This window comes from Ekhidna sp., from assembly GCF_040220215.1.
In the GTDB taxonomy this organism is placed as follows: domain Bacteria; phylum Bacteroidota; class Bacteroidia; order Cytophagales; family Cyclobacteriaceae; genus Ekhidna.
Window position 1 is genome coordinate 287,586 of sequence record NZ_JAVJTR010000025.1, and the last position, 57,671, is coordinate 345,256.

Consider the following 57,671-nt stretch of genomic DNA (forward strand, 5'->3'; position numbering starts at 1 on the left):
TTTGCACTTTTACATCTGAATAGTAGCGCATGATTGATTTACCAGTAGTAGAAAAGCCGGAAAGAAAGAAAAAGCCTGATTGGTTACGAGTGAAGCTGCCTGTTGGTGAGAACTACGCGAAAGTGAGAAGACTCGTGGACCATCATAAACTTCACACCATCTGTGAGAGTGGAAATTGCCCTAACATGGGTGAGTGCTGGGGGGAAGGAACTGCTACATTTATGATTTTGGGCAATGTCTGCACCCGTAGCTGTACTTTTTGCGCCGTGGCAACAGGAAGGCCTCCGGAATATGATGAAGAGGAACCTAAGCGAGTAGCCGAAGCTATTAAATTGATGGGCGTAAAGCATGCGGTGCTCACCTCTGTCAATCGTGATGAATTGAAAGATCGGGGGGCTGAAATTTGGTACCAGACGGTAATGGAAACAAAGAAAGCATCTCCTGAAACTACCATTGAAACATTAATCCCGGATGTAAAAGGAAACTGGGATGCACTTTACCGAATGATAGAGGCAGGGCAGGAAGTCGTTTCTCACAATATGGAAACGGTAGAAAGCCTGTACCGAAGAGTTCGTCCGCAAGCCAAGTATAATAGAAGCCTGGAGCAAATCAAACTTACCTATGAGGCCGGTAAAAGAACCAAATCAGGCATCATGCTTGGACTAGGCGAGACAGACGAGGAGGTTTATAAGGCGATGGATGATTTGGTGGCACATGGACTTCATATTTTGACCCTGGGTCAATATCTGCAACCCACAAAAAGACACATTGAGGTTGCCGAGTTTGTGCATCCTGATAAGTTCGATCACTTCAAGGAAGAAGGATTGAAGCGAGGACTCAAATACGTAGAGTCCGGACCTTTGGTAAGATCATCCTACCATGCAGAGCGACATGTCAATGTGCCTATTTAAACCCTTCCGCTCCGAATAACTTTTCTTAACCAATCGTAATACACTGCGATAAACAGCACAATGGTCATTAACCAAATAATGATGACATTGAAAATTTTTGTGTCGATGTAATTACCGGCAAAGTATTTTTCAGGATAATAGAAGTTGGTTCTAAAATCTAACGGACCATCCGGGTGCTCATTTTTGGCATAGATCGGATATATTTTTTGCACCAGTTCATTGTCGGAAGCCACAATCCTTTTTTCGGTCTGAATGTTTTTCACCATCAATCCGATACGCTCATTTTCAAAGGCATCCCGCCGAGCCAAATATTCTTCTTCCAGCGCAGGGGTCTTTGTCTTTTCTGCTATTAGCGCATCCAGATCGTCTTTTGCTTTTTTCCTTCGGGCATTATAAACAGATCGAATGGCCTCCAGAAAATCTGCCGTTTCCTGGTAGACTTCTTTTGTGAGTCCATCAGATGTGAGCTGATCGACGACCGTTAGTTTGTCCTGTCCAAAAATTTTAAGCTGTTTTTGAATTTCGTTTCGCAACAATCTCAGATGCTTGTCTCTCCCACTAAATTCTTTGTTTTCATAGCAGTAGTCCAGATGTTCCTGAAGGTACTTAGCATAGTAAACGGACTTGAAAGTATTATCAGCTACTTCCCGGTCTAGCGGATATATATCCTCATTGGATGGATTATCCCGAAACTGCGTGACGGCCAGTGCCTCAAATGCCCATCGAGATGCCATTATTTCCCCTATCAAAGGAACTTTTTCCTGGTTGGAGAACGAAGTGTTGAGTTTATCAAAGTTCACTACTACGCCACTTAGGATTAATTGAGGAATGATCAATAGCGGGATCAATATGTATACTGTAATAACCGAGTTGAATCCGGCTGAAATATTTAATCCCAGAATATTTGCGAAACATGAAATGGAAAAAAGAATGATCCAGTACCACAACGTCATTCCTTGAATTTCTAAAATCAGAGATCCAACGATGACAAAAAGAAGAGTTTGAAGCGCAGACAAACTGAATAAAATAAGTGTCTTCGATGAGAGGTAACTTAGTTTGCTCAAGTGCAGAAACGCTTCCCTCTTTAATATTTTCCGGTCTTTGATGATTTCTTCTGCACTGACTGTAAGACCCATAAAGAGTGCTACTATTATACTCATAAAGAAAAAAACCGGAATATTTTCATTGTGATAGAATGTGTAAGAAGCACCAGCAGGCGAATATTTAGTAATCAATGCCAATAAAATAGCAAGAGCAGGGGCCTCTAATATATTGATTAGCACATATTGACGATTGCTGATTTTCGACAGCAGATCACGCTGTAAGAATATTTTAGCTTGTTTTAGTTTATTAGGTAGGTCAAGAGATTTTTCCGGTTTTTCCTCAACCTCCTCAACTTCCTCAACTTCTATGTTTTTGACAAATTGTTCGTGCCACTGCTGTGGGGAATATTTACGTTTTTTGGTAAATCGCCCATACTCATCCACCACCTTCATTTCGATGATGTTGAAGATTTGTTCAGGATTCACATTTCCACATTCAATGCATGAGCTTTGATCTTTATCGATCATTTCCACGATGTTCTTGAAGTAAGTCACTGCCTTGACAGGGTTGCCATAATAAATCTGATGACCGCCTGTATCCAGAATAAGGAGTTTATCGAACATTTTGAAAATTTCCGAAGAAGGCTGGTGGATAACCACAAATATCATCTTACCACGAAGGGAGAGTTCTTTTAGCAGATCCATGATGTTTTCAGAGTCTCTTGAAGATAAACCACTGGTTGGTTCATCTACGAACAGAACAGATGGCTCCCGTAACAACTCAAGCCCAATATTTACACGTTTTCGCTGACCACCGCTAATGGTTTTTTGCAGTGGGCTTCCTACTTTCAACCCTCTGGCTTCAGTGAGTCCCAAAGAGTCCAGAGTTTTATTTACCAATTGGTGTAAGACTTCTTTCTCAGTCTTATCAAAGCAAAGCTTGGCTGCATAGTATAGGTTCTCAAAAACGGTAAGATCCTCAATGAGTAAATCATCTTGTGGGACATTGCCAATAATACCTTCAACTTCTTTCGGACTTTGATAAATGTCAATACCATTGATACGAACAGAGCCTTTGTTTGGCTTAGATGTTCCATTGAGGACGTTAAACAAAGTGGACTTTCCAGCACCACTGCCCCCCATGATGGCTACAAGCCTTCCGGTTTCCTCTGCGATATTGATGTCTACCAGACCAATATTACCATTCTTGAACTTGTAGGTAATATTTTCTGCAACAAAGGACACATTCGTTTCGGTGACATCATCTCTAAAAATCCCAACTATATCGCTGTAATAAAGTCGCTCTGTATGTTTTCCCTTGATTGAGCTGCCGGTAGATAAAACCTTGATCTTATTCGGAGATAACATCAAGCTATTGAGGCTCAAAATATCGGCTCCATAGTACTTAAAAAAGCAGGTATCGATTTTTGGAAGCTTGAAGAAAGCTATATGACCTTTGAGGTTTTCGAGATGAATTTGGCGGCTTCTTTCAGGTTCATCAATTCCTGAAACCACTACAGTGTAGGTTTTTGGATAATTATTCGGGTCTCTGTTGATTACAAAATGAGTAATTGCATCTACTTCGTCTTGTTCAAAGTTTAAATGTTTGCCAATTAAATTAAGGAGTTCAGTTTCTCTTTCGGTAATAATGCCGTCTGCAATGATCAATTCCATCAACCGAACCATTACAACCAGCTTTTGCCGTTGGGTTAGCTCGTAGTTGATGTTTTTCGTGATTTCCTCAATTTGCCGATAATCATCCTTTGAGGTATCAACTTCATTAACATATTCATCGAGAATTTTCAGATAGTGCTTAGTGTCGTCTCTAGTGACATTCTCATACAAGAAATCTCGTACGGTATCTTTTTCACTTTCATCAACAACTCCCTCTTCTTTTGCAACAATTACTAATAGGCGAATAATTGCTTTCAGTAGTTCTTCACTCATGTAGTGGTGTGGTTAGATTAGTTTGGTATGCTAAAGTTAGCGTATAAGTAGGAACCTTTAGAAATAAAAAAGCCGTCATTGCTATTGGCAGTGACGGCTTTATTTTGGTTTGAAAGTCTATTCTATAATAGAACCTCTTATTCTGTTCACTTCGGCAGAAAGGTTGTCAAGTGTGCTGGGCTTTAAAACAAATCCTCCGGTATTTTCAGAAATTTGCTTTTCTACCTCTGCTAATTCACCGTCATAAATGGCTTTCACCTTTTCAAGTTCTGCGATCATGTTTTTAATATCGTCAGTTGCAGGCACATCATTCATCACTTGAAGTAGGTCAGCCAGAGATGTTTTTTGATCCATTACAATTTTTACCAATGGTTCCAGGATCAAGGTTCTGGATTCTTCAGGAAGATCATCAGGATAGTTGTTTACTATACTGGTGGAGATATAAACACCCTCTATCCAGCTACCTGCCAGCAATAATGCAGCGCTATTCAACTCCTCTAATTCACCCAATCGCTCACCGGATTTTTGCATAACTTCATTGATGATTACTGCCAAGGAATCTTTGTTTTCCATATTGGCTTCAAATCGTGAAATCATGCCATAATCAATGGCTTCCGCAACGCCTACAGGAGCAGCCAGCTTTTGGCATTCACCCATGTAGTCTAGTGCTAACTCAGACTTTCCGTATGATGCCAGGTACCCGATATCTGTAGCATAGACACCAAGGTTAAGCGCAGCTTTCGCTTCATTTGATTGATAAGACTCCATTTTGTCAAGGCCATTGATGATGTTTTGATCAAAATCTGCACCAGCATTCATAAGCATATATGGAACCTCTGATGGAGGTGGCAAGTCACTCAATACTTTTGAAACATCGGCAGCTACTTGTTCTTTGGCAGCTTCAAATTCAGATGAAGCATCTGATGAGGACTCCTCTTTGCTGCTTCCTCCACCACAAGATGAAACAAGCACGGCGGTTGCAAGTGCAAGAGAGGATAGTTTAAGTTGATTGAATTTCATAATATCAGGTTTTTATAGCGATTTAGATTACCAAGTTAGTTATTGTTGAAAATTTCTATGATGTTCTTTTTGATTTTTACACAAAGCTCATCAAGAGGAAGGTCATTAATGTCCTTACCGAAGGGATCCTCAATTTCTTCGGATATAAGCTCCACACTCATCAAAAAATAGAAGGCCACCACTACCAGTATAATAGACCAGTACCCAAACTCACCAATGAATGTCATTGGGAGAGTGATACAGTAGATGAACAAAAATTTCTTTATGAACATACTGTATGAATAAGGAATAGGTGTCGACTTGATCCTTTCGCATGCGCCAATAATATCAGTGAACCCTTTAATCTCTTTATCCACTATGAAGAGCTTGTCGGCACTTAACACTCCCGATTTGTTCAGCTGAACTACCCGTTCCATAAGAATCTTATTGATGATATTGGGCCGATGGTTACTGTTGATGATACGATCCTTGCATTTTTCATCATAGAAATCCATCTCACCCACTAGAATGCTATTCCGAAGATGATGCTTCATCGCGAAGGTGATATTTGGAATCATCTTTTTGAAAAAGAGCCGGTCCTCCTTTGCGTCCTCCGGTAAAAAAGTGGTGATTTTAATAGCTAGTTGACGTGTATCGTTTACCAGCTGTCCCCAAAGTTTTCTTCCTTCCCACCATCGGTCATAGGCTGTATTGGTTCTAAGGACAAGGAACAAACCAAGGATAACCCCTAAAATGGAGTGAAAAGCCTTTGTGTCAATGATGACGACTTGCATCACATCGATGAAAAGAAAGCACAGCACAGATGTAAGTACTCCGGCGAATAGTATTAGTGGGAATAACGCCCGGATGACATACCTGCTGTAGACATCAAAGATGAGCGAAAACCACGATTTAGGGTTGTATTGGATCATGGAATGGTGAAGATAGTAAAACAGTTTTTATTCTATGCTTAGTTATAAGCTCTGAGCTTATTTTTCAATGAACGGTAATAATTCTCATCACAGAGTCCGGCTTCTACTTTTAGTTTCATGACTCGTTTATAGGACTCGTAAATACGTTCTCGAGTCACAATTCCTTCAAAAAGAAGATCTTTTATAATGGCATGTACAGTATTGGCAGTCACCATATTATAATCTTTTACATTATTGGCAAACATGAGCATATCTACTCCCGCCTCGATAGACAGGCGGATTGCTTCACGCAACCCATACTCATTGTTGATGGCGCCCATTTGCATATCATCAGAGATGATAACCCCCTCAAAGCCCAGAAAATCACGGAGCATGCCGGTAACAATCCGTTTTGAAAGTGTTGCCGGGTTTTTGGAACTGTCTAGTGATTTATTGACGATGTGGGCGGTCATAACAGCTTTTACCACACCACTATCTATTAGAGCAGAGTAGGGATACATCTCTTCTATCTGCCAGGTTTCTGTGACGTCAGTTAACCCAAGGTGGGTATCACTCCTACTGCTTCCATGTCCCGGAAAGTGTTTCAAAACCGGAACAACACCTCTTTTATTGTGCTGATCAATGACATGATATGCTTGTTCGATCACTTCTTTATAATCTTCTGAATAGCTTCTCTCGATTTTTCCTATTACCGGATTTCTGGGATTTAGGTTAACATCCACCACTGGCGCATAATTCATATTGATGCCAAAGCTGCTAAGGATGGATGCGGTTTGATTGGCATAATATTTTGTGGAATCCAGATTGTTCATGTCTCCCAGGTACTGTGCAGAAACATTCTTTGGAAAACCATACCTTGTTTTCAATCGGGTCACCCGGCCTCCTTCTTCGTCGATGCTGATGAAAAGAGGAATGGGGGAGTTTTTTTGTAGGGTTTCTACCAAAAGTGCAAGCTCTGGTTTAGGGCTCTCAAAGAGGATATTTTTTTCATAAAGCACTACTCCACCAACTTTACCGGTTTTCACCTCATCAAATATTAGCTCATCACCGTCTACCAGGTTGAAGTCACCGATTCCGATCATGATCATCTGACCAATCATCATATCAATGGTATCTTTCGGAGGATCGGTTCTTGAAAAACCGGAAAGGGCGAGCACGATAAAAAGCAGCGAAAGGAATTTTTGCATTTTTAATTTTTGGTCATCTTTTCAATTTTGTCTCCGGAAGTCGAGAGATAATGTCCTTGTAAATCAGCAGTGAGACACGAATGTACAGGAAGAATCCCAATCAAGTGACCTACTTTTACACGAGCGATTTCATCTGAGGATAGCTTGATGATTCCATGTTCCTGAGATAAACGAACTACGTTCCCACGAATTTCACTGCTCCACCCATCTTTTTGAAGCGATACCATCTTTCCAAAGCACTTCAGATCCTTACCCATGATGTCTTTTTCCTGAACCATTTCTTTCGATAAATGAACTCCGCCCCCGTAAACCACTATTTCATTTCGCTCTTTATGTATTGCAACTACTGGACATGCTAGGCATACTGCAATTTCGTCTACAGCACATGATCCAATTTGATGTTGCATCCAGTCGTAAAAGACAAAATTTCCCGGGCGCATTTCGTCGCAAAACGAAAAGTCATCAATGAGGCTACAAGTGGGTGTGTCTCCATAAGAAATGATACCACCAAACTTATTTTTCAATTCGCTCAGTGTTTTAACTGACCCATCAAAAATCCATTGGATTCCTTCCAAATCGCGACAGCCGTATGTATGACCGGCATGGGCCAAAAACCCTTTGAATTGAATTTGATCTGAAGAAATGTCAACCAGTGTTTTTATCAAAGCCCCATTTCTTGGATCAACTCCTGTACGATGTGTGCCGACATCTATTTTAATGAAGTAACCAATATTGGCAGCAATGTGTTTTTGAATGTGGGCTAGACTTTCTTCTGATTCGACAAGGATATTTAGGTTCACCTTTTCTGCGAGCTCATTGATTTCTGCTGACTCAAGCAGGTTGTATGGAAATGCAATGGTAATATCATCCCAGTCATGAGATGCAAAATACTGTGCCATCGAGACAGAGCTAACCGTGCACGTTTTAACGCCAAAATCTTTAAACCAACCTCCAATTTCTGCGGAAAAATGAGTTTTAAAATGTGGTCTTAATACGGCACGTGATTTTTTGGCTTTTTCAGCCATCTTCTCAATGTTCCTGATGACCTTTTCTTTATCTACAAGAAGTGTTGGGGTTTTGATATCCATAGCTGCTAAAAATTGGTACTTGTAAAATAAGAATCAAATACTGAAAAAGCTAAGCCTGAGGGGCTATTGAAATAACAAGTACATCCGATAATCAAAGGCATCAAATGCCTTTAGTAGCTTATTAACGAACTCAGGATCATGGAGGTAGAAATTAAGAAAATTGTCCTTTCGTTCTTGAAGACTTCCTCCGGGAAAAAGTACTTCTTTCACAGATTCTATTTGCTTTTTTCGATCTTCGTGTAGTCGCTTTTCAGCTCTCACCAGTTTCTTCTCCGCTTTTTCAATTCGTTTCGAAAATGAAGTGTGAAGTGCTTCAATATGTTGCTTTAATGTAGGGTCAACTTCTTCTGCTTTATTCTTTAGAGAGTTTTCCAGCTGTTTTAGTTTTTCCAGTTCTGAAGCATAGGATATCTCATGATTACAATTCGCTTTCACCCATTTTTCAAAAGCCTTTTCACTGCTTAGAAAAAGATCAGATTGTGAGAGACCGGATTTCCCCCACTTTCCAGAAACGACCCCTGGAACAACCAGGGCAAAATTTCTGGGCATCAATATAGGGAAGGCTGTTTTAAAGTGATCAAAAACACCTTTTAGTTGAAGCCAGTATACCGCCTCCGATGGACCGCCCACATAAGCCAGATTTGGAAGAATAGTCTCCTGATATAGTGGACGAAGAATGACATTGGGACTAAATCGCTCCGGATAATCATGAATCAGCTTTCTCATTCCATCATTACTAAAAGTGATATCCGTATCTGCAACCTGAAATCCAGCATCTGTTTTTTCAATGCGTTCACGAACACCTTTATCCAGGTAAAAGAAGTTGATTTGACGGGCATGAACCTGAGTTTTATATCCAAGCTTATTTAGCGAAGAGGAGGTCTTAGCAACCAAACCTTCAGAAGAGTGTTCAAAAAGATCATCCTCAATTACATGACTGAATAATGTTTTTAGTTTGGAATGATCTGCATCAACCACAACCAGCCCTCTATCACCAAATAAGTGATTGACATAAGCCCTGGCGGCATCTGCCAATGTCTTGTGTGAATATGCGTCTTTGAAAAACCCAGCTCCTTTTGGGAGTTTGTCTGCTATTTCCTTTAGTGCTGAAGGGTCAAAATGACCTACAGCACCTGTCTGATCAGTCTCCCACTCATATTTTTTTCCTTCAAAAAAGAAGTGATTGATCTCTTCAAAATCATGATCCTCACTTGCCATCCAGTAAACGGGCACAAAATTGCAATCCGGGTAAGCCTGATTTAAGGTTTTGCAGGCATTAACAACCGTTACGATTTTATAAATAAAATAAAGTGGACCTGTGAAAATATTGAGCTGATGACCGGTAGTGACCGTGAAAGATTTGGAGTCTACTAGCGATTCAATGTTAGCAGAAACTTCACTATTTATATGGAGCCCCCGATATTGTTCTTTAAGTACCTCTACCAAAACGCTCCGATTTTCATCTTTGAACTGCCGGTTTTCTATTACTTTCTTGAAATTCTGAACAGTTGGGAAAGCATTATAGAATGGAGTGAGCGCTTCCTTTTTGTTGATGTAGTCAATGAAAAAGGGCGAAAAACAATCAGTCTCGTCTAAAGGAATGGTTTCGGTTCGCACCATAGATATTTCTTATTGAAGGTCTTTAACCCAATTTTCAGTTTTTAGGTTTTCCAGTCGCGTAAATTCGCCTACATTTTCCGTGACCATAATCATTTCATTAGCCAAAGCTGTGGCACCAATCAGTAAATCAAAGTCGCTGATTAAAGTTCCCTTCTTCCTTAAGTCAGACTTCACTTTTCCATAGATAGGCATCATAAATGGGTAAGACAGGAATTTGAGAGGTGAAGTCTGAAATTATTTGAAGATGTTTTTTGGGCTTAGAACTGTTTTCAGGTCCATAGACCAACTCGGCAAGGGTAATTTCTGAAATTGCACAATTTCTGACTCCTTGATCAATGATTTTTTGATCGATTTGAAACTTACCACGAAACAGGTAAATACAAATATTGGTGTCGAGCGGATACTTCATTCGAAATTCAATTCCGAAGAGCGATCAATTCTGGAGTTTCGAATTTCCTTGATTTGTTCCTCAGCAGAAAGCGAATCTTCCCATGATCCATATATATCTGATATTGAAGGGACGCTTTTCTTTGAGCCAGAAATAGATTTCTTCCTATCGATTAACCTGGTTTTGGATGAATCGTCCAGCTTATTCAAGAAAGTAAAGTATTTCTTTAATGTCTTATCGCTAACGTTTAATGCTCCCATACAATTAAATATACGAAATTATTTAACAGGTTCGCCGTACAGATCAAAGGCTGTAGCGTCGGTAATTTTTATCCGGGCAAAATCTCCAATTCGCAAGTATGAGTGGTCGGCCGGGATAATCACTTCATTATCAACTTCAGGGGAATCATACTCGGTTCGTCCGATGAATGTCCCGCTCTCCATCCGGTCGATCAGAACTTTATATTCTTTCCCGATTTTTCCCTCATTGATGCTCGTGGAAATTTCTTCCTGCAAATCCATTACGGCATTTGCGCGCGCTTGTTTGGTTTCATCCGGCACATCATCTTCAAAATTGTATGAATGGGTGTTTTCCTCATGTGAGTAGGTGAATATCCCCAGTCTTTCGAAACGATTTTTCTCCACAAAGTCCAACATCTCTTCAAAATCCTGCTGCGTTTCCCCCGGATGACCAGCAATCAAAGTTGTACGAATTGCAATATCCGGAACCTTGCTTCTCATCTTATCCAACAAAGCTTCGGTCTTTTCTCTGGTCGTTCCTCTACGCATCATTTTTAGCATGTTGGTGGATGCATGCTGTAAAGGAATATCCAGGTAGTTGCAGATATTTGATCGCTTGGCCATTACATCCAACACATCTTCAGGGAAACCTGTTGGGAATGCATAGTGAAGACGGATCCAATCTAGCCCTTCCACATCAGCTAATCGATCCATTAGCTCAGCTAAGTTTCTCTTTTTGTATAGATCTAACCCGTAATAAGTAGAGTCTTGTGCTATGAGTAAAATTTCTTTGGTTCCCTGTCTTACCAATGATTCTGCTTCTGCTACTACTTGTTCCATTGGTTTGGAAACATGCTTGCCACGCATCAACGGAATCGCACAAAAACTACAGGGGCGGTCACATCCTTCTGCAATTTTTAAATATGCGTAATGGTTGCTGGTAGTCAGGATTCGCTCACCAAGCAATTCCTTTTTATAGTCTGCCTTGAATTTTTTCAGAAGCGCAGGAAGGTCTCCTGTCCCAAACCAGGCATCTACATCCGGTATTTCTTCTTTGAGTTCGTCTTTGTAGCGCTGGGATAGACAGCCGGAAACGTACACTTTCTCAACCAGCCCCTCCTGTTTCGCATCTACATATCTCAGAATTGTATCAATGGATTCCTGTTTGGCATTGTCAATGAAACCGCATGTGTTTACCACCACCACATTCGCATCATCTTTGGTTGACTCATGTGTGGCATCAATGTTGTTTCCCCTCAGCTGTGTCAACATCACTTCAGAATCCACCAGGTTTTTGGAGCACCCGAGTGTGACGATGTTGACTTTTGTTTTCTTTAACCCCTTCGTTTTCATGACATTAATAAAGCTCTACGATCTTTTTTTAGTTCAATTTAGCTTGGCATGTGCAAAGCTAATGGAAATCTGAGGGTTACGTTCTGTTAGAAACCTTTAACGTTTAATTTTGCCAGCCTGTGAAAAAACTTGGAATCATACTTTTTGCTCTTGTAGTCCTCTCATGTCAGGACATTGAAGATTGCCGTACCGATGATAATCTGGATGTGATGATTGTTCGCTTTTATGATATAGAAACGAAGCAATCTAAAAAAGTGGGATTTACGATAGGCTCAGGTAATTATATTTATGGAGAGGGATTCTTCTCCGAAGACTCTACAGCAGTGGCACTTCCTCTTAGTCCCTCGGATGACGCAACGTCATTCTTTTTTCTCACAGATACCTCAAGTCATGAACTGGAGATGAGTCACGAGGTAGAGTTTTCGATTTTCGATCCCAAGTGTGACCCTTCCATTACATTTATTAATCTGGATACAATTCGATACACCTTTGATTCACTATCCATTCCAGGGACAGTTACGAACATACAACTAGACACCAATGTTAAAATCTATTTTTAGTCTGTCAGCATTGGTTTTTAGCCTAATTGCTTTTGGTCAGGAAACAGCTCCTCAAAAGAAGAAGGAACCTGTGGATTTTAGGCCATATGAGCTGAAAATGGGAGTGAACTCAATACGCAGTGGACGAACCTTTTTCGGTTCGGATCTCACCTCCCATGAAGTAGAAGCAGCTGTTGCTTTTCATCGCTACAATCTAGTGCTTGATTATGGGGTTGAGGAGCATCAGCGAGGAGAGACCTTTGATTATCAAAACAAAGGGAGCTACTACCGGGTAGGTTTCGACAGAAATTTCTCTAAGGAAAAAGAAAGTGGCAATGTGCTATCTCTAGGTCTGAGGTATGCAAGAGCTAATTTCGAAGATCAAATAACCTACATAGCTGATCAGGGTTTCGGTGAGCAGACCTATTTTTTTGAAAATGAGAATCTATCTGCCAGGTGGCTGGAGGTTGCTTTTGGCTTAAGAGGCAAGGTTGTTTCCAATCTCTACATGGGGTTCACTATGCGGTGGCAGTTTTCCAGAAAGATCGATGGAGAAGGCGAACTGAAGACCTATGACATCCCCGGCTTTGGAAAAACCCGCAGACAAAACTCAACGGCCTTTGATTATTATTTAATGTGGAGGGTGCCGTTTAAGGATTAAAGAAACCTAACATCCTCCACCTCACCTTTTCCGATTTCCTTTTCAATTAACTCAATGATCTGAGTTTTGGAATTTTGCATTTCGCTTTTGAGTGGAGCGGAAGAGAGCTTCACAAAGAGCGTTTTTTGATTGAAGAACATTTTGGTGGTTCGGGAGGCGATGGTCTTGCCCATTATCCGTTCCCAGTCCGTAATGACTTGCTTTTGCTTGTAAGTATGCTCCAGGTTTTCCTCTTTAAGAAATCCCTGAAAGGCATTACGGAAACTTTTGATTGGGTCTTCTTTCATGGAATCAGTGGTAGGACGAGTGTCTTGGGTTCGAAGGTAGCATGAAAATAAGTCCTTAGGAATTAATTATTTAACTCGTCCTACCCCTATTGGGTAGTTCAATAAAATTCACCTCTTTCTCCTTCCTGAATAATTCCTTGCTTCGATCTTTCCTCGCATCCGTAATAAAGATCTGTTGAAACCGATCGTGATCAAGCAAGAGAGAAACCAGTAGCTCGATTCTGGAGTCATCCAGTTTGTCAAAAATATCATCGAGGAGGAGGAGTGGCTTTTTAGCTGTTTTTTCTTTCAAGAAATCATAAAGAGCTAGTTTCAGTGCAATGATGAACGTCTTTTGTTGGCCCTGAGAGCCAAACTTTTTGATCAATTCTCCATCCAGTAAAAACTCAAAGTCATCTTTATGGCTACCCATCAGGGTACGCTGCATGATTTGATCCTTTTGGGAATTAGCCTTGAATCGATCCCCAAAACCTTCTATGACATGTGTTTTGAAATTCAATCCCGGAACTTCCCCTCCTTCATGTAGCTCGGAATAGTTTTTTTGTAGGAATGGGAGAAATACCTCTTTCATTTCCTGTCGCTTATTGGAGATGTCAATTGCCAGTGGAATCAGCTGGTCATCGTAGGTTTCAAGCAGCTTTTTATTGAGACTTCTTCCGTCCTCGATTTTAAGCAGACTGTTTCGTTGTTTCAGTACTTTGTTGTACTTGAGAAGTGATTTGAGGTATTCTCCGTCAAATTGAGAAAGTGCACCATCAAAAAACTTTCGCCTTTCCTCACTCCCTTCCTTGATCATGGAAGTGTCATCAGGAAGCACAATAACAAGTGGTACTTTTCCTATTACATCACTTAGCCGCTCTGGTTCTTGGCCATCTATTTTAAGCGTTTTCACTTTCCCTTTTTCAAACTGAATAGCTATTGTCAATTCTTCATAAGTGCCAAAAAGTGTAAATGCTCGTTCATCATGGGTGATGGCGAGTCGGTCCTGAGACCCAACAGCACTCTTTGTAAATGATAAATAGTAAATGGCGTCTAGCAAATTGGTTTTGCCAACTCCATTTTTTCCAAGGACACAATTGATCCTTTCCCCAAACTCAAACGAAGATTCGGGGTGGTTTTTGAAAGTTGTAAGTTTTAAATTCTTAAGGATCATTTATCAAATCAAACTCCCCTCCTGGGAGGGGTTGGGGTGGGTTGCTCGTGAACACAAAGTATTCAAAAATGACTGTTTTAAGATTAACCCACCTCTTTCTCCTCCAGGGAGGAGACTAAACGAGTCATTTTTGATTACAGGGATATCTTGAGCATCTACAGGCAATTCTTTTCAACTCACCCTGTTTTACGCTAATTTCGCTATCCGTTTAGCAAAGTAAAACAAACAATTGGGTCCTATGGCGGCTAAAAAGACAACAAAAAAATCAGGTGAGTTTTCTAAGGAGCAGTATATGGAGTGGTTTCGCTCAATGCAGCTAATGAGGAGGTTTGAGGAGAAAGCCGGTCAGCTCTATGGTCAGCAGAAAATTCGCGGATTTTGTCACCTTTATATCGGGCAGGAGGCGTGTGCTTCCGGTGCTGTGTCAGCCTTGGAAAAAGATGACAAGTGGATCACAGCATATAGAGATCACGGTCATCCGCTGGCATTGGGAACTGATCCCGGAAGAGTGATGGCTGAACTTTACGGTAAGTCTACTGGTGTTTCCAAGGGCAAGGGCGGATCTATGCACATGTTTGATAAAGAAGTGAATTTCATGGGAGGTCATGGAATTGTGGGGGCTCAGATTCCTTTAGGAGCAGGAATTGGATTTGCGGAGCAATATAAAGGGACAAAAAGCTTATGCATTTGCTACATGGGAGATGGCGCTGTTCGTCAGGGAGCTTTGCATGAGGCTTTCAACATGGCTATGACCATGAAAATGCCTGTCATTTTCGTTGTGGAAAACAATGGCTATGCGATGGGAACTTCTGTGAAAAGAACTTCCAATGTTACAGAGCTTTATACATTGGCTGAAGCATATGATATGCCATCTGAGCCGGTTGATGCGATGAAGGTAGAGGACGTTCATAACTCGGTGGCTAAAGCCGCAGCACGAGCACGAAAAGGTGATGGTCCTACTTTCCTGGAATTCCGAACCTACAGATTTAAGGGTCACTCCATGTCCGATCCGGCAAAATACAGAACCAAAGAAGAGTTGGAGGAATACAAAAATCAGGATCCGATTGAGCAGGTGAAGCAAACAATCATCAAGAACAAATGGGCCACTGAAGATGAGTTGAAGGAAATCGACAAAGAAATTAAGGAACAGGTTCAGAAAGCAGTTGATTTTGCAGAAGAATCACCATGGCCGGAAGCCTCTGAAGCGTATACAGACAATTATGTGGAGAATGACTACCCATTTGTAAACACATAATTGACTGAGAGCCTTATACATCTGAACAAAAAATATATCTTTGCGTCCGCATTTTTTATCGGCTATTACAATTGATGTCAATTTTGAGTTGGAATGCGACAGAAAAAATTAAGATTTTAGAATAAAATGGCAAAAGGAAAAAAGCAAGATGATGGTATTGAGATCCTTGAAGATCCAAATGCAATCGTTGAAAAAGCCAATGAATTTTTTAGCAGCAAACGAAACAAAGCAATGGTCTTTGGTATCGGTGGGGTCATCGCCCTACTTGTCGTAGGTTTTGCTGGATATAATTACTACATCACAAATCAGAATCAAACTGCACAGGAAGAGCTTTTTCAGGCACAATTCTATTTTGATGCTGACAGCTTAGGGCTTGCGCTGAATGGAGATGGAAACAGTTACGGGTTCTTGGAAATCATTGAGGAGTTCCCTGGAACCAAAGCAGCAAATCTATCCAGGTTCTATGCCGGAGCTTCATTCCTAAAGCAAGGAGATTTTGATGGAGCAGTTCGCCAGTTGGAAGAATTTAGCAGTGATGATTACTTGTTGCAGGGAAGGGCTTACTCATTGATTGGTGACGCATATATGGAAATGGATGATTTTTCAAATGCAATCTCTTATTACAAGCAAGCCGTTGGTTACAAGGAGAATAAATCATTCACTCCGATTTATTTGAAAAAGTTGGCGATTGCCCAGGAGCAAAATGGAAGTCTAGCAGCAGCAGCAGGAACGTACGGAGTGATTGTTTCTGACTATCCAAACTCTGAACAAATTCACGATGCAAAAAAGCAGAAGGCAAGGCTAGAAGCATTAGCTCAATAAAATATTTAAGTCATGCTGAACTTGTTTCAGCATCTTCACAAAAGGAAGTTATCCTTCGACATGCTCAGGATGACTTCCTTTTTTAATTTTACACCATGTCATCAGCAGATAAAAACCTCAGCGACGTTAAAATCAGTTCATCCATAGACGTCAGCAAGTTCAAATTTGGAATTGTAGTAGCCGAGTGGAATGAGCAAGTGACTGAATCACTTTACTCGGGAGCCTATCAGACGCTAACCAATGCAGGCGCAAACCGTGATAATATTGAGCGGATGAATGTCCCCGGCACTTTTGAACTGAGCCTTGGAGGTCAGTGGATGGCAGAGCGCAAGGATATTGACGCAGTGATTTGTCTGGGTTGTGTGATTCAGGGAGAGACTCGTCACTTCGATTTTATCTGCGATGCGGTGGCTAATGGAATCACGAACGTTTCTTTGAAATACAATAAACCGGTGATTTTTGGGGTTCTCACTCCAGATACGATGAAACAAGCACTAGATAGAGCCGGAGGCAAACATGGCAATAAAGGTGATGAAGCAGCTGCTACCGCAATTAAGATGTTGGGAGTGAAGTTATAATAGGTATGAAATACCTAATCTATTCGTTCTTTTTACTTTCCTCATTATTTATTCAATCACAGGACTTTTCAAAACTTCCAGTCCACTCCATTGACGATAAGACCGATTTTTCTTTTTTAAAACCAGTTCTTGAGGATAAAAAGGTTGTCCTTCTCGGAGAGATGACACATGGAGATGGAGCCACATTTGCATTAAAAACCGAAATAGTAAAATATCTCCATGAGGAATTAGGTTTCAATGTCATAGCTCTTGAAGATGGAATGTATTCCTTTATTAAGTGGAGGGAGAAAATGGAGAGCGGGCAAGCTGAATTTGAAGATATTTTTAAATCAATGCCTTATCAATGGAGCGGTGCAGCAGAGATGAAAGAGTTGTTCGCCTACTTGAAGGTAAATCCTGATTTGGTTTTCACAGGTTTTGATAGCTATGATAATTTTCTTTATCGCAACGAATTTCTCAAAGAAGTTGACTCCCTGGCGAAGCATTTGAATGTTATCAAATACCAAGGCTTTGAAGAAGATTTTAATTTTCTCATGGAGAACAGAGCATCAAAAATACCCCCTAAGAGAAAGAGGAAGGGCTTCTATGATTTTATCAACAAGCTGTCAAATGGAGTAAACATTAATTGTAAGGGTTGCAGGTGTAGGTTCTGGGTTAGAATATTAGATGGGTTGCTGACTCAAAGTCAAGCCTGGTGGGATAGGTCGGACGATAATATCAAAAACTGGTGGATTCAGAACCCCAGAGACAGTACAATGGCATCAAATATTTTGTGGTTACTAGAAGATAAGTATTCTGATGAAAAAATCATCGTATGGGCAGCAAACTTTCATGTGGCAAAAAACCTGGAAGGATCAGTGAAGCCACATAAATATTTTCAAAATGAGGGAGTAAAAACTACCGGCGATTATTTGAGCGAAAGGATCGGGAAAAAAATGTATACCGTCGGAACTATCTCCTATACTGGGTCATACAGTATTCCTTATGAATGGCACATACAAACAATCAAGGAAAAGTCTAGGAAAACATTGGAGCACTTCATGGCTCAAAAACACCAAAAATGCTTCGTAGATTTTTCAAATTATACAGATTTCAGCTCATTCAAAATGTCAGGTGTAAGCCACTATCTGGAGCTCAAAGGGGATTGGGCGAATGTTTATGATGGTGTTTTATTTATTAAAGAAATGACTCCTGCTACTTATCCGGATCGGTAGATCCATAGACCCACTTTATAAAAAAACTATCCAAACTTTTGCTTGAAGCTTTTTCCATCGCTTTTTGGAAAACAGATGTAGTAACAGACTTTCCAAAGTTTTCCTGAGAATAGTGTTTCAAGCCTTTCCAGAAGGCCTCATCACCAATTTCTTCTCGTAATAGATGTAGTACAAATGCACCCTTGAAATAGACAATATTTCTATCATCTCGACTTGGGTTTGACCAATCATCGAAAACCAACGGCTTATCAACACCTCTATCTTTTACTTTTTTATAAACCTGAAAATATGAATCAATGTCTGATTTATATTTTTCTTTCCCAAATCGTTCTTCATTATATGCGGCAGAGAGGTATGTGGCGAACGCTTCATTTAACCAAAAGTGATTCCAGTTTTGACAAGTAATCTGATTCCCCCACCATTGATGTGCTAGCTCATGAGTTATAAGGTTGGTTTCGGTAGAGTCGCTGAGCACGTGATCTCCATAAGAGCTTTTTATCATCGCAAAACCAGCCATTTCTTGATAATGATCGCCAGCAAGAATTTGTGAATAGCTGTCTTGATAATAAGGAACACCTGACTTTTCCTCTAAAAATGCCAGAATGCGAGGCGTTTCTCTGAATATTTTTGCAAGCTGTTTTTCAGAGTATTGATTTGAATAATATGTCAAAGTTGTGCCATCAGATACTTCCGAAAATTTATCGAATGAACCTACTGCAAATCCATACGTGTAAGCAGGGGCTTCATAAGAATTACTTGTAATTAGATTCAATGTGTCAGCAGCTGCTATCTCCAGCGTTAACTGAGCCCTGTCGGATGGATCCATATTGCAAACCATCCATTGATCTGTGGAGAAAACAGTATAGGCCAGGTCTTCTTTAAAAATCAAGCCTCTTTTTGGTGAACCTGAATATTCGATACTTACCTGTAAACGACCGCTTGACTGGTTAGAAAATTCAATGATCAATTGACTGTTTTCTTGTCGAAAGGATTTAACATGATCACCTCTTACACTCGAAACCTCAAGATTTCCACAATCAAAATAGACCTGTGTTTCTTCGGAGGATATTCTAAAATCAATTGTGACATTCCCTTCAATTGAACGATTGACAAGATCGAGAATAATTTTAGCATTGTATTCTTGAACATCTGGATAACCTTTTTCACTTTGACCAAAAGCCAGAAGAACCTGAAGAAGCAGAGTTGTTAAATGAAGTTGTTTGAGGATCAAGTTACTGGACGTTAACATTTATCCCAAACCTCACCGTATCCTTAAGCATCATTTTCTGATAGCCATCAATGCTTAAAGAGTTGAGTATTCCTTTTTCAAAATTCATTTCAATATCCCGATGATGGACATAGACATCTTTGTCTTCGTGAAATGTGGCAAGAATAGAATGGTACTCTCCTTCAGTATAGGTGTACTTTACCTGTTTTAAAGCCCCCCTTTCATCAGGACCTAGCGTCAGTATCTGATAATTATCTTCAGTTGACTTTTCAAAAGCACCCACATACTCAGGTTGATTTGGATTGATTTCTTTTAGAAAGGATAGTTCTTTAGCCCAGTTGGCAGAGTCCATTGTCATCTCCTGAACTTCACTCTGTCCTTCAAGCCACACTACTTTTTTAATTTTGGTCTGTCCCAGGATTTCCACCTGCTGAGTCATCAGCTCCTCAAAATCCGGATACTCCGGAATTGATACTGATTCAGGCTTCAGTTTTTGACATCCCAGTAGAATGAGTATCAACAAACACCCCTGTAGTCCCGTAACGACGAACCGCCTCAAGGGGACATTCTTCAAATTGAATAATTTCCTCATCTTCAAATCAAAATATCTCCGGTCATTTCTTCAGGAGCATCTAGTCCCATAAACTTCAAAATGGTTGGGGCTAAATCTCCCAGCTTTCCGCTCTGTAGGTCACCTTTAAAGTCTTTATCAACCACAATGAGGGGTACAAGGTTCGTAGTGTGCGCTGTATTTGGAGTTCCATCGGGATTCAGCATCATATCAGAATTGCCATGGTCAGCGATAATGATCGAAAGGTAGTCGTTCTCAAGAGCTGTTTTTACAACTGCTTCAGTACATTTATCGACCGTTTCGCAGGCCTGAACGGCTGCTTCAAAAACACCTGTATGCCCGACCATATCAGGATTCGCAAAATTTAAACACACAAAATCGGCTGATTTTGCCTTTAGCTCAGGAATAATTTTGTCCCGTATATCGTGTGCACTCATTTCCGGTTGCAAGTCATAGGTAGCTACTTGCGGTGAAGGACAAAGAATGCGTTTCTCTCCTCTGAATGGATCTTCCCTACCTCCGGAAAAAAAGAACGTAACATGAGGGTACTTTTCCGTTTCAGCAATTCGAATCTGCTTCTTTTGCTTTTTTTCAAGTACTTCGCCAAGTGTCATCTCCAGGTTATCCTTTCCATACATCACATTAACGCGCTCAAAAGAGTCGTCATAATTAGTCATGGTGACATAGTGGAGGTTGAGTTTCTGCATATCATACTCAGGGAAATCCTGCTGAGTAAGGGCTTGTGTGATTTGCCTTCCACGATCGGTTCGAAAATTAAAGCAAAGGACCACATCACCCTCTTGAACTTTGGAGTCTGCACAAATGATTGGTTTAATAAACTCATCAGTCACACCCTCCAGATACGATTCTTCAACGGCTCTTAATGGATCTTGTACTCGCTTTCCTTCCCCCTTCACCAAAGCATCGTACGCCAGCTTCACCCGCTCCCATCTATTGTCCCTGTCCATAGCATAATATCTACCTGTTATAGTTGCCAAGGTTCCTGTGGTGCCGGCCATATGGCGTTGCAGATGACGGAGATAATCCACTCCTCCCTTTGGGTCAGTATCTCGGCCATCCGTAAAAGCATGAACAAAAACATTGTCAAAATCCTGCTCATGAAATGTGCTAAGCAATCCTTTCAGATGGTCTATGTGAGAATGCACTCCTCCGTCAGAGACAAGTCCTATAAGGTGAATGGGTTTATCATTTTCCTTTGCATAGGTCACTGCTTCCGTTAAAGTTTTATTTTGTGCAATTGACCCATCATTCACTGCATTACCGATTTTAACCAAATCCTGGTAAACCACTCTTCCGGCTCCTATATTCATATGACCCACTTCTGAGTTACCCATTTGCCCATCTGGCAGACCAACAGCAAGACCCGACGCTTCCAACGTGCTGTGAGGATATTCTTTAAACATGCGATCCATGAATGGGGTATCTGCCTTATCAATTGCGGAGACAGATTTATCTTTCGCAATGCCCCAGCCGTCAAGGATTAGCAGAATGACTTTCTTATTCATACGGCAAATATAGAGGGGTCATTTTTTGAATGTCGTTCATCGAATGAATAAATTGGGCATGGTTTTTACTACATTGTGTACAAACATTTTGAATTAAAGCCAGATGAAGTTTTTGATTTTGATATTCTCCCTGATGCTGAGCCCTGCTCAGGATGAGACTGTAAAGGACATTGGCACTGCCATGAAAGCCGGTAGTTCAAAGGAGTTGATAAAATTTTGCAATCAAACAATAGAAATCAAGATAAACGGAGAAAGCTCCAATTACAGCAAAACACAAGCTGAGGTTATTCTTCGCGATTTTTTCTCGAAAAACGCACCTAAAAGCTTCACGTATATTCACCAGGGCTCTTCTCCGGAAGGATTGAAATACACGATTGGAAGATATACACATAATGATGGTGCATACAGGGTCGTTATGTTTATTAAGAAGATAGGCGACAAATACCTGATTGATACTTTGAATTTCAGTCAAGAGTAGCTTATTTCGCCGTTCTCGCCTGTTCTAATTAAAATTCGCCACAGTATGAATCTACCATATCTGACGACAAAAAATATCAATGCTTTTATCAAAGCAGCTTTTGCTGAAGATATCGGCGATGGAGATCACTCTTCCCTTGGGTCTATACCGGAGGATGCGAAAAGTAAAGCACATCTGATCCTCAAAGGAGATGGAATCATCGCTGGATTGGAATTGGCTGAAAAGATCTTTCATTACGTGGATGAAAGTCTTGTTTTGGATTTTCATAAAAAGGATGGAGACCCGATAGAGCATGGTGAAATAGCTTTTTCTGTAGAAGGCAGCTCACGATCGATTCTGTCCTCAGAACGACTGGTTCTGAATTGTCTTCAGCGAATGAGCGCTATTGCCACATATACCTTCCATATGAACCAATTGATCAAAGGTTCGAAAGCAAGACTTTTAGATACCAGGAAAACAACACCACTTTTTAGACTGGCTGAAAAATGGGCAGTAGTAATCGGAGGAGGGGTTAATCACCGTTTTGGCCTTTACGATATGGTTATGCTGAAAGATAATCACATTGATTTTGCAGGAGGAGTGAAAAATGCCATCAATCAAACGGTGGCATACCTGGCAAAAAACAACCTGAACCTCAACATTGAAATTGAGGTGAGAAGTTTGAGGGAACTGGAGGATGTCCTTGAAGTTGGAAGGGTTCACCGAGTAATGCTTGACAACATGCTTCCATCTGATATCAAACAGGCGATCAGGATGATTGGCGGAAGGTTTGAAACGGAGGCTTCCGGTGGTATTACTGAAAAAACGATTGCAGAAATCGCGGAAACAGGGGTGGATTTTATTTCAGTAGGAGCTCTAACACATTCATACAAGAGCCTGGATATGAGTCTCAAAGCTATTTAAATTCTATATTCGCGGTGTAATTATTAATGAAACACTGAAAGTCGAATTAAAAACATAAGGAAAACACCTAAAATCCCCTCTTTGGAGGAATCGGGGTGGGTAGATGAAATTGTTTCCTTATCGATCAAAATGACCTTTATTTTAGTCCCACCTCCAGCTCCTCCTAAGAGGAAATGTTAGGTGTCATTTGGATCGAGTTTCAAATATTGTATCTACACAGTTAATAAGAAAAAGCGCGATTGAGAAATGATAGTACGAACAAAAAAATATCAGCTACCGACTAAAAAATATATAGGAATTGCTTTTAAATCAGCACTCAAACAGCAATGGTGGGTGTTTTTGATTTTTGCTGCTATTTGCTCGGGATATTTTCTGGCACCCAGCCACTGGTGGATCACAGGTGCATCCATTGCATTAGCACTCTATATGCTTTTTTGGTTAATTCAGTTTGCAGGCATCACCCAACTGGAGCAAGGCAAATTCATGTTTCAAAAGCTGTCTTACGAAATTTCTTCGCACCAGATTTTGATTAAGATGAATGCGAAGCAAGGCATGCCAATGAAGTGGGATCAAATTAAGCGAGCTAAAAAGGGAAAAGACGCATTTATACTTTTTGCAAGCAAGGCGCAATTGATCCACTTGCCTTTCCGAATTTTCAATAACGATAACGAGATTCGTTTTCTCGAAACGGTACTCAAACGCAAAGGCTACATCGCTGAAAAATAACCATGGCTCGAAACCTGGGCATCAAAGAAGCGAAGCAGCGAGCCGGAAGGTTCTGTGCCATTCGTGAACGATCGCCAAACGAGCTTTTCGAAAAATTACAAAACTGGGGACTCTCCGGTGAGGAGGCTTCCAGATTAGTTACTGAACTATCAAAGGAGGGGTTTGTAGATGAGCAGCGGTTTGCCAACGCCTTTTGCAATGACAAATTTGAATTTAATTCCTGGGGCAAGCTGAAGATCAAAGCGCATGTGTACGTTCACAAACTTTCCAGCGAAGCAGTGCAAAATGCTTTGGATCGCATCAACTCCGAAAAGTATGAGCAACGTCTTTTTGAGCTTGCCAAAGTGAAGTGGGACAGGCTTGAAAAGGAGGATCCTTTAAAAAGAAAACAAAAGGCAGTATCCTACCTGGCAAACAAAGGATTTGAGCAGGATCTGATCTGGAGCGCCATCAACCGATTGGAAAACAAAGGTCAGTAAGCTTACTTTTTCTGTGATTATAAAATCAGAACCACTGAAAATCCGTAAGTTTATTTTTCGATAAATTCATAATATGATTCATAAATCAGCTAAGGACCTACTTTCACAACTGGATGAAATTGTCGACGCATGTCAAAGTGACGATTTTGCCCGACCATTGGAAGAGCTTAGTCATGCGACTTTTGGTCAGCACATTCGTCACACGCTAGAGTTTTTCATTTGTCTTTTTGATGCAAGAAATGAAGGAGTGATCAACTACGATCAGCGTAATCATGATACACTCATAGAAACAGATAAAAAGTTGGCACGAAGTGTCATTACTTCGATCATCGAATTTTTGGATAAAAACCATGATGATTTTGAGTTGACCTTTGAGGCCAACTACACAGAAGAAGAGGGAAAAGATAGCCGGATGAAAAGTAGTTTTTATCGGGAGCTTGCATACAATATTGAGCATGCCATCCACCACATGGCGCTACTTAAAGTGGCGGTAAATCAATCGCTGACTTACATACAATTGCCGGATAATTTTGGTGTCGCAAGCTCAACTGTTCGATATAGAGAGGGTTCAAAAACCAATTAAGTCCTCTTGAAAAAGCTCCTAATCCGAATTAAGAACTGGGAGTACTGGCCCTTTGCATTTTTGTATTTTCCTGTCTTTTTCTATTACGGGTGGCTGGTGCTCAAGCACCGCTCTTTTTTCTTTTTCACTGCCTCAAATCCCAGCATTGAGTTTGGCGGAATGTTTGGGGAAAAGAAGTCTGATATCTTCAAATTAATTCCAGAGGAATACCTTCCTAAAACACGTCTGGTTGAAAAGGGAGATATAGAAAGGGCGTCATTTTTAGCCGAGCAAATCGGGTTTCCGTTAATTGCCAAACCTGATATTGGAGAAAGAGGGGTTTGGGTAAGTAAGCTTGAAGATCAGCAGCAGCTTAAGAAATATGTGGCTAGTTGCCCTGTCAATTTCCTGCTTCAGGAGGTGGTTGATTATCCTGTAGAATTGGGAGTTTTTTTTATCAAATATCCCGGTAAAGAAGGGCGTGTTACATCAATCGTACGAAAGGACTTTTTATCGGTAGAGGGAGATGGGCAGAGCACTGTGGGGGAACTTCTGAAAAAAAGTACGCGAGCACTTATGACCGCTGATTTGGAAAGCGAACACCTGCAATCTATTGAATCTAAGATTCCGGGCAAGGGCGAGCCTGTATTGATTGAACCGATCGGAAATCATTGTAGAGGAACGAAATTCCTGAATGACAATCATGAAATTAATACTGAGCTGAATCAGGCGTTTAATCAGCTAGCCGGTCAGATTCCGGATTTACACTTTGGCAGATTCGATCTGAAGTGTAAATCTTATGATGATCTGAAGGAATTGAAAAATTTCAAAATACTGGAGTTGAACGGAGCAGGCTCAGAGCCGGGACATATTTATCAGCCGGGATACCCTTTATGGAAAGCTTACAAAGACATCCTTTGGCATTTATCTGTTTTGTCGGATATTAGCGCACAGAATCGAAAAAAAGGGTATTCCTACTGGAGTTTTAAGCGGGGCTTCAAAAAATGGGAAGCTCATCAGAGATACAATCGCCTGCTTGCGAATCCATGATTTTACAAACACTCATAGTTGCTTTCATAGTTAGTTATATAGGTTCTATTCCTCCCGGAACGATCAATGTTTCTGTGATGCAGCTGGCAATGCTCAACAAACGAAGAGCTGCAGTTTTCTTTGCTTTAGCAGCCTCAGCAGTCGAATTTCTGTATGCAGGAATCACGGTCCAGTTCCATATTTTTCTGAATAACAATCAAACGGTTTCGAGTTATTTCCAGATCATTACGGCCGTAGCTCTAATAGGTCTTGGACTTTGGAACATCTTTTCTACCTCCACCTCATCTTCCGTGAAAGTAGATACGAAACTTACCGGGAGACATGGATTTGCACGTGGGATCATTTTAGGACTACTAAATCCGATGACTATTCCCTTTTGGTTAGCGATTACGACCTATTTGGAAAATGACGACTGGATCAACGTAGACGAATATGGTTTTTGGATTTACTTGATGGGACTTTCTACAGGGACATTTTGTTTGTTGCTTACTGTCAATGCCTCTGGGAAGCGATTTATTAAAATTGCCGACAATCCTTTCCTGGTTCACAAAGTACCAGGGTTTCTACTTCTAGGCTTAGGAGTTTACTTTTTGTTGAAGTTGATGATGTAAAATCATCATTCCACCGCTCATAACTATTCTTGTGGTCTTGATCATTCATTTTCACTAGTATTAAACCCCATGAAGAGATTAATACTATGAAATAACCTTAAGCTGAGTACAACAACCAAGGATGAGTATTTAGAAAAACACGTTCAATCTACAGGAAAGCTCGATCCCGGTTATTCCGTGGTGACCACTAAAAATCAATTTATATACACATGAAAAAGCTTATTTTACTCCTTACCATTCTTCCATTTCTAGGATTTTCACAAACCAAAAAAGAACTGGATCACAGTGCCTACAATGAATGGCGTAGTGTAGAAAAACAGCTGGTTAGCAATGACGGGTCTCATATCGCTTACACACTTAAGCCCAATGGATATGGTAATGAATCCCTAATGCTTCATCAATTTGATGGAGGGCTGGTGCTCGAGCATGACCGGTCTTATAGTCCATCTTTTACTAACAACTCACAGTTTCTGATTTTCAAGGTTTCTCCGGATTTTGATGAGCTGAGGGACTTGAAGAGAAAGAAAACAAAGGAAAAGGATCTGCCTGGAGATACATTGGCGATTTATAACATAGCCTCAGGAAGTATTGAAAAAATTGGTGGATTAAAGTCATTCAAAGTACCTGAAGAATGGGATAATTATGTGGTGTACCTGTTTGAACCTGAGCCGGACACTACGAAGAAGAAAGAGAAAAAGCGAAGCAAAAAGAATGGCTATGACCTGGTTGTAAAGAACCTAAATGATAATTCGGATTACACATTTTCTTATGTCCTGGATTTTGAAATAGCAGAAGAAGGTGCTGCACTGGCATTAACTACTACAGGTAATGACAGCACGATTGTAGCCGGTGTTTATCAATTCGATTTTGACGATAAAACCTTCAAACCGATCTACCGATTAAAAGGAGAATACAGTCAGCTCACCTGGGATAAAATGGGAAACCAACTTTCTTTCATATCAGATACGGATACGACTAAAGCATTAAAAAGAGATTACCATCTCCATTATTATAAAACAGACTGGGACAGCAGCAAGACCATAGCCAAGAATGAAACTTTAGAAAACCTAATCGTCAACAATGATTATAAGCCCAACTTCTCTGAGTCGGGCAAAAGATTGTTCTTTGAGGTAAAGGAATTTCCTGTTTTACAGGACACATCGTTGCTCGATGAAGAAATTGTAAATGTCGAGGTTTGGAACTATCAGGATCAACGACTTTTCACGCATCAGGAGAATGAATTAAAAGATGACCAGAAGTTTGGCTATCTGAGCTATTATGATGTTGAAAAGGATGCGTTTGTCCAATTGGGTGGCGAGGAATATTCAAGAGTAGTGGTAAGTAATGAAGGAGATGGACAGACGGCTATTGCTTTGAGCGATTACAATTATCGAAAACTGATTACCTGGGAAGGGTACACCTTAAATGACGTGTATCGTGTGGATCTCAGCACGGGAAGCAAGACGAAAATAGGCGATGGAGTTCGAGGGTTTGTCTCTCTTTCGCCAAACGGGAAATATGCCTACTGGTATAACAACACCGACTCGGCCTGGTTTGCGTATTCATTTAGTGAAGAGGTTACTATCAGCATAACCAATAACCTCAAAGTCCCATTCTATAGTGAAATCCACGATACCCCTTCTGATCCATGGCCATACGGTGTAATGAGCTGGACTGAAAATGATGCGCGGGTGTTGATTTACGATCGGTATGACATTTGGGAAGTAGACCCTTCCGGAAGCAACACACCCAAAAGAATCACCCCAAATGGAAGAGCAGAGCAGCTCACCTATAGATATATTCAACTAGATAAGGAGGAACGTTTCATCAAGAAGAATCAAAAGCTTTTGCTTTCCGGATTTTATGAAGCGGACAAAAGTGAGGCACTTTTTTCATACACTTATGGAAAAAATAAGCCCGAAAAACTTATCTCCGGTGATTATCAGTATACTTCTTTTATCAAGGCACGAGATAATAAAAACCTGATTTTCACACAGGAAAACTTTCAAACTTTCCCTGATATTCTTGCAACGGATTTTTCATTCGGATCAGTTAAGAAAATCAGCGACATCAACCCACAGCAAAAAGATTACAAATGGGGTACCATTGAGCTGGTGTATTGGACTTCACTAGATGGGCAAAAAATGGAGGGAATGTTGGTGAAACCTGCGGGTTTTGATCCGGCTAAAAAATACCCGATGATTGTCAATTTCTATGAAAAAAGTTCCGATGGACTTAATCGTCATAGAGAACCATACCCGGGTAGATCTACCATTACTTACAGTTTCTATGCGTCCAGAGGATACTTAATTTTCAATCCAAACGTGAATTACAAAACTGGTTATCCGGGAGAAGATGCTTACAACTGCGTAATTCCTGGAGTGACGTCATTGATAGAACAAGGGTTTGTAGACGAAAATAACATTGGTGTGCAAGGACACAGCTGGGGAGGTTATCAAATTGCTCATTTGATTAATGAAACCAACATTTTTAAATGCGCAGAGTCCGGAGCTCCGGTAGTGAATATGATAAGTGCCTATGGAGGTATTCGCTGGGGGTCAGGGCTGAGCCGGATGTTTCAGTATGAGCGTACACAAAGTAGAATTGGCGGAACGCTTTGGGAATACCCTCTTCGATACATTGAAAACTCTCCGATTTTCTTTGTAGACAAAGTGCAAACACCGGTTCTAATCATGCATAATGACGAGGATGGTGCAGTGCCATGGTATCAGGGAATCGAATACTTTGGAGCTTTGAGGAGGCTGGGTAAACCAGCTTGGTTACTGAACTACCGTGGCGAACCTCATTGGCCCGTGAAGGTTCAGAACCGAATTGACTTCAATATTCGACTCGCTCAGTTTTTTGATTATTATTTGAAAGGAGAACCAATGCCCAAATGGATGAGAGATGGTGTTCCGGCTACTGAGCTTGGGATCAAGCAGGGGTATGAGTTGATTGAGACCAAAGATTAGGGAGAATGCTGGAAGACCTGAGTTTTTTGCTCAGGTCTTCTAATAGTTAATTTTTTATTTCACCTCCACCAAACATGGTGAAACCTTTGATATGAACAGTGGCTGTTGGATTCTCAGTGATATTTTTCCGGGCATCACTAAAGCCACCAAAAATAGCAGTTGCATCCATGTGGATTTTCCAGTCTTCTGGGACCATTAGTTCTGTGCCACCAAACATGCAGAAGATTTCAATCACTGCCCCATCCTGAGCTTTTGATCCTCTGAGGTCTATTTCTGATCCACCAAACATGCAGGTAATTTTACCTCCCTGGAGATTATCAGAAACAAACTTTCGTTCAGTTCCACCAAATATGGCTACTTCATCAAAGTAGTTTTCTGAGCTTTCGGAAACACTTCTTGGAGCTGATTTCTTACGAAGAATAAATGACAGACCAATAATAATCAGGATTACAGGCCAGACGTCCCTAAGATTGATGACATCATAATAGTGCAAGTAAAATATAGTCGCTAATCCGAAAAATATCAGTGAAGAACGTCGGTTTCCGGAAAGAAGATTGATAACACCGAGTACTACAAACACTGCCGGCCAGGAAAACAGGTAATAGGGTATATCGATATCAAATCCGAGATTATCTAACAAAAAAAGTGATCCTAGTATAACCAGGATGAGTCCAATTATGACTCGTTTACGATTAGGTGCTGCCATGGTGTTATTTAGTTTAGGTTGTTAAAAACGAAAAATCATTTCAAGAAGTAGATGAATCATTTCAAAAGGAAATTTAGCCCATTTTTAGGTTAATTAAACCACCCGAAAAGCAACGAAATCCCAAAAGTTGGTCCATCAAAGTCTGTTGAATCAAAGAAAGTATTGTCTACGCCAATTGTTTTTTGATACCCGATCGAAGCATTTACTTTAAACCAGTAGGCAATATTCGCTTCTCCGAAAACCTCAGGGTTAAAAACAAATACTTCATCGGAATCGACTTGCTCATTCGTTGATAAAGATTTGGTCGTTATGCTTCCCCATCCAAGTTTTGTTTCTACTCCCATGTGCAATAGGTTGTCCGGCTTAATGTTGTAGCCCAACCAAAACCCTCCATGCCCAAAACTGGTAGTATAGTCTTCTCCATCCTGATCAAATTCATGATTTCCGGTAAGGCCAAGACCATAACCTCCAATGAAGAAAGTGTTGTCAAAGAGTACGGCACCTCCTCCTCCTGTAAGTGTTGAAAGGCTGCCATCTATTGGCATGAATGAAAAAAGTACGGCTCCAAATCCGGAGATATCCTCCGGATCATTTCCGATGAGTGTTTTTGGCTTGCTATCCTGAGCTTGCACAATGAATGAGCCGGCAATTAGTAAAATGAATAATGTCCTTTTCATGTGAATAGTTGTTTTTAGTTTGCCACATGGAATTCGTCCTGAATATTCGGGTCTCATTCCATGAGTTTTTGCTTTATGAGTTTGAAATTATATGTTCAGATTATCTCAATGACAGATTAAATGACAGAATGTTTCTTTTGACGGATGAATTGTAGCATTAAGTAAATAAGCCAAAATGGCTGATGGTCATAAAAGAATCGGCCACAGTGGCACGTTTAAATGTTAATCGCCCTTTGGAACAGAATTTGATTACAGAGGAAGAATTGAATGGAGATGATATGAGAGTAGACAGAGAAGCAATAAAAAGGCTGGCGGAAACGGCAAACATTGTAAACTCAATAAATGGGGGTGCAGTATTCCCTACATTTAAAACGACTACAGAAAAAGATCACTATCGGTTAGAGGTGAGCGTACCTTCTGTGGAACCCGAAGATTTGAAGGTTGAAGTGAATGGAAGTGATCTAATGGTATATCAACAAATCCATGTTAATGGCTATTCCCTCCCCAATATTTTGGGGGACATCAAAATCTCTGCTGATGTGGAGCTAGAGAACATTTATGCGGAGTTTGAAGATGAGCTACTGGTAGTTATTCTTCCATTCAGCGAGATGTCTGGAGGGTTTCAAAAGGAAATAGATATTTACAGGCATTAAATTGCTTTTGTGAATACACAGGATTTCAACAATCACTTCGGCGACATGGACCTGTTCCTTATGGACCTAATCCTGAAAGGGAAGGTTCCGGAGAATTCAAGTGTGCTTGATATTGGGTGTGGAGAAGGAAGAAACGGTATATACTTTATCCAAAATGGATATGAATACCATGGGTGGGATATGGATGCTTCCAAACTGAATTTGATTGCTTATTTATCCGATTCACTCTCAGAAGTAAAAGCTCACTTTAAAGAGATAGACATTATAGATGCAGACTCATCAAAGCAATTTGATTTCATCATTTGCAGCAGGGTATTGCATTTAGCCAAATCAGAACAGCATTTTTTCGAAATGTGGGGTAAGGTGAAAAGTTTATTACTACCAGGCGGAATGCTTTATGCAAGCATGGATTCTGTCATTGATAATAACATTGCAAGCCATTTAGAAAACGGGCAATATGAATTTCCGGATACCAAAGTTCGATTTGCCTTAACCAGAGAGATTTATAAAGAAATAAAAAAAGGGTTCGATGAAATTGAACCCCTTAGAACAGTAGTGCATCATAATGAGCGTGCACAAAGTTTTTTTATATTTAAGAAAATGTCCCCTTGAGGAGGACTGCAGCGGTGTTAAACTGCACCCTGTGCAAGCATAGCGTCAGCTACTTTCACAAATCCGGCAATGTTGGCACCCTTCACATAATCCACATAGTCTTTGGATACTTTTCCATGCTGCACACAGTTTCGGTGTATTTCCTTCATAATACCTTGGAGTTTTTCGTCTACCTCATCTCTTGACCATGAGAGTCTAAGTGAGTTTTGAGACATCTCCAGCCCTGATGTTGCTACTCCACCGGCATTGGATGCTTTGCCAGGGCTAAACATCATCTGGTGTTCTTTAAACATCTCAACAGCCTCAGCAGTACATGGCATGTTTGCCCCCTCAAATACTCCAATACAACCATTTTTCTGAAGCGTTTTCGCATCATCTATCAACAACTCGTTTTGTGTAGCACACGGATAGGCAATATCACATTTGATACTCCAAGGAGTTTTATCTTCCAGGAATTCAGTTTTGTATTTATCTGCGTATTCCTTGATTCTACCACGCTTCACATTTTTGAGTTCTTTGATAAACTCGAGCTTTTCTTGAGTGATCCCCTCCTTGTCATAGATCGTTCCTCCTGAATCGGACATTGACAGCACTTTAACTCCGTTTTGAAGTAGCTTTTCTACTGTGAACTGAGCCACATTTCCTGATCCGGAAACGATCGCGGTTTTACCATCAAGCCCATCTCCTTTATGGTGCAATATTTCTTTTGAGAAATATACGCATCCGTATCCGGTAGCTTCCGGACGAATAAGCGATCCCCCATATTGTAGGCCTTTTCCTGTAAGGACACCTGTAAATTCACCCTGAACTCTTTTGTATTGTCCAAACAGGTATCCTATCTCTCTTCCGCCAACACCTATGTCACCTGCCGGAACATCAGTAAATTGACCAATATATTTGCTGAGTTCAGTCATAAAGCTTTGACAAAACTTCATCACCTCATTGTCACTCTTTCCTTTTGGATCAAAGTCTGATCCTCCTTTTCCACCACCCATTGGCAGGGTTGTTAAGCTGTTTTTGAAAGTTTGCTCGAAGGCTAAAAACTTAAGAATACTTAAATTCACGGAAGGGTGAAATCTTAACCCCCCTTTATATGGTCCTATGGCAGAATTCATTTGAATACGATAGCCGCGATTCACCTGAACATTGCCTTTATCATCCAACCAGGGAACCCTGAACATGAAAACCCTTTCAGGCTCACAAATAGTTTCGAGGATATTGGAATCCTTGTATTTCGGTTTGTCAGCTATGAATGGGATAATGGTTTCAGCAACCTCATGAACTGCTTGTAAAAATTCAGGTTCATTTGGATTCTTTTTCGCAATCTTATCTACGAACTGCGAGATTTCTTTAGAGTGATCAGACATTGGTTAGTTGTTTTAATGAATTGAATTTAGGTGTTTTTTATCTATTCCTATTCCGTAAAAACACGGAATATTACGAATGTTTAATATTTAGTTAAGTGCATTTAATCGAAATACAATATTAGCCTAAAACCTGACTAACATAAGAATCGTAAATTAGTTTAGATATAAACCACATGTACTATGAATTATTTAAAGCTGGAAAGCGAAATCATTTCTTCTGTACAGGACTTAAATGGACATCAAAAAAGTGACGTTCTACATTACATTCGAAACATTGAGCCAACAAAGCACAATACCCGGTTATACAGAAGAAGGGCTATGAATGAGATCAGGGAAGCTCTAAAGAACTCTTAGTCTTCAGATAAAACGATTACCATATCGTTTTCTTCAAGGACGAATTCTTCTGACTTTTTAGGATTGAGCACAACACCATATTGCTCATCCGCCAGCCTTGCTTTCGAAATATTTCGGTAGCCGATAGCCACTTCATTCTTTCTAGCCGCAGATTCCAATACCGTATAGAAGTTCATAGAGATACCCGTTTGAACATATTCCCTGGCAGGCTTGATATAGATTTCCGATCCATCTGCATCAAATAAATCTTCAAATACTCGCATCAAATCTTTGTTCTCAGACACCTGGCTCATCAATAAACTGATCAGTTTGTCACTTACAATGAAGTCGTCGGCACTGGTAATATCGGCCAATTGCCTGTTTCGAATGTCCAGCATCTCACTCACAATCTTATACTTGCTTCCTTTGATTTCCGTGAAATTCCTGAGGTGAAGTAGAGTGATAAGCGTTTGGGCATCCGCCTCCTGAATTGGGAAGTAATTTTGGTAACAGAGCAATATGATATAATCATAATTCTCAAGGTTCATAGACTCAAGCGTCTCTCTACCTGTGGTGTCCAAAACTTCAAAGTCAATGGTAATATTTTGAACGGAATTCTTAAGCTTATTTATCGTTTTTTCTGCATCAGGGAATTTAGAAACAATTCGAACTTCAGACCCCTTTGGAACGTAATTATCTAATTCTCTAATGATATATCTAGCCCGATTATTCCACCCGACAATTAGTAATTTCTCTTCGTCCTGAGGTTCTGGTTCAGTATATACAATCTTACTTTCATGCGGATCTACAGGAGAGGCATTTGGAACCAGCGTATCATCATCTTCAGTGATCCCAATCACTTTGTCTCCCTTATTAAATATCGTATCCATCGGCGGATTGATATCCACATGTCCATCGGCAAACTGAATTCCCATGATCGCGGAATCTTCATAAGCGAACAATATGTCCCTGAAAGTTTTGCCCACAAGAGAGGGGGCACTTTCAAAATAAATTTCATCTCCATCAAAGTCCATTAAATCCTGGTAAACAACACTCAATCCGGACTGCCTGCTGGTTTGTACCATGATCTTGGATATAATCTCATCGGATAGAATAAGCTCCACTTCATCTTTGCCCACCATTTTAGCTACATCGAAGTTTCGTTTATCCTCCATCTCTGCAGTAATATGATATGGACGCTTCTCTGCCAACCCTCTAAGCTTGTCTCTTTTGGGATCAGTTACTATCGCAACGATGGTTTTGATAATCTGGCTATCGGAGTTTTCATTTTCCTTGTCCAAAATAATAATGGACTTGGTTTCAAAAGGATTAGCAATTTTTAAATCATGGACATCAATTGGATTACCGGTTCTACAGATTACATGGGTATTTCCTGTGTTCCCTACTTTGTCTTTAATTTCATCCTCCATCAACACTTTGTCCATATCGGCAAGGATGACAATTACGCCCCTTTTTTGATTTTCATTGGCCTCTACAATCTCCGGAATGATGGTAAAGATTTTGGATGACCAGCCAAGTATGAGCACATGGTCACTTTCTATCACAAAAGAACGACCCTTTCTTAAAGCCTCCAGTTTTGTAAGGATACCATTGGATACCAAACCAATCAGTGTGGAAATAATAACCAGACCTATGATGGTGGTAAGCATCATAAATAGACGGAAAGGCCAGTTTTCATCATGATTACCAAGTACACCGGGATCCAACGCGTGGGTAAGGTTTACCCAGAAAGATTCATAAAGGGTGAAGTCATTGTCATGGTCTGGGTGAAGACCCAGCGCTAACAAAAAGGTGCCAAACAAAACAATGATCACAACAGTGATTATTCCAAGACCTTTGATCATGGAGATTGTTCCCTGAGAAACAAAACTGTCGAAACGATATTTAATCCTATCCGAAAAGGAAATGTTTTTCATGTGTCTTTCTATTTTCTGCAGCCTTCTTGCAAATCTCTATTTTGTAGATTCAAAACGGAATAATAAGTGACTTCTTTTCATTCAAAAAAGAATCACCAATCGCTACAGGCAGCAAAACTACTCCTAAAATAATGCAAATTTATGACTGCTTAGCTTTTAGGTCTGGCACCAAGTGTCAAAAGGATGACACAAATTATTTGGTAGTAACTTTAAAAACATCGTAAAATGCTTTCATGAAGAAGATACTAATTGCTGTCACCGCCATCATTATGTCTGCATGTAATCCGACGCTGACTCCTTTTACTTTCATATACAATGATGAGGGACCAAACGAAGAAATTGCTAGGAAAATGGAGGAACTCCTGGAAAGGGAGTTTTACAATGTAGACATTCAATTAATAAAGGGAGCCAGCACCAATGCAATACTTGACAGCATCAGCTCAGGAAATGTGGATATTGGCCTAGTTGAAAACTATGTCAACTATAAACCTGGAATCAATTCTGCTTTTTCAGTTTATTCAGAGGTCCTACATATTTTTTATCAGGAAGGAGTTGATGGGAGTTCATTCGAAACACTGGCTTATTCGGCACCTGTTTACATAGGTCGTGAAGAATCTCCTACCTATAACATGATGATGGACCTGTTTGATTTTTACGGACTCGATCTTTCCAAAATCGATGTAACGTTTAATATGGCTGAAGCGGGCACTATATCAGTACTCACTAATCTTTTTACAAAGGAGAAGCTGCAAGAATTCCAGGGGTTCAATTTGTTCTCTTTTGATGATGTTGATAATCTTGGAAATGCCTCTTCTGTGGAGGGTATTTCACTGAAAAATCCACGACTGTCTCCTTTTGTAATTCCTGAAAAAGCGTATTGGTCGTTTACCAAAACCCCTATTGTGACACTATCAGTTGACTTAATCATGATCGTTAGAGCTGAAATGTTGGAAGTTTCTGTAAATGATTTTACGAAAACCATGCTTAGGAACAGGCAGGTATTTACCTCCATTGATCCTTTACTTTTTAATGGTTTAAGAGAAGATTTTAATCAGGGTATTCTAAATATCCCACTTCATGAGGGGGCCAGGACATTCCTGGATCGTGATGAGCCAAGCTTCCTTGAGAGGTATGCCGAATTGGGCGGTGTGGCCCTGTCCATTGTGATTGCTATCTTCAGTGGTATTGTATCGTTAACAAAATGGCAAGCGCAGAAGAAAAAGGATAAGATCGATGAGTTTTATGAAGACTTGATGAACATTAAAAACACGATTCCCAAAATAAGCGGAATTCCTGAAGCCATAAAAAATGTGAAGCGGGTACAGGCGGCACAGAATAAAGCCTTTGAAATGCTGATAGCGGAAAAGCTGGTGGCCAACGACAGTTTCCGGATTTATATGGAGCTATCCAAGGAAACCATCAATGAGCTACGTGGGAAAATGCGAATAATCAAGGCAAAAAAAGCGAGCACAACTTCTTAAAAATGAAACTTTTATCACTAATTGGTGATGCTTTAGTTTTTATGCAAAATCGAACCTAAATTCGTGCTCAAATTCTGAGTGAGCATTCATGGGTCTTTTTGATTTTTTCCAGAGCGACATAGCTATTGATTTAGGAACAGCCAACACACTGATTATCAGTAAGGATAAAGTGGTTGTAGATGAACCTTCCATTATTGCAATTGACAAAAACACAAACAAGGTGTTGGCGATTGGCAGGGCTGCCATGCAGATGCATGAAAAAACGCATGAGAATATCAAGACTATTCGACCGCTTAAAGATGGTGTGATTGCTGACTTCCATGCGGCTGAGCACATGATTCGGGGCATGATAAAAATGATGGACAAAGGCAAGAAGAGCTTTTTGCCGGCATCACATCGAATGATCATCTGTATACCTTCTGGAATCACTGAAGTAGAAAAACGAGCGGTACGCGATTCGGCAGAACATGCCGGGGCAAAAGAAGTGTATATGATACATGAGCCAATTGCTGCAGCTATTGGAATTGGGATTGACATTGATCAGCCGGTTGGTAGTATGGTTGTAGATATCGGAGGAGGTACCACTGAAATCGCAGTTATTGCGTTGAGTGGGATCGTATGTGATCAGTCCATTCGGGTAGCTGGTGACTCTTTCAATAAAGATATTTTAGATTATATGCGCCGACAGCACAATTTACTGATTGGGGAGCGTACGGCTGAGAAAGTAAAAATAGAAGTGGGGTCTGCTCTAACTGAACTGGATGATGATGCTCCGGAGGATTACGAAATAAGAGGAAGGGACTTGATGACTGGCATTCCAAAAGTGATCAAGATTTCATATTCAGAGATTGCGTTTGCAATAGATAAGTCCGTTTCAAAAATTGAAGAGGCAGTGTTGAAGGCACTGGAAATTTCCCCTCCAGAACTTTCGGCCGATATTTACGACAATGGCATTTATTTAACAGGAGGAGGAGCGATGTTACGAGGTTTGGACAAACGTCTTGCCATGAAAACGAAGCTTCCTATTCACATTGCTGAAGATCCATTGAGGGCAGTTGTGAGAGGGACTGGAGCGGCGCTCAAAAACCTCAATCAGTATAAGGCAGTATTAATGACCTAATGGTGGATGCAAAGGCTTTTAGATTTCCTTTATCAGCAGCGAGAGATAGCCGTTTTTATTGGCCTGGAAATCCTGAGTGCATGGCTTCTCATCAATTATAATAATAGATACAACGCTTCCTTTCTTAACTCCAGTAATGAGGCAGCAGCCTCAATCGCTCAAACCTCCAATGAGATAAACGAATATTTCTACCTTGATGAGGTAAACACACAGCTAATGCGCGAAAATGAGCGGCTTCAGCAAGAGTTGCGCATGCTCCGATCAGAGAAAGCTTCTTTTCTGGATACAGTAGATCAATACCAGGTTATAGGGGCCAAAGTTGTCAATAACACGTTCGATAGAAGTGCCAATTTCATTACTATTTCGGCAGGAAGAAAGGATAGCGTTGATGTGGGGATGGGAGTGATATCTTCCTTCGGTGTTGTAGGCCAGGTAAAATCTGTAACGAACAATTTTGCCACAATCTATTCATTGCTCCACCCTAAACTGTTGGTTTCCTCTAAGGTGAAACGCACCGAAACGAAATGTACTGTTCAGTGGGATCAGGAAATTTATGACCGGGCTAGCTTAAAATACATTCCACGCCACATCAAACTCAAGGAAGGTGACTCCATTGTTACTTCGGGTTACAATTCTGTATTTCCTGAAGACATTTTAGTAGGAATTGTAGATGAGCTTCATCTGGAAGAGCACATGACCTTTTATGAGGCGAAGCTGAAATTGGCCACCGACTTTACCAGTTTGTATCATGTATTTGTGATCAAGGATTTATTGAAACAGGAAAAAGATTCTTTGGAAATACAATGACCAGAATTAGTGTAAAAGAACAAGTACTTAATTTGATCCTGCTTCTGCTGGTTCAATTGCCTTTGCTACATCGCATAACCCTGTTTGATAAGGCATTCGGTTTTTTTTACATAGGCTTCTTGCTCTTGCTTCCCAGAGGACTTAGCCGATCCTATTTAATGGTCATTGGTTTTTTTGCAGGGTTGCTGGTTGATGTATTTACTGATACGCCGGGGATTCACGCATCCGCAGCAGTATTCACACTATTCGTCAGAAATTTTTGGTTGAATATAGTTAATGACGATGCTCAGGAATTGACCAACCTAAATATTGGAACGCTGAAAAAAACAGGTTTTATATATTTCGTATTTCCATTAGTCTTCGTGCATCATTTTTTAATTTTTGTAATTGAGAATGGAGGATTTCATTTGTTTGGGATGGTATTGAGTAAAGTTTTTTTCAGTGCTATCTTTAGTAGCACAATCATCTTTGTGATCAATTTTGTTATTTCACCTGCGAGGAGGAGAGTATGAGAGAGAGGAGTTTACTCATTAGGGGACTCGTTCTTTTTACTGCAATCATTTTTGCGGTCAGGCTTTTTTATATACAAATTTTAGAGGAAGACTATAAGGTAGCTGCAGAAAATAATGTAGTACAAAAGATCATTCAGTATCCTTTTCGCGGATTGGTATATGACAGCAATGACAGCCTGGTCATTTATAATTCTCCTGTCTATGATCTGATGATTGTACCTAAAGAAGCTGAAATTGCTGACACCACAGCTTTTTGTGAGCTTTTGGAGATTGAAAGAGAGGAATTGGAAGAAAAGCTATACAAAGCAAAAAAATTCTCTTCCATACTCGCTTCGAAACTCATCGAACAGATTTCAGATGAACTTTTTGCGAAGCTACAAGATCAGCTCATAAACTACCCGGGCTTTTATGTGCTTCCCAGAACTATCCGTTCCTACAACACCCAATCACTTGCAAATGTGGTTGGCTATGTGGGGGAAGTAAGCAGTAACTTTCTAAACAGGGACACGACAGACTACTATAAATCGGGTGATTATATCGGCATAGGTGGTATTGAAAAATCCTACGAAACATACCTCCGGGGAATGCGTGGTGTCACCTTTAAAGTGGTGAACGTTCAGGGGATAGTAAAAGATGACTATCAGGATGGTGAGTATGACACTTTGCCCAGGCCGGGCGAGAATATTCACCTGACCATCGACCTTGAATTGCAGCAATACGCTGAAAAACTCATGGAAGGTAAGGTAGGAAGTGTTGTTGCTATAGAACCAAAGACTGGTCGCATACTGGCCCTGGTTTCTGCCCCATCATACGATCCACATTTATTGAGTGGAAAAAACTTAAGCAAAAACTTCCCCGAGCTGAACAGCAATGAGGATAAACCACTTTTCAACCGACCGCTTCAGGCCCGGTATCCACCCGGGTCTATGTTTAAGACCATTCAGGGTGTGATCGCAATGCACGAAGGAGTAGTCAAATCAAAGGAAATAATAAGAGTAGACCATAGCAACATTGGTGATTTGGCACCACCGGGACCCTATGATATGGTAAAAGCGATCACCAAATCCTCCAACAATTACTTCTATCTGATCATGAGAAGAATGGTGGAGCAAGGTGCAGAAGAGAGCCAGTTTATAGATGCAAGGATAGGTCTTGAAAAATGGAGGGAATACGTGAAGGAGTTTGGTTTGGGAAGAAAGCTGGGAGTAGACCTTCCAAATGAAATTTCAGGAAATGTACCTAGTCTGGAATACTATGATCGGGTGTACGGTTCAAAACGATGGAAGTATTCGAACATCGCTTCGCTGAGTATTGGCCAGGGTGAGTTATTGGTTACACCGCTGCAAATGGCCAACCTGGGAGCAATACTGGCAAACCGAGGTTATTTTATAACCCCGCATGTCGTGGATAAAATTGAAGGTTGGCCTAATCCTAATATCAAGAAAGAAATCCTTCCGTATGATCCGATGCATTTTGAACCAATAATTGCAGGTATGGAGCAAGTGGTAAGAGCTGGCTCAGGGATAAGAGGTTATTTGGAAGCACTTAAATTAGCCGGTAAGACGAGCACCGTCCAAAACCCTCATGGTGAGGATCACTCAGGATTTATGGGGTTTGCTCCGCTGGATGACCCGAAGATTTCTATTGCCGCTTATGTTGAAAATGCCGGCCAGGGAGGAAGAGCTGCCGTTTCTGTGGCCAGTTTATTGGCAGAAAAGTATGTACTGGGTACCATCTCAAGACCCTGGCTTGAAGATTATGTTTTAGAAGAAAGATATTTACCTAAAAATGCGCCAAGACCCACTCTCGCAGAAAATTGACTGGATCTCAGTCTTAGTATTCGGGGCGCTTGTTATCGCAGGCTGGTTGAATATCTATGCAGCAGAGTATGATCCTGAAATCAACCAAAGCATTTTTGATATCAGTACCAGTGCAGGGAAGCAGCTTGTGTGGATTGGCACTTCGGTGGTTATTGCGTTTACCATTTTTTTCTTCGACTATAAGTTCTTCGATTCTTTCGCATACGTGATTTATGGAATTTTCATGGCCATGCTTCTATTTATTCTGATCGGCGGAAAAGAGGTTGCCGGATCGAAATCATGGGTAGGGCTTGGAGGGTTTGGATTGCAGCCGTCTGAATTCGCAAAGTTTGCCACTGCCTTCGCCCTTGCAAAATACCTGAATCATTCCACCCGAAAACTGACTGATTTAAATACTTTGAGCGTTTCGTTTGTCATTATCTTATTGCCTATGGCGATGACTATTTTGCAGGGGGATACCGGAACGGCACTGGTATTTGCAGCCCTGGCTGTGCCAATGTTTCGTGAAGGAATGCCACCCCTGCTTTTGATTGTAGGTATTTCTATATTTTTAGTTTTCATACTCACATTATTGGTAAGTCAAACGGTGTTGTTGGCGGGTATTGCAATCGTTACGCTGCTGGCCCTTGGCCTCAATGCAAGAAACCCAAAGCGACTGGTTTATATTGTAGTTTCAGCGATTGTTGTGACTTTTGCTGTTCGGAGTGTGGATTTTATTTTGACGGAGGTGCTCAAACCGCACCAGCAAAAAAGAGTTCTTTCACTGATCAACCCCAACATCGATCCGCTTGGGGCGGGATGGAATGTTACCCAATCTAAGATCGCAATTGGATCGGGAGGTTTTGCCGGAAAGGGGTTTCTGGAAGGAACACAAACTAAGTTTGATTTTGTGCCTGAACAGACGACTGATTTCATATTTTGTACGATAGGTGAAGAGCACGGCTGGCTTGGCAGTATCGTACTTTTAGGATTGTTTACTACTCTTTTATTGAGGCTGGTATACTTAGCAGAAAGACAAAAATCGACCTTTTCTCGTGTGTTTGGCTATGGTGCAGTTGGAATTATATTTTTCCATTTCACAGTCAATATTGCCATGACGATTGGGTTATTTCCTGTTATTGGTATCCCCCTCCCATTTTTCAGCTATGGAGGTTCTTCACTCTGGGCATTTACTATTTTGCTCTTCAGCTTTCTGAAGCTTGACGCACACAGAATGCAGGTGTTGCAGCGGTGGTGAGATACCCACCCAATTCTGCTTATAAATTATCTGCTTTCTCTTTTGCCTCTGATACTAATTTATCCGCCTTTTGGTTGGCCTCAGCCTCAATTTGATTGGCTTTTTGATCTGCTTCTGATCGCAATTTCTTAGCAGCTTCTTCAGCGACTTTCTTTTTTATTGGATTGGATCCGGCATCTGAAATTAATTTATCCGCTGCTGCATATCCTTCTTTTCTTACTTTTTCGGCACTCGCTTTTCCTTGTTTTCTTATTTCTGCCGCCTGAGCTTGGGCTTCTGAAATAATTTTTTGCCGCTGTTCTTCTTTCTTAGCTTCTAATTCTTCTTTTCTCTTGGCAAGTTCGGCTTCAGCCTTTTGCTTTTGTTCATCTACCTTGGCTGTGAGGTCTTTCTTAAAGTCACTCGCACCACTTGCAGATCCATCCGCATTGCTGGTTCCTAAAAGTTTTACTGAGACATCATCGTAGGTTCCACCAATTCCAATGTTCAGGTTGATTTTATCTGCAATCAATTTTTTACCTCCTGTAATTGAGCTAAGTGCGCTGTTGAGAGCGTTTCCAACAATGCCGGTCGGCACGTTTTTCATCAGCATGGAATAATCAAGACTACCGTCCAGACCGTTATTTCCTCCTACTACGGCTTGCTGTCCACTCACATTCAACTCAAACGGTTCTACGAAAAGCCTACCATCTTTTATTTCTGTAACAATATCCACATCCTTGATGGTTATTTTGTTTGAGGTCTCAGAATTATCTCCTTTTTTGAGCGACGCAACTGTTGACAGCTTTTGCATAAACTGACCTTTTTCTAATGTTGCCTGAGCAACGTTTACAATTCCTTTCAGATACACCTTATCCATTATTGGCATCATGTCTTCACCTAAAAGTCCATTCACATTAAAATCAGTTGAAAACTTTCCGGTGACCTGTTCAGCTATTGGGACATAATTTTTAATGGTTTCGAAAGTGGTAAATGCTTTTGCAATCGAAAGATCTTTGACCTTAAAACCAAGATCGTACTTTGGTGTTTCGAGATTTTTAGTGACATAGGAGCCGGTCAGCTCAAATGTACCATCCAGCAGGTTGAAGCTGTTTTCATTCAAAATGATGGCGCCATCCTTGATTAAAACCTGACCTTTGAAATTAGTAATCGGCATATTAGAATAGGCGATCTCTCCAATCGAAGAAGCTAGCGTGAAGTCGATATTTTCAGGAATTTTAATGACTTCTAATGCAACTGCCGTAGTATCCTCAACTTCTTCCTCTGTGCTTTCCGGCATCAGTTCATTGATGTCGATGAGCGTTGAGTTAAAATCTAGCCGTCCGGTCAGCATCTCATTTTCTGAAAGGGCAAAAGCAAGGTAGTTGCTTAATTTTCCTTTTAGACTAAAATCTGAGTTGCCTGATCTTGCAGAAAATTCGGATAAGTTGATTTCAGCAGGATCAAAAGAAAGATTAGCTCTAGAGATGCTAAAGCCTTGAGGCAAGTCCTCACTTTTGAAAAGGAAGTCGTTGATGGTTAGACTTCCGGAGGTTGGTAGTTTGTCATACTGCTCAGCTTCCACATCAGCCATCTGACCGGAGGTTTTTAGTTTAGCGTTGATTTTACCTGCTAGGGTCATCCCTTCCAGCGGAACTACTTTAGTTATTTTCTCTAGATCGGCGTTTCCTTCAAATCCCAAATCCCACTGGTAATTTTCCAGGTCTTTAAATTTTAAATAAGCAGCAACAGACTCTCCATCCACCAACATAAAGAAGTTGTCAATGTTGAAGCTTGTTTCGCTAAGATCAGCGGAAGGATAATTAAAACTTGTTTTTAAGTCTATGTTCTCTATTGGGATATTGAATTCAGCATAGCTCACACGTCCTTTATCTATAGATAAGTTGGCAGCAACTGCGGGCATGGATTTTTCATTGAAAGTGCCCCTTACAAACCCATCAAAATTAATTTCACCTCCGGCATCAACCCCATCAAGATATTCCTGATATACACCCGGTATAAGAGACAGAATACTGGTCAGACTGATGTCCTTCCCACCAAAAGTGATGTCCATATTTATGTCATCTCCGGGCATACTTACGTATCCATCAGCTTCAATAGCAAATCGATTAATAGCGAATCGATTTTCTTTGAAAGTGAATTTCATTTCTGCCAGGTTCATGTTGAGTGTTACGTCCAGATCCAGTTGCTTATTGGATACATACTCCACACCTTCAAAGCCAAGAGAAACAGCTTCAACGGTAGTCTTGGTAGTCAAATCGAAAACATCAAGCGTAAAATCGCCCGACCCTTCATGATTAAGACCTAGTATTTTGGTATAGAAATCCATGGATTGATCCATGTAAACAACTTTACCATTTTGGATACTCCACTTTTCAATTCCAACACTTACATCGCCCGATTCAGAGGATTCTTCTTCAGAAACCTCTTCAGCAGCAGTTTCTTCTGTGGTGCTTTCTTTGGCAATATCATAGTTTGCTGTTCCATCTGGCAAAACCAGCACAAGAATCTCAGGCTGATCAAGTAGCATTTCTTTTACAATGATTTGATCACCAGTTAAGGCAGACATGATGTCTACTGTGACCTGGAAGTTTGCCACAGATGCAAGGGTGTCGTTTTCAAATGGAGCAACTCCCACCACTCCAAAATCACGCATACTAACGGTGAGATCCGGAAAGCTTTTGATCAAAGAAAGGCTAAAACCATCAATGTCATAATAGACTTTAGCATTCAGGTTTTCGGCCATTCCATCATCCAGAGCCTTCCGAATGTCATCCTTGAAAATTATAGGCAACACAATGATCGCGGCGATGAGGATGACAAATACAACCCCGAGTATGATTAGAAATTTCTTCATAGCTATATTCTTTACTACCAAGTTATAGAGAATGCAAGCGAACTAATAGAACGCAAATGGTTTTTTAGCAAAACGTCAACCTATTTTGTAAGTGTGACGAAGATATCCTCCATCAGTTGCAGTGTGATACGATTGTTGGACATGGTCGAAATCCGATACGTCATGCCCGGACTTTCAGGATCGTTTACCAGAAACAGCGTATCACTTGAAACATACCACGATTGAGTATGAGACAAGGTGTCTACATTGAAAATACAATCAGGATATCCGTTTGCTGTAACGGTTAGGCTGTCAGGAGTAAAAACAAAGCTTCCGTCCATGTAAAACTCCATGTCTTCTATTCCAGGATAGGATTCCGGTGGGGTTTCCCACTCAGCAACCCATTTACCATGCCATTCGGCGGGTCTCAAATTCGCTTTTTCATTCGATGAAGAACTACAAGAGCAAGCGATGATCAGTAGAATAATCTGTAACTTTTTCACACTCAAAAATACTTAACCATGAAATCAATCATAAATTTTTTAAAAGCCGAATATGGAGGATAAACCGTCTTTGCCATGGTGAGCCCTTTCCTTTGTTTGACAATGGCTTTTTCATTGGAAAATGCAATGAAGCCGGTGTGACCATGTGCCTTACCGATTCCGCTATTATTGACGCCCCCAATGGGTAGGTTTGGATGAGCAAATTGTAAAACCACATCATTGATGGTCATCATGCCGGCACTCGTTTCTTTTTTCACTTTATCTATCACACTTTTTTTATTGGTGAAAACATAGAGTGCTAAAGGCTTTGGTTTCTGATTGATGAAATCGATAACATCTTCAATATTTTGATAGATAAGTAGCGGTAGAATAGGACCGAATATTTCTTCTTCTAAAATCCTGGAATCCTTCGATACATTGCTTAGTAAAGTGGGAGTGAAACGTAGATTATCCCGTTCTGATTTACCACCAAACTGAATATCCGCACCTTTATCTATGGCGTCAGCCATGAGGTCATTGATACGATTGTGATGCTCGCGACTGATGATTGCTCCATACGTTTCTCTCTGTCCATACATTTTTTCGGACTGAACGATAAGTTCCTCAATCAACCTTTCCTTTACATCCTCATGAACATAGAGGTAGTCCGGGGCGATACAGACCTGACCAGCATTTTGCCACTTGCCCCAGGCTATCTTTTGAGCGGCATCTTTGATGTTTGCACTTTTATCAACGATGGTTGGTGATTTTCCACCAAGCTCCAGCGTTACAGAAGCCAAATGCTTGGCAGCAGCGGTCATTACAATCTTTCCAACCTGCGGGCTTCCGGTAAAAAATATATGGTCAAAAGGGAGAGACAGAAGCTCCTGAGATTCATCAATGGCTCCTAGCACAACACTTACTTCTTCAGGCAGAAAAAGCTCCGAACACATTCGCTGGATTAGCTCCGAAGTATTTTCTGAAAACTCGGAGGGTTTGATAATGACACTATTGCCTGCGGCAATGGCGGAGACCAGTGGCCCAATCGCTAGCTGGAAAGGATAATTCCATGGTGCGATAATTAAACAAGCCCCTTTTGGTTCATAAAAAGTTTCTGCTTTTGTTCCCAGATAGGTGATGCTTGTTTGGGCCTGCTTGGGCATCATCCAGGACTTTAAATTTTTCCTTGCCTTTCTGATTTCTGATAGCACGACAAAAATTTCGGTAAGGTCTGTTTCTTGTCGAGGCTTTTGTAAGTCATTAAATACAGCCTCCTGAATCTCTTGCCTGTGATTTAATATCCATTTTTCAAGCTTGTTCAGATGATCTTTTCGATCCGATAGTGTAGAAGTTCTTAGCGCTATCGAATGCTTTTTAACCTGATCAAATAAATCGCGGATTTGAGATTGTGTAGCTGTATCCATAGATTAAAAATAAAAAAGTCAGCTTGGAAAGCTGACCTTTTATTGAGAAGTCTTTTTTGCCTATTGAATTTGGAACTCGACTCGCCGATTGATTTGTCTGTTTTCAGGGGTGTCGTTTGGCACTTTCGGTTTAGATTCTCCAAATGCTTTGTAAGCCAACCGATCCCTGCTGATTTCATTGCGGATAAAATAATCCATTACAGCCTTGGCACGTTTACCGGATAGGCTCATGTTGTAATCTTCATTGCCTACATTGTCGGTATGGCCTGTAATGAGGATTTTATCGATGGTTCCTTTCTTGAGGTAATCCAGTACCCGGTTCAGCTCCGGATACGAAGCAGTTTTAAGTTCTGCCTTGTCGAAATCGAAGAAGATATTTTTAAGCTCTATGGTTTCACCTTTTTGAATTGGGAAAATTCGAATGAATTTCTCAACGGTATCTGATTTCTTTAACTCTACAAAATCCAGCCTTTCAGTTTCTGAAATATAGCCTTCAGCCTCTCCTACTAGCCCATATTGCCAACCTCCTTGCACGGTAAATTTGAATGTGCCTGTTTCATTGGTAGCCGCATGACCTATATCCAAACCATCAGGAAGCCTTTCGATCAATACTGTGGCTCCATTAACGGGCTTTTCTGTTTTTGCATCCAGCACAGTGCCTGAAACAGTTGCAATAATGTCTTCAGGAACCAAATGTTTAACCGAAGCTACCAGCGGGGATTCAACCTGATCAGAGAACAAATCCTCTACTTTAAAACTGAATATGTCTGTGTCCTCTCCTTTTTCACCCCTGGTGAAATACAGATTTTGACCGGTTGCAGGTATACTGAAATATTCATCATTACCTTCTTTATTAATTCCCGGCCCCAGGTTTTCGGGTTCCGACCATCGTTTCCATGTATCGTCAAGCTTAAAGGAAACATAAATATCTGCACCTCCATATCCGGTATACCCATCAGATGAAAAATAGAGTGTCCGGCCATCTTCAGCCATAAAAGGTGATTCATCCTCTCCTAATGAATTGATATCATTGCCCAAATTCATTGGCTCGGTCCAGGTACCATCATTTTTCTTAAAAGAGACGTAAAGATCTCGCGCACCATAGGTATCATCACGTTCTGCTGACATGATCATGGCCTTTCCTCCGGGAGCCAAAAAGAAGTCTGCATTCGGAGAATAGTTGTACTCGTTTTCAATTTCTATTGAAGTAGGGTCTTCAAAAGTATCACCCGTTTTCTTGGACATGGAAACACCGGTATACATCCTACCTTTTTTTCCATACCTGTTTCCCAGGATTAGTACTTCTTCATTGTCAACCATGCTGATAGAACTTATAAAATTGGGGCCAGGTGTATTTAATGGGGGACCCACATTTTTGGCGGGGAGCCATTCACCGGTTTCTTCATCTAATTCGGAAACCCAAATATCTTCTGCGTCATTTTCTCCTCCCACATTGTCCGGGTGAAACTGGCGGGAAAAGTAAAGCTTCTTTCCATCAGGGGAAATGATGGGACTGTGCTCCACATAGTCACTATTTACATTTGTGCTTAATTTTTCAGCATCCACAGTACTGTTTACACCTCTTGCAAGGTTCAGTAATACATTGATAGGGATATTGGATTTAGATACCCCTATGGCATCTATGGCATTGTATCCTTCTGAAACACTACAATCAAGTACTACACGAACAGCATGAACTTCATAGGGTGTTTCTTCAAAGAAGAGGTTCAAAAGACGAGACTCAATTGGAAGATCACGAGGAGCAAGTTCGAAAAGGGTGTATTCGTTGTATTCAGCATCATAGCCATATACCGCTTTCACAGCTCCCGGGTTTTCAGACTCGGCAATAGCAATTTGCTTGGCTTTTATGGGTGTATTGAAAGAGACCATAATGAACTCTTCCTTGTCCGTGCTTTTTGGACGCCAGGCGTTAGGGTTCTCACCTCCGCCCGGAAGCACATTGGGTCTGTGTAAGGTTTGAATGGCAGAATATTCATAAGGTGAATACTCTGAAGAAACGTCAATGACTTGTGTGCCCCATGCAACAGTTTCTTGTGCGTTGGACGCATAGGTAAATACTAAGCCAAGTGCGATTAGGTAGATTTTTTTCATGATGTCTAAGTTTAACGGCGAATTACTCTAACTTCTACTCTTCTGTTAAGCGCTTTCGCCTCATCAGTTCGGTCTTGTGTCACTGGCTGGGATCCACCAAAAGCCTTGGTGAATATTCTACTTTTCTTCACTTTCTGATCGATAAGATATTCCTGGACGGCAACAACCCTGGCTTCTGATAGTCGCATATTGGCATCAGGATTACCGGCAAAATCGGTATGTCCTTCCAATTGGATAATAATGGATGGGTTCTCATTTAGCCAAAGTGCGAGTTCATTGAGCTCCTCAAAAGAGCTGGATGAGATTTGATCGCTACCGCGTGAGAAAATAAGGTTTTCAAGTTTTCTCAACTCTACTACATCTTCCTCGATATAGAGGTTACGTTCCATATTTCCAGATACCTTAATTTCTTCGCTGTATTTATTGTATCCACTCTTGGTAACAGAGAAATTATAAGTTTCACCCTGGATGAGCTGAATTTCAAAAGTGCCATCCGATTTAGTTGAGGCCATCCCCATATCGTCATAATAGGGGAGCTTTTCATAAAGTATATTGCCTGCTACTGGCGTTGAGTCCGCGGCTTTAAGCATTTGACCATAAAACAGCACGAGAGTATCGCTGGAGACTTGGGCTGTGGCGGCAGTTACTAAAGCGAGCGAAAAAATGGCAAAAAAATAGATTTTCCGCATTTGATTTTTGGATGATTTAGCCCAAAATAACTCAAATAAATGCAAAATCTAAAGAATTGTTAATCGTTTCGATACCAAAGTCGGTAAGAATAGCTCATTTATTGAGTTGGACTATCTTCAGATTGAGTTGGAATTTTTGCTAGTAGCTTCTCTTGAGTTTCAAAATTGATTTGATCCAAAACATTTCTTATTGAATCGCTCACAACCTTGAAATTTGCAATTTGTGTAGAATCAATACCTCCAGAAGAAGGTATATCCACTTTCAAAGCGTCAACCTGGCGGCCGTTTTTCCAAAATCTATAGCACAAATGCGGCCCATTTGCCAAACCCGTGCTACCTACATAGCCAATGGTCTGTCCTTGTTTTACGGTGGTTCCAGGCCGGATGCCACGCTCAATTTTAGACATGTGAAGGTACTGGGTGGTGTAATTACTGTTGTGTTTGATCTTTACATAATTACCGTTTCCACCATGATAGCGAGCTTCTAAAACAACGCCATCTCCTACTGTTCTAATGGGGGTTCCGGTTGGAGCAGCATAGTCTGTACCCAAATGTGCTTTATATCTTTTTTGTACCGGATGGAATCTTTTAAGCGAAAAGCGGGAACTTATCCTGGTATAGTCAAGTGGAGCTTTTAATAGGGTTTTTCTAAGGCTATTTCCTTCCTCATCAAAAAAATCAAGCTTTTCTTCTGTTTCAAATGGAATAGCATAATAGGATTTGCCCCAATGCTCAAAGTAAGCTCCTTTTATATTTCTTATACCGACAACCTCACCATCTACAGTCTCCTCTTCAAAAACCAATTTAAACTTATCGCCCTTGGCAATCCTGAAAAAGTCCACCTGCCAGGCGAAAACGTCTACCATTCTGTGCACCAGTATCGGTGAAGCACCCAAATCCATTAAGGAGTTGTAAAGCGAGGAGTTGATTTCTGCGGCCAGGGTTCTTTCTTTTACTTCAACAGGCTTTTGCTGACGCTCTGCGTAAATAGTATCCACGAGATTATAAACAACATATTCGGTCGGGGATGGCTCGAATATGAATTGTCGCGCTGTTCTTAAAGAATCACGATTATGAATAATTGCGTAAGAAGCGCCTGCTTTCAGTTTTCGCACATCATAAACCTCCCTTGCATTTTGCGCAAGCGTATGGATATCCTGGAATGAAATATTGAAAGCAGAAAGTATCTCAGAAAGGTTTTGGTTCCACCTCACTTTACCCTCCACAATGTCAAAGGAGTCAATTGGATATCCGTAGTATAAGGTTGGGAGTTGAAAAAATGTAGAATCAACCTCTATCTCAGCCAGGAAACCTTCTTGCTCTGCCAAAGGAGCTTTAAGGTAAATAGCCGAAATGATCGTGATTGTTAGCCCAACTATAATTAGCCAGATTTGGTTTTTTCTCATGCAATTCGCTTGATGACGCTACAAAACTGCGTTTTTTCGGTGGTTTTCCAATGCTTTATCCAAAAAATCCACAAAAGCTGAAATATCTAAATCATATGCTTTCGGTGGAATCAGCAGCTTTTCATCTTCATTTAGAATCACATAAAATGGCTGTGCATTGTTGTTGAATCTAGTGATTTGAAAGTCAGCATTTTGCTGGCCTATGGTTTTCTTGGTTTTACCATCATAAGTAGATGAATACCACTCACTTTCTGAAAGTTTAGTTCGATCATCCACATAAAGCGCTACCAGAACAAAATTTTCACTCAATCTTTTCAGAACGGCCGGATCAGACCAAACACGCTGCTCCATTTCTCTACAGTTTACACACCCATGACCCGTAAAATCAATGAAAATTGGTTTCCCCTGTTCCTTTGCACATGCTACTGCCTGGTCATAATCAAAGTAGCCCTGCAACCCATGTGGCCATTCAAGAATGTCGTTGTACTTAGGCTCCTCACATGTGTTGCCTCCAGCCTCTTCTTGCAGAAGGTTGAAATTATGAGTGGACATTGGAGGAAGGAATCCGGATAAGGATTTTAAAGGTGCACCCCAAAGACCTGGAATTAATGCAATAACGAAGGAGAATGTGCATACAGCCAGCATCAGTCTGGCCACAGAAATCTTATCTGAGTCTGTATCACTTTTGAGTTTCAGTTTACCGATAAGATAAAGTCCAAGTAATCCAAAAATAGCAATCCATAATGCGATGAAAACTTCACGATCGAGAAGACCCCAGTGATAAGCCAGGTCCGCTACACTTAAAAATTTAAGTGCTAGCGCCAGCTCCAAAAATCCTAATACCACTTTTACTGAATTCAGCCAGCCACCTGATTCAGGCATAGACTTGAGCCATGTTGGGAAAATTGCAAAGCCGGTGAAGGGAATGGCGAAAGCCAATGAAAAGCCAAACATAGCTGTCGTACCTTCAATAATACTTCCTCCGCTGAGCGTATTAATTAAGGCTGTACCAACGATAGGGAATGTGCATGAAAAACTTACCAGCACCAGTGTGATAGCCATAAAGAAGATGCCTATCAAACCACCACGATCTGCTTGTCGGTCTATTTTAGTAACCAATCCTGAAGGAAGGGTGATTTCGAATAGTCCAAAGAATGAGAGTGCAAACAGCACAAAAACAGAAAAGATGATGAGATTGAAAAGCCAGTGGGTACTGAGCTCATTTAATGCTGTGAATCCCCAAATCAGTGAGATGAGGAATCCCAGAAGGCTAAAGAAAACAATAATAGAAAGTCCGTAAATAAGTGCTTTTCCAACTCCCTCTTTTCTTGATTTACTCTGCTTAAGGAAAATTGAAACCGTGATGGGAATCATAGGATAGACGCATGGCGTAAGCAATGCAACCAGTCCGGCTAGAAATGCAGTAATTAGTATTGACCAGAGACTACCAGTTTGCTCCTCTGGTTCAGCCTTTTTTTTTAAACCGGATGCTTTTTTCTTGCTACCTAAAGAAAACTCATCATCAAAAGGGATACACTTCCCATCGATATCAGAGCAAACCTGGTAGGTATAGTTACCGGAAATGCTGAAGTCTTCATTAAGAATTTTTACCTTTTGAATAAACAATCCTTCTTTTTTGAAGTAGGTGTATTCACCCATCCAAATGGCAGAATCATACGTTCTACTTGGATTAATTGGTTCTATTTCACCAACTAACTCGTAAGTGTCGTTTGTTTCGAAATTGAACTCTGTGACCATGGGACCGAGATCCGGATCAAAATCAGTAGAGTAGAGGTACCAGTCCTTTTCAATTTTTGCTTTGAAGCGAATCTCTATTTCATCACCTACATTAGGCTGGACTTCTGAAAGCTCAACTTTCCAGCTGATTGGTTTGAGCACCTGGGAAAAAGCCCCCAAAACCATGGTGGCGAAAACAAAAGAAAGAAATAATTTTTTCATAATTGGTCTATAAAAACATCGCCAAAGAAGCTGTTCAAAAGGTCAATTTATTTTTTCTATTGTCACATTGAGGTTCTCGAAATGTCGTTCTATCTATAGCTGAGAAAGTTTCGAGAGCCTCAACCTGACAAGTGAATAGACTTTTTGAACAGCTTCATTTATTTTGACATATCTGTGAAAAACTGATAGAAGTAAGAAATCGTTTCAATTCCACGGTAGTAATTAAACAAACCATAGCTTTCGTTTGGTGAGTGAATGGCATCTTCATTCAGCCCAAAGCCCATTAAAATCGAATCCAGTCCAAGCTCTTCCTTGAACAAAGCAACAATTGGGATGCTACCACCTTCTCTTGTAGGAATAGGATCTTTTCCCCAGCTTTTTGCCATGGCTTTAACAGCTGCCTTATATCCGATAGAATCTGTCGGTGTTACAGCTGGCTCACCACCGTGGTGTGGTGTTACTTTCACTTTCACGGATTTTGGTGCAATGCTCAAAAAGTGATTCTTAAAAAGTTCTGTGATCTCATCACTGGTTTGGTCTGGTACCAATCGCATAGATATTTTTGCATTTGCCTTTGATGGCAATACCGTCTTGGCACCCTCACCGATGTATCCACCCCAGATACCATTGACATCTAAGGTAGGCCGAATTCCGGTTCGTTCGATGGTAGAGTATCCTTCTTCACCTTTCACCTCATCAATACCCAAATCTTTCTTGAATTTTTCCAGGTTGAATGGAGCTTCTGCCATTTTGGCGCGGTATTCATCCGATAGCTCCTGTACTTTATCGTAGAATCCGGGGATGGTAATTCTTCCTTTTTCATCCTGAAGCGAAGCAATCATATTGCATAAGATATTGATTGGGTTGGCCACCGCCCCACCATACACCCCTGAATGCAAGTCACGATTTGGGCCTACTACTTCTACTTCCAAATAGCTCAAACCTTTCAACCCAACATTGATTGATGGCGTGTCGTTGCTGAGCATGGCAGTGTCAGAAATCAAGATGACGTCAGCAGCTAGTTTCTCTCTGTTTGCTTTTACAAATACTTCCAGATTTTCCGAGCCTACTTCTTCCTCACCTTCTATCATGAATTTCACATTGCATGGTAGACTGTCAGTTTTAATTAGGGCTTCATAAGCTTTTACATGCATGTACATCTGACCTTTGTCATCGGCAGAGCCACGTGCATAGATCTTTTCATTTTTGATCACCGGCTCAAAAGGAGGAGAATCCCATAGTTCATAAGGATCGGCTGGTTGCACATCGTAGTGACCATAAACCAGGACTGTAGGCAGGCTTGGGTCTTTGATGTGTTCTGCGTATACGATAGGGTAGCCAGCAGTTTCACAGATTTCTACATGAGTGTCTAGTTTCTCAAACTGAACTTTCAGATACTCGGCTGCTTTTCGTACATCTCCGGCAAATTTTTTATCTGCACTGACGGAAGGGATTTTGAGCAGTTCCAATAGTTCGTTCAGAAATCGATCTTTGTTTTCTTCTATGTAGGATATAGCACTCATGTGTTTAGCATTTTTTGTGCAAACTTAATTCACGACGAGAAGCTCTGCACGATTTAGTTAGTGAAAGGCTTACTCAAACCCAAAACCATCGTCCTCATCATCCTCGATGGTCTTGAAATTTTCATCTTCAACTTTGATCTCGTCCGGGGATACCAGATTATATGGTTCTTTGATTCCGAAATAGCTTTCACGGAAGCGATTGATGAATCCTAAGGTCTCGTTCGTGTCTCCAACTGCAAGAATCAACTCGCCGGGTTTAGAGCTTTCCACATTAGATTTGGATTGTATAAGCTCATTGAATTCAGCATTGGAAGAATACAGCACCAGCTGATTAAAAGTATAGCCGATGTAGTACCAGATGCCGGGAGCAGCCTGAATGAATAGGTTCACAACCTCAGCCCCTGATTCATCTTTTTTGATTTCAAGGAAGCCGTCCAATTTTGCATTCAGGTCATTCAGATAGATATTAGAAATGCCCAGTTTGGTGGTGTTGTGCCACGCTTTCTGACTCTTATCCCATTTCATTTTCACTCCGGAAATAAGAAACTGTCTCTCCAAGGCTTTGGAAACGGAAACCAAAGCGGTGTAGTCTTTTAAGCTGGATTGTTCATATTGCTTGGCTGTGGCATCACTGGTCATATTGGCCAGTTTATAAAGAAGTTCAAGTGAAATGTCATTGGCCAGTGGAGGCCCAATCCGCTCGATGATGTCAATCAAGTCTGACGACATGATATCGAAAGCTTCGGGAGGCGCAGCAAAGTCCATGGCAAACATAGCATCTGCACTATATTCATTTGATTCTTTATCTCCTACACCAAGTACCGAGGCATCCACTTTGACTTGAGTGTTGAGCGGGTTTAGAAAGTTCGCTCTTCCTTCGAAGACAATGGACTTAATGGTGTCCATGTAAAGCATGGTATGTCCCTGATAGGAAGATCCGTCTGTCTTTGCAGGATTTTCTATACGGTAGGTTTGGATGGAATCAATGTATGTAAGAAGGCCGCTTGCATTAAAGAAGTCAAGATCAGTTGAATTGGCTTTTTTCTCTACAAAAGTGGTGTACAGTTCATCTCTAACATCCATGTGAATTCCTGCATAAGCTTTTTCTCCAGTTTCCAGAATTGCATTATCGAATGGTAGCTGCACATTGCGTTCGCCCTCTTTTCGCTGAAACCGCACCCAGTGATTGTATTCGGGATCATTAAGATCAAGCTTGACAAGTCCGTCCAATTCTAATGCAGGCTTTGAAGCATACATGGTTACTGATCCTTTATAGAGGAAACCTGGAGATATAATCAGGTTTTGGTCTTCCATCACCTCACCACCGGAAACGGTCATTTTCCTGGTTTTTACATTGCCTTTCCGATCCGGTTGGTCAACCGGGACATCCAGTAATTCGAAGCTATCAAATCGAATGTCGAATGTATCCGTGCCAACGATCTGTTGGTAAAAAGCATTTCCTTCAAACTTGTTTCTGGACCAAATGCGGATGGACGCACGATCCAGGTAGTGATACCCGTTGAGTGTGTCTATAATGATTTGGGCATTTTCAAATTTTTGTAAAACAGAGTTTGCTAAAATGGTAGTCTCATGTCCTTCCGGGATGATTTTTGAATCTGCAACGATGATGTACGGAATACCCTTAACATTTAACTCTTTGGTGTTGATATCATAGATGGCCTTCTCAGCATTGAAGGCCAATGAGTCCAGGTCGTCCCTGGTGGTAAAGAAGTAGGAATCCTCAATTGGTATGTTTTTGGGTTTGGTCATGGTCACCACTGAATCTTCCAAATCCCATACTGCCTCGGTAATCGAAGTTTTCATTTGTGCGTACGGGAAGGAAATGGCTGCCACACCAATGCGCTCGGGACGAATGGTTGCCGTGTTGTCAGTCAAATCAAAATCCAATCGAATATCGTCACCCTCCATGGCCGGCTTGGTTGGGTCATCTGTTAGTACTTGAAACTGCGCGTGACGCGCACCATATGTTAATTCTTTAAAGTTCAAATCATTTGATTCAGCCTTAGACCCACGGGTGAGCATCGTTCCTCCTCCGTAGACACCTTTAGTGGTGATGTTCGCAAATCCTTCCAGTTCCGCAGTGGAGTTATAGAATTTGAATGGTTCTCTCACTGTTCGCAGGTACATACTATCCTTCCGTGGAAGCCAATACATATCATAAGCCCCCAAGACGGCTTCCGGGTAGCTGGCTCCTTTATAATCACCCGGAGAAATAACCCCCCCGGTTCCATCAGTAGTTACTGAGTCCGGGTAGTAAATAAAGTCATCCGAATAAATGGTTGTTGTTAGAAAATCAATTTGTCCAAAACCTCGCATCCCCTTGCTACTCAATCGAATTTCTTCATATGTTTTGGCCTCTGTACCATATAAATTGTATCCCTCTGCAGGGATTTGATGGACGAATCCTAGCGATCGATCGTTCTGAATGCGCAGCGTTTCCGGGAAGGTTGGGAATATTCCGCCCGAATTAAAAGTTCCGTCAAAACTGATACTTCCACCATCTTTTCTTTCCAAACTGTCAACCTCGAATGGAGGGATGATAAAGCGAACAGATTTATCATATGCGCCATTTAAAATTTCTTTTCCATCAAAATAAACGATGGCTTCACTATCTGAATTGAAGAATGGATATCTG

General features: G+C 40.9%; 52 protein-coding genes (1 of these 52 only partly in view). 24 read left to right on the forward strand and 28 right to left on the reverse strand.

Annotated elements, in window-relative coordinates; all coding sequences use genetic code 11:
• Positions 1-29: 29 nt before the first annotated feature.
• On the forward strand, positions 30-911 hold the full coding sequence (gene lipA / locus RIC88_RS17725) for a lipoyl synthase (RefSeq protein ID WP_350218903.1): 882 nt from the start codon (positions 30-32) through the stop codon (positions 909-911).
• Here the strand turns inward: lipA and RIC88_RS17730 are convergent.
• From RIC88_RS17730 to rimO, 10 genes are all read right to left on the reverse strand, one after another.
• Positions 908-3,901 carry an ATP-binding cassette domain-containing protein gene (locus RIC88_RS17730; protein ID WP_350218904.1) on the reverse strand — a complete coding sequence of 998 codons (2,994 nt, stop codon included), beginning with the start codon at positions 3,899-3,901 and terminating at the stop codon, positions 908-910. The genes lipA and RIC88_RS17730 overlap by 4 nt on opposite strands.
• A gap of 117 nt (positions 3,902-4,018) precedes the next feature.
• Positions 4,019-4,921 (reverse strand): hypothetical protein, encoded by a 903-nt coding sequence (locus tag RIC88_RS17735; RefSeq protein ID WP_350218905.1) that lies wholly within the window; start codon positions 4,919-4,921, stop codon positions 4,019-4,021.
• A gap of 35 nt (positions 4,922-4,956) precedes the next feature.
• Positions 4,957-5,832 (reverse strand): bestrophin family protein, encoded by an 876-nt coding sequence (locus tag RIC88_RS17740; RefSeq protein ID WP_350218906.1) that lies wholly within the window; start codon positions 5,830-5,832, stop codon positions 4,957-4,959.
• Positions 5,833-5,870: 38 nt separating this feature from the next.
• Positions 5,871-7,019, reverse strand: a complete 1,149-nt coding sequence (locus tag RIC88_RS17745) for a glycoside hydrolase family 3 protein (RefSeq protein WP_350218907.1) — start codon at positions 7,017-7,019, stop codon at positions 5,871-5,873.
• A 2-nt stretch (positions 7,020-7,021) separates the two neighbouring features.
• The gene (locus RIC88_RS17750; protein ID WP_350218908.1) at positions 7,022-8,107 is read right to left on the reverse strand and encodes an alanine racemase; all 1,086 of its coding nucleotides are present in this window, start codon (positions 8,105-8,107) and stop codon (positions 7,022-7,024) included.
• Positions 8,108-8,170: 63 nt separating this feature from the next.
• The gene (bshC, locus tag RIC88_RS17755) at positions 8,171-9,727 is read right to left on the reverse strand and encodes a bacillithiol biosynthesis cysteine-adding enzyme BshC (RefSeq protein WP_350218909.1); all 1,557 of its coding nucleotides are present in this window, start codon (positions 9,725-9,727) and stop codon (positions 8,171-8,173) included.
• A gap of 9 nt (positions 9,728-9,736) precedes the next feature.
• Complete coding sequence (locus RIC88_RS17760; protein WP_350218910.1) at positions 9,737-9,901, reverse strand: PIN domain-containing protein; 165 nt, start codon at positions 9,899-9,901, stop codon at positions 9,737-9,739.
• A complete protein-coding gene (locus RIC88_RS17765) occupies positions 9,891-10,136 on the reverse strand; it encodes a PIN domain-containing protein (RefSeq protein ID WP_350218911.1) in 246 nt (81 codons plus the stop codon). The genes RIC88_RS17760 and RIC88_RS17765 overlap by 11 nt, the downstream gene beginning before the upstream one ends.
• Positions 10,133-10,375: a hypothetical protein gene (locus RIC88_RS17770; protein WP_350218912.1), complete on the reverse strand. Its 243-nt coding sequence runs from the start codon at positions 10,373-10,375 to the stop codon at positions 10,133-10,135. Before RIC88_RS17770 ends, RIC88_RS17765 begins: the two co-directional genes overlap by 4 nt.
• An 18-nt stretch (positions 10,376-10,393) precedes the next feature.
• Entirely contained in the window at positions 10,394-11,707 is a 1,314-nt protein-coding gene (gene rimO / locus RIC88_RS17775; protein WP_350218913.1) for a 30S ribosomal protein S12 methylthiotransferase RimO, read from the reverse strand.
• 119 nt (positions 11,708-11,826) lie between these two features.
• On the opposite strand from rimO, the gene RIC88_RS17780 reads away from it, so the two are divergent.
• Both RIC88_RS17780 and RIC88_RS17785 read left to right on the forward strand, forming a co-directional pair.
• Positions 11,827-12,267 (forward strand): hypothetical protein, encoded by a 441-nt coding sequence (locus tag RIC88_RS17780; RefSeq protein ID WP_350218914.1) that lies wholly within the window; start codon positions 11,827-11,829, stop codon positions 12,265-12,267.
• Positions 12,248-12,907 carry a DUF6048 family protein gene (locus RIC88_RS17785; RefSeq protein ID WP_350218915.1) on the forward strand — a complete coding sequence of 220 codons (660 nt, stop codon included), beginning with the start codon at positions 12,248-12,250 and terminating at the stop codon, positions 12,905-12,907. The genes RIC88_RS17780 and RIC88_RS17785 overlap by 20 nt, the downstream gene beginning before the upstream one ends.
• Here RIC88_RS17785 and RIC88_RS17790 read toward each other — a convergent pair.
• Both RIC88_RS17790 and recF read right to left on the reverse strand, forming a co-directional pair.
• Complete coding sequence (locus tag RIC88_RS17790; protein WP_350218916.1) at positions 12,904-13,194, reverse strand: DciA family protein; 291 nt, start codon at positions 13,192-13,194, stop codon at positions 12,904-12,906. The genes RIC88_RS17785 and RIC88_RS17790 overlap by 4 nt on opposite strands.
• 70 nt (positions 13,195-13,264) lie before the next feature.
• Positions 13,265-14,347 carry a DNA replication/repair protein RecF gene (gene recF / locus RIC88_RS17795; protein ID WP_350218917.1) on the reverse strand — a complete coding sequence of 361 codons (1,083 nt, stop codon included), beginning with the start codon at positions 14,345-14,347 and terminating at the stop codon, positions 13,265-13,267.
• Between the two features lie 238 nt (positions 14,348-14,585).
• On the opposite strand from recF, the gene pdhA reads away from it, so the two are divergent.
• The 4 genes from pdhA to RIC88_RS17815 all read left to right on the forward strand — a co-directional run bounded on the left by pdhA (position 14,586) and on the right by RIC88_RS17815 (position 18,216).
• Positions 14,586-15,602 (forward strand): pyruvate dehydrogenase (acetyl-transferring) E1 component subunit alpha, encoded by a 1,017-nt coding sequence (gene pdhA / locus RIC88_RS17800; protein ID WP_350218918.1) that lies wholly within the window; start codon positions 14,586-14,588, stop codon positions 15,600-15,602.
• A 126-nt stretch (positions 15,603-15,728) separates the two neighbouring features.
• A complete protein-coding gene (locus tag RIC88_RS17805) occupies positions 15,729-16,424 on the forward strand; it encodes a tetratricopeptide repeat protein (RefSeq protein WP_350218919.1) in 696 nt (231 codons plus the stop codon).
• Positions 16,425-16,519: 95 nt separating this feature from the next.
• Positions 16,520-17,002, forward strand: coding sequence for a 6,7-dimethyl-8-ribityllumazine synthase (ribH, locus tag RIC88_RS17810; protein ID WP_350218920.1), 483 nt, complete (start codon positions 16,520-16,522; stop codon positions 17,000-17,002).
• Between the two features lie 5 nt (positions 17,003-17,007).
• Positions 17,008-18,216 (forward strand): erythromycin esterase family protein, encoded by a 1,209-nt coding sequence (locus tag RIC88_RS17815; protein ID WP_350218921.1) that lies wholly within the window; start codon positions 17,008-17,010, stop codon positions 18,214-18,216.
• Here RIC88_RS17815 and RIC88_RS17820 read toward each other — a convergent pair.
• The 3 genes from RIC88_RS17820 to gpmI all read right to left on the reverse strand — a co-directional run bounded on the left by RIC88_RS17820 (position 18,197) and on the right by gpmI (position 21,541).
• Complete coding sequence (locus RIC88_RS17820) at positions 18,197-19,447, reverse strand: M1 family aminopeptidase (protein ID WP_350218922.1); 1,251 nt, start codon at positions 19,445-19,447, stop codon at positions 18,197-18,199. The genes RIC88_RS17815 and RIC88_RS17820 overlap by 20 nt on opposite strands.
• Position 19,448: 1 nt before the next feature.
• On the reverse strand, positions 19,449-19,964 hold the full coding sequence (locus tag RIC88_RS17825; RefSeq protein ID WP_350218923.1) for a hypothetical protein: 516 nt from the start codon (positions 19,962-19,964) through the stop codon (positions 19,449-19,451).
• A 74-nt stretch (positions 19,965-20,038) separates the two neighbouring features.
• A complete protein-coding gene (gene gpmI / locus RIC88_RS17830; protein WP_350218924.1) occupies positions 20,039-21,541 on the reverse strand; it encodes a 2,3-bisphosphoglycerate-independent phosphoglycerate mutase in 1,503 nt (500 codons plus the stop codon).
• Between the two features lie 103 nt (positions 21,542-21,644).
• On the opposite strand from gpmI, the gene RIC88_RS17835 reads away from it, so the two are divergent.
• From RIC88_RS17835 to RIC88_RS17870, 8 genes are all read left to right on the forward strand, one after another.
• Entirely contained in the window at positions 21,645-22,019 is a 375-nt protein-coding gene (locus RIC88_RS17835) for a DUF4783 domain-containing protein (protein WP_350218925.1), read from the forward strand.
• Positions 22,020-22,064: 45 nt separating this feature from the next.
• Positions 22,065-22,922, forward strand: a complete 858-nt coding sequence (gene nadC / locus RIC88_RS17840; protein WP_350218926.1) for a carboxylating nicotinate-nucleotide diphosphorylase — start codon at positions 22,065-22,067, stop codon at positions 22,920-22,922.
• A gap of 246 nt (positions 22,923-23,168) precedes the next feature.
• Positions 23,169-23,648 carry a YcxB family protein gene (locus RIC88_RS17845; protein ID WP_350218927.1) on the forward strand — a complete coding sequence of 160 codons (480 nt, stop codon included), beginning with the start codon at positions 23,169-23,171 and terminating at the stop codon, positions 23,646-23,648.
• A 2-nt stretch (positions 23,649-23,650) separates the two neighbouring features.
• Entirely contained in the window at positions 23,651-24,127 is a 477-nt protein-coding gene (locus RIC88_RS17850) for a regulatory protein RecX (RefSeq protein ID WP_350218928.1), read from the forward strand.
• Between the two features lie 73 nt (positions 24,128-24,200).
• On the forward strand, positions 24,201-24,710 hold the full coding sequence (locus RIC88_RS17855) for a DinB family protein (RefSeq protein WP_350218929.1): 510 nt from the start codon (positions 24,201-24,203) through the stop codon (positions 24,708-24,710).
• A 6-nt stretch (positions 24,711-24,716) separates the two neighbouring features.
• Positions 24,717-25,739 (forward strand): ATP-grasp domain-containing protein, encoded by a 1,023-nt coding sequence (locus tag RIC88_RS17860; protein WP_350218930.1) that lies wholly within the window; start codon positions 24,717-24,719, stop codon positions 25,737-25,739.
• Positions 25,694-26,350: a LysE family translocator gene (locus tag RIC88_RS17865; RefSeq protein ID WP_350218931.1), complete on the forward strand. Its 657-nt coding sequence runs from the start codon at positions 25,694-25,696 to the stop codon at positions 26,348-26,350. Before RIC88_RS17860 ends, RIC88_RS17865 begins: the two co-directional genes overlap by 46 nt.
• A gap of 209 nt (positions 26,351-26,559) precedes the next feature.
• Positions 26,560-29,322, forward strand: a complete 2,763-nt coding sequence (locus RIC88_RS17870) for an alpha/beta hydrolase family protein (RefSeq protein WP_350218932.1) — start codon at positions 26,560-26,562, stop codon at positions 29,320-29,322.
• Positions 29,323-29,368: 46 nt separating this feature from the next.
• On the opposite strand, the gene RIC88_RS17875 is transcribed toward RIC88_RS17870, so the two are convergent.
• Both RIC88_RS17875 and RIC88_RS17880 read right to left on the reverse strand, forming a co-directional pair.
• Positions 29,369-30,028 (reverse strand): LiaF transmembrane domain-containing protein, encoded by a 660-nt coding sequence (locus RIC88_RS17875; RefSeq protein ID WP_350218933.1) that lies wholly within the window; start codon positions 30,026-30,028, stop codon positions 29,369-29,371.
• 89 nt (positions 30,029-30,117) lie between these two features.
• On the reverse strand, positions 30,118-30,705 hold the full coding sequence (locus RIC88_RS17880) for a hypothetical protein (protein WP_350218934.1): 588 nt from the start codon (positions 30,703-30,705) through the stop codon (positions 30,118-30,120).
• Between the two features lie 182 nt (positions 30,706-30,887).
• On the opposite strand from RIC88_RS17880, the gene RIC88_RS17885 reads away from it, so the two are divergent.
• Both RIC88_RS17885 and RIC88_RS17890 read left to right on the forward strand, forming a co-directional pair.
• On the forward strand, positions 30,888-31,358 hold the full coding sequence (locus RIC88_RS17885) for an Hsp20/alpha crystallin family protein (RefSeq protein WP_350218935.1): 471 nt from the start codon (positions 30,888-30,890) through the stop codon (positions 31,356-31,358).
• A 9-nt stretch (positions 31,359-31,367) separates the two neighbouring features.
• Positions 31,368-31,970 (forward strand): class I SAM-dependent methyltransferase, encoded by a 603-nt coding sequence (locus RIC88_RS17890; protein WP_350218936.1) that lies wholly within the window; start codon positions 31,368-31,370, stop codon positions 31,968-31,970.
• Positions 31,971-31,987: 17 nt separating this feature from the next.
• On the opposite strand, the gene gdhA is transcribed toward RIC88_RS17890, so the two are convergent.
• Positions 31,988-33,337, reverse strand: coding sequence for an NADP-specific glutamate dehydrogenase (gene gdhA, locus RIC88_RS17895; RefSeq protein WP_350218937.1), 1,350 nt, complete (start codon positions 33,335-33,337; stop codon positions 31,988-31,990).
• A gap of 180 nt (positions 33,338-33,517) precedes the next feature.
• Between gdhA and RIC88_RS17900 the strand changes: the two genes are divergently transcribed.
• Positions 33,518-33,691: a hypothetical protein gene (locus RIC88_RS17900; RefSeq protein ID WP_350218938.1), complete on the forward strand. Its 174-nt coding sequence runs from the start codon at positions 33,518-33,520 to the stop codon at positions 33,689-33,691.
• Here the strand turns inward: RIC88_RS17900 and RIC88_RS17905 are convergent.
• Positions 33,688-35,607 carry a CASTOR/POLLUX-related putative ion channel gene (locus RIC88_RS17905; protein ID WP_350218939.1) on the reverse strand — a complete coding sequence of 640 codons (1,920 nt, stop codon included), beginning with the start codon at positions 35,605-35,607 and terminating at the stop codon, positions 33,688-33,690. The genes RIC88_RS17900 and RIC88_RS17905 overlap by 4 nt on opposite strands.
• A 233-nt stretch (positions 35,608-35,840) precedes the next feature.
• On the opposite strand from RIC88_RS17905, the gene RIC88_RS17910 reads away from it, so the two are divergent.
• From RIC88_RS17910 to rodA, 6 genes are all read left to right on the forward strand, one after another.
• On the forward strand, positions 35,841-37,088 hold the full coding sequence (locus RIC88_RS17910) for a TAXI family TRAP transporter solute-binding subunit (protein ID WP_350218940.1): 1,248 nt from the start codon (positions 35,841-35,843) through the stop codon (positions 37,086-37,088).
• Between the two features lie 88 nt (positions 37,089-37,176).
• Entirely contained in the window at positions 37,177-38,208 is a 1,032-nt protein-coding gene (locus RIC88_RS17915; protein ID WP_350218941.1) for a rod shape-determining protein, read from the forward strand.
• A gap of 6 nt (positions 38,209-38,214) precedes the next feature.
• Complete coding sequence (mreC, locus tag RIC88_RS17920) at positions 38,215-39,015, forward strand: rod shape-determining protein MreC (protein WP_350218942.1); 801 nt, start codon at positions 38,215-38,217, stop codon at positions 39,013-39,015.
• Entirely contained in the window at positions 39,012-39,527 is a 516-nt protein-coding gene (locus RIC88_RS17925; protein WP_350218943.1) for a hypothetical protein, read from the forward strand. Before mreC ends, RIC88_RS17925 begins: the two co-directional genes overlap by 4 nt.
• Positions 39,524-41,347 carry a penicillin-binding transpeptidase domain-containing protein gene (locus RIC88_RS17930; RefSeq protein WP_350218944.1) on the forward strand — a complete coding sequence of 608 codons (1,824 nt, stop codon included), beginning with the start codon at positions 39,524-39,526 and terminating at the stop codon, positions 41,345-41,347. Before RIC88_RS17925 ends, RIC88_RS17930 begins: the two co-directional genes overlap by 4 nt.
• Entirely contained in the window at positions 41,316-42,584 is a 1,269-nt protein-coding gene (gene rodA / locus RIC88_RS17935) for a rod shape-determining protein RodA (RefSeq protein ID WP_350218945.1), read from the forward strand. The genes RIC88_RS17930 and rodA overlap by 32 nt, the downstream gene beginning before the upstream one ends.
• A gap of 19 nt (positions 42,585-42,603) precedes the next feature.
• On the opposite strand, the gene RIC88_RS17940 is transcribed toward rodA, so the two are convergent.
• The 9 genes from RIC88_RS17940 to RIC88_RS17980 all read right to left on the reverse strand — a co-directional run.
• Entirely contained in the window at positions 42,604-45,441 is a 2,838-nt protein-coding gene (locus RIC88_RS17940; RefSeq protein WP_350218946.1) for an AsmA-like C-terminal region-containing protein, read from the reverse strand.
• An 80-nt stretch (positions 45,442-45,521) separates the two neighbouring features.
• Complete coding sequence (locus RIC88_RS17945) at positions 45,522-45,923, reverse strand: hypothetical protein (protein ID WP_350218947.1); 402 nt, start codon at positions 45,921-45,923, stop codon at positions 45,522-45,524.
• A 2-nt stretch (positions 45,924-45,925) separates the two neighbouring features.
• On the reverse strand, positions 45,926-47,326 hold the full coding sequence (locus RIC88_RS17950) for an aldehyde dehydrogenase family protein (RefSeq protein WP_350218948.1): 1,401 nt from the start codon (positions 47,324-47,326) through the stop codon (positions 45,926-45,928).
• Between the two features lie 60 nt (positions 47,327-47,386).
• The gene (locus tag RIC88_RS17955) at positions 47,387-49,438 is read right to left on the reverse strand and encodes an OmpA family protein (protein ID WP_350218949.1); all 2,052 of its coding nucleotides are present in this window, start codon (positions 49,436-49,438) and stop codon (positions 47,387-47,389) included.
• Between the two features lie 11 nt (positions 49,439-49,449).
• On the reverse strand, positions 49,450-50,127 hold the full coding sequence (locus tag RIC88_RS17960) for an OmpA family protein (RefSeq protein WP_350218950.1): 678 nt from the start codon (positions 50,125-50,127) through the stop codon (positions 49,450-49,452).
• A gap of 98 nt (positions 50,128-50,225) precedes the next feature.
• The gene (locus RIC88_RS17965; protein ID WP_350218951.1) at positions 50,226-51,533 is read right to left on the reverse strand and encodes a peptidoglycan DD-metalloendopeptidase family protein; all 1,308 of its coding nucleotides are present in this window, start codon (positions 51,531-51,533) and stop codon (positions 50,226-50,228) included.
• Positions 51,534-51,551: 18 nt separating this feature from the next.
• On the reverse strand, positions 51,552-53,492 hold the full coding sequence (locus RIC88_RS17970; protein ID WP_350218952.1) for a protein-disulfide reductase DsbD family protein: 1,941 nt from the start codon (positions 53,490-53,492) through the stop codon (positions 51,552-51,554).
• A gap of 158 nt (positions 53,493-53,650) precedes the next feature.
• A complete protein-coding gene (locus RIC88_RS17975; RefSeq protein ID WP_350218953.1) occupies positions 53,651-55,015 on the reverse strand; it encodes a dipeptidase in 1,365 nt (454 codons plus the stop codon).
• Positions 55,016-55,084: 69 nt separating this feature from the next.
• Positions 55,085-57,671, reverse strand: the 3' portion of a protein-coding gene (locus RIC88_RS17980; RefSeq protein ID WP_350218954.1) for a hypothetical protein. Its footprint extends 2,351 nt past the window's final position; the window shows 2,587 of its 4,938 coding nt (coding positions 2,352-4,938); the start codon falls outside the window, past its right edge — the gene reads right to left on this strand; it ends in the stop codon at positions 55,085-55,087.

Excerpts from the sequence above, each read along its gene's own strand:
- lipA (WP_350218903.1), top strand. The coding sequence starts at position 30 with ATGATTGATTTACCAGTAGTAGAAAAGCCGGAAAGAAAGAAAAAGCCT.
- RIC88_RS17730 (WP_350218904.1), bottom strand. The coding sequence starts at position 3,901 with ATGAGTGAAGAACTACTGAAAGCAATTATTCGCCTATTAGTAATTGTT.
- RIC88_RS17735 (WP_350218905.1), bottom strand. The coding sequence starts at position 4,921 with ATGAAATTCAATCAACTTAAACTATCCTCTCTTGCACTTGCAACCGCC.
- RIC88_RS17740 (WP_350218906.1), bottom strand. The coding sequence starts at position 5,832 with ATGATCCAATACAACCCTAAATCGTGGTTTTCGCTCATCTTTGATGTC.
- RIC88_RS17745 (WP_350218907.1), bottom strand. The coding sequence starts at position 7,019 with ATGCAAAAATTCCTTTCGCTGCTTTTTATCGTGCTCGCCCTTTCCGGT.
- RIC88_RS17750 (WP_350218908.1), bottom strand. The coding sequence starts at position 8,107 with ATGGATATCAAAACCCCAACACTTCTTGTAGATAAAGAAAAGGTCATC.
- bshC (WP_350218909.1), bottom strand. The coding sequence starts at position 9,727 with ATGGTGCGAACCGAAACCATTCCTTTAGACGAGACTGATTGTTTTTCG.
- RIC88_RS17765 (WP_350218911.1), bottom strand. The coding sequence starts at position 10,136 with ATGAAGTATCCGCTCGACACCAATATTTGTATTTACCTGTTTCGTGGT.
- RIC88_RS17770 (WP_350218912.1), bottom strand. The coding sequence starts at position 10,375 with ATGGGAGCATTAAACGTTAGCGATAAGACATTAAAGAAATACTTTACT.
- rimO (WP_350218913.1), bottom strand. The coding sequence starts at position 11,707 with ATGAAAACGAAGGGGTTAAAGAAAACAAAAGTCAACATCGTCACACTC.
- RIC88_RS17785 (WP_350218915.1), top strand. The coding sequence starts at position 12,248 with ATGTTAAAATCTATTTTTAGTCTGTCAGCATTGGTTTTTAGCCTAATT.
- RIC88_RS17790 (WP_350218916.1), bottom strand. The coding sequence starts at position 13,194 with ATGAAAGAAGACCCAATCAAAAGTTTCCGTAATGCCTTTCAGGGATTT.
- recF (WP_350218917.1), bottom strand. The coding sequence starts at position 14,347 with ATGATCCTTAAGAATTTAAAACTTACAACTTTCAAAAACCACCCCGAA.
- pdhA (WP_350218918.1), top strand. The coding sequence starts at position 14,586 with ATGGCGGCTAAAAAGACAACAAAAAAATCAGGTGAGTTTTCTAAGGAG.
- RIC88_RS17805 (WP_350218919.1), top strand. The coding sequence starts at position 15,729 with ATGGCAAAAGGAAAAAAGCAAGATGATGGTATTGAGATCCTTGAAGAT.
- ribH (WP_350218920.1), top strand. The coding sequence starts at position 16,520 with ATGTCATCAGCAGATAAAAACCTCAGCGACGTTAAAATCAGTTCATCC.
- RIC88_RS17815 (WP_350218921.1), top strand. The coding sequence starts at position 17,008 with ATGAAATACCTAATCTATTCGTTCTTTTTACTTTCCTCATTATTTATT.
- gpmI (WP_350218924.1), bottom strand. The coding sequence starts at position 21,541 with ATGAATAAGAAAGTCATTCTGCTAATCCTTGACGGCTGGGGCATTGCG.
- RIC88_RS17835 (WP_350218925.1), top strand. The coding sequence starts at position 21,645 with ATGAAGTTTTTGATTTTGATATTCTCCCTGATGCTGAGCCCTGCTCAG.
- nadC (WP_350218926.1), top strand. The coding sequence starts at position 22,065 with ATGAATCTACCATATCTGACGACAAAAAATATCAATGCTTTTATCAAA.
- RIC88_RS17845 (WP_350218927.1), top strand. The coding sequence starts at position 23,169 with ATGATAGTACGAACAAAAAAATATCAGCTACCGACTAAAAAATATATA.
- RIC88_RS17850 (WP_350218928.1), top strand. The coding sequence starts at position 23,651 with ATGGCTCGAAACCTGGGCATCAAAGAAGCGAAGCAGCGAGCCGGAAGG.
- RIC88_RS17855 (WP_350218929.1), top strand. The coding sequence starts at position 24,201 with ATGATTCATAAATCAGCTAAGGACCTACTTTCACAACTGGATGAAATT.
- RIC88_RS17865 (WP_350218931.1), top strand. The coding sequence starts at position 25,694 with ATGGGAAGCTCATCAGAGATACAATCGCCTGCTTGCGAATCCATGATT.
- RIC88_RS17870 (WP_350218932.1), top strand. The coding sequence starts at position 26,560 with ATGAAAAAGCTTATTTTACTCCTTACCATTCTTCCATTTCTAGGATTT.
- RIC88_RS17875 (WP_350218933.1), bottom strand. The coding sequence starts at position 30,028 with ATGGCAGCACCTAATCGTAAACGAGTCATAATTGGACTCATCCTGGTT.
- RIC88_RS17880 (WP_350218934.1), bottom strand. The coding sequence starts at position 30,705 with ATGAAAAGGACATTATTCATTTTACTAATTGCCGGCTCATTCATTGTG.
- RIC88_RS17885 (WP_350218935.1), top strand. The coding sequence starts at position 30,888 with ATGGTCATAAAAGAATCGGCCACAGTGGCACGTTTAAATGTTAATCGC.
- gdhA (WP_350218937.1), bottom strand. The coding sequence starts at position 33,337 with ATGTCTGATCACTCTAAAGAAATCTCGCAGTTCGTAGATAAGATTGCG.
- RIC88_RS17900 (WP_350218938.1), top strand. The coding sequence starts at position 33,518 with ATGAATTATTTAAAGCTGGAAAGCGAAATCATTTCTTCTGTACAGGAC.
- RIC88_RS17905 (WP_350218939.1), bottom strand. The coding sequence starts at position 35,607 with ATGAAAAACATTTCCTTTTCGGATAGGATTAAATATCGTTTCGACAGT.
- RIC88_RS17910 (WP_350218940.1), top strand. The coding sequence starts at position 35,841 with ATGAAGAAGATACTAATTGCTGTCACCGCCATCATTATGTCTGCATGT.
- RIC88_RS17915 (WP_350218941.1), top strand. The coding sequence starts at position 37,177 with ATGGGTCTTTTTGATTTTTTCCAGAGCGACATAGCTATTGATTTAGGA.
- mreC (WP_350218942.1), top strand. The coding sequence starts at position 38,215 with ATGCAAAGGCTTTTAGATTTCCTTTATCAGCAGCGAGAGATAGCCGTT.
- RIC88_RS17925 (WP_350218943.1), top strand. The coding sequence starts at position 39,012 with ATGACCAGAATTAGTGTAAAAGAACAAGTACTTAATTTGATCCTGCTT.
- RIC88_RS17930 (WP_350218944.1), top strand. The coding sequence starts at position 39,524 with ATGAGAGAGAGGAGTTTACTCATTAGGGGACTCGTTCTTTTTACTGCA.
- rodA (WP_350218945.1), top strand. The coding sequence starts at position 41,316 with ATGCGCCAAGACCCACTCTCGCAGAAAATTGACTGGATCTCAGTCTTA.
- RIC88_RS17940 (WP_350218946.1), bottom strand. The coding sequence starts at position 45,441 with ATGAAGAAATTTCTAATCATACTCGGGGTTGTATTTGTCATCCTCATC.
- RIC88_RS17950 (WP_350218948.1), bottom strand. The coding sequence starts at position 47,326 with ATGGATACAGCTACACAATCTCAAATCCGCGATTTATTTGATCAGGTT.
- RIC88_RS17955 (WP_350218949.1), bottom strand. The coding sequence starts at position 49,438 with ATGAAAAAAATCTACCTAATCGCACTTGGCTTAGTATTTACCTATGCG.
- RIC88_RS17960 (WP_350218950.1), bottom strand. The coding sequence starts at position 50,127 with ATGCGGAAAATCTATTTTTTTGCCATTTTTTCGCTCGCTTTAGTAACT.
- RIC88_RS17965 (WP_350218951.1), bottom strand. The coding sequence starts at position 51,533 with ATGAGAAAAAACCAAATCTGGCTAATTATAGTTGGGCTAACAATCACG.
- RIC88_RS17970 (WP_350218952.1), bottom strand. The coding sequence starts at position 53,492 with ATGAAAAAATTATTTCTTTCTTTTGTTTTCGCCACCATGGTTTTGGGG.
- RIC88_RS17975 (WP_350218953.1), bottom strand. The coding sequence starts at position 55,015 with ATGAGTGCTATATCCTACATAGAAGAAAACAAAGATCGATTTCTGAAC.